The 57,671-nt window shown below is 52.4% G+C and carries 44 protein-coding genes and 1 tRNA gene (2 of these 45 cut by a window edge); 25 read left to right on the top strand and 20 right to left on the bottom strand.

Going from position 1 to position 57,671, the window contains the following annotated elements:
• The 3 genes from HU175_RS07770 to HU175_RS07760 all read right to left on the bottom strand — a co-directional run.
• Positions 1-384, bottom strand: partial view of a cellulose binding domain-containing protein gene (locus tag HU175_RS07770; RefSeq protein ID WP_176566049.1) — the 5' end (the start) only. The gene continues 2,505 nt to the left of window position 1, outside the view; the window shows 384 of its 2,889 coding nt (coding positions 1-384); its start codon is at positions 382-384; its stop codon lies beyond the left edge, outside the window.
• Positions 327-6,200, bottom strand: a complete 5,874-nt coding sequence (locus tag HU175_RS07765) for a beta strand repeat-containing protein (protein WP_176566048.1) — start codon at positions 6,198-6,200, stop codon at positions 327-329. Before HU175_RS07765 ends, HU175_RS07770 begins: the two co-directional genes overlap by 58 nt.
• A gap of 527 nt (positions 6,201-6,727) precedes the next feature.
• Positions 6,728-7,288, bottom strand: coding sequence for an RNA polymerase sigma factor (locus HU175_RS07760; RefSeq protein WP_176566047.1), 561 nt, complete (start codon positions 7,286-7,288; stop codon positions 6,728-6,730).
• 434 nt (positions 7,289-7,722) lie between these two features.
• Here HU175_RS07760 and HU175_RS07755 point away from each other — a divergent pair, with 434 nt between their 5' ends.
• A complete protein-coding gene (locus HU175_RS07755) occupies positions 7,723-11,790 on the top strand; it encodes a two-component regulator propeller domain-containing protein (protein ID WP_228724359.1) in 4,068 nt (1,355 codons plus the stop codon).
• A 112-nt stretch (positions 11,791-11,902) separates the two neighbouring features.
• Here the strand turns inward: HU175_RS07755 and HU175_RS07750 are convergent, their stop codons facing one another.
• Entirely contained in the window at positions 11,903-12,052 is a 150-nt protein-coding gene (locus tag HU175_RS07750; protein ID WP_176566045.1) for a hypothetical protein, read from the bottom strand.
• 91 nt (positions 12,053-12,143) lie between these two features.
• On the bottom strand, positions 12,144-15,284 hold the full coding sequence (locus tag HU175_RS07745; RefSeq protein ID WP_176566044.1) for a cellulose binding domain-containing protein: 3,141 nt from the start codon (positions 15,282-15,284) through the stop codon (positions 12,144-12,146).
• Between the two features lie 986 nt (positions 15,285-16,270).
• Here HU175_RS07745 and HU175_RS07740 point away from each other — a divergent pair.
• The 4 genes from HU175_RS07740 to HU175_RS07725 all read left to right on the top strand — a co-directional run bounded on the left by HU175_RS07740 (position 16,271) and on the right by HU175_RS07725 (position 19,711).
• On the top strand, positions 16,271-17,476 hold the full coding sequence (locus HU175_RS07740; RefSeq protein ID WP_218037017.1) for a LysM peptidoglycan-binding domain-containing protein: 1,206 nt from the start codon (positions 16,271-16,273) through the stop codon (positions 17,474-17,476).
• Positions 17,477-17,505: 29 nt separating this feature from the next.
• A complete protein-coding gene (locus tag HU175_RS07735) occupies positions 17,506-17,718 on the top strand; it encodes a hypothetical protein (protein WP_176566043.1) in 213 nt (70 codons plus the stop codon).
• A 65-nt stretch (positions 17,719-17,783) separates the two neighbouring features.
• A complete protein-coding gene (locus HU175_RS07730) occupies positions 17,784-18,560 on the top strand; it encodes a TIGR02757 family protein (protein WP_176566042.1) in 777 nt (258 codons plus the stop codon).
• 116 nt (positions 18,561-18,676) lie between these two features.
• Positions 18,677-19,711: an aldose 1-epimerase gene (locus tag HU175_RS07725; RefSeq protein ID WP_176566041.1), complete on the top strand. Its 1,035-nt coding sequence runs from the start codon at positions 18,677-18,679 to the stop codon at positions 19,709-19,711.
• A gap of 67 nt (positions 19,712-19,778) precedes the next feature.
• On the opposite strand, the gene HU175_RS07720 is transcribed toward HU175_RS07725, so the two are convergent.
• Entirely contained in the window at positions 19,779-21,314 is a 1,536-nt protein-coding gene (locus HU175_RS07720; protein WP_176566040.1) for an aldehyde dehydrogenase family protein, read from the bottom strand.
• A gap of 147 nt (positions 21,315-21,461) precedes the next feature.
• On the opposite strand from HU175_RS07720, the gene HU175_RS07715 reads away from it, so the two are divergent.
• From HU175_RS07715 to HU175_RS07695, 5 genes are all read left to right on the top strand, one after another.
• Positions 21,462-21,878 carry a hypothetical protein gene (locus tag HU175_RS07715; protein WP_176566039.1) on the top strand — a complete coding sequence of 139 codons (417 nt, stop codon included), beginning with the start codon at positions 21,462-21,464 and terminating at the stop codon, positions 21,876-21,878.
• A gap of 258 nt (positions 21,879-22,136) precedes the next feature.
• Positions 22,137-22,691 carry an RNA polymerase sigma factor gene (locus tag HU175_RS07710; RefSeq protein ID WP_176566038.1) on the top strand — a complete coding sequence of 185 codons (555 nt, stop codon included), beginning with the start codon at positions 22,137-22,139 and terminating at the stop codon, positions 22,689-22,691.
• Positions 22,688-23,503, top strand: coding sequence for an anti-sigma factor domain-containing protein (locus tag HU175_RS07705; RefSeq protein ID WP_176566037.1), 816 nt, complete (start codon positions 22,688-22,690; stop codon positions 23,501-23,503). The genes HU175_RS07710 and HU175_RS07705 overlap by 4 nt, the downstream gene beginning before the upstream one ends.
• Before the next feature lie 91 nt (positions 23,504-23,594).
• Entirely contained in the window at positions 23,595-24,122 is a 528-nt protein-coding gene (msrB, locus tag HU175_RS07700; protein ID WP_176566036.1) for a peptide-methionine (R)-S-oxide reductase MsrB, read from the top strand.
• Between the two features lie 279 nt (positions 24,123-24,401).
• Positions 24,402-26,975 (top strand): penicillin-binding protein 1A, encoded by a 2,574-nt coding sequence (locus HU175_RS07695; RefSeq protein WP_176566035.1) that lies wholly within the window; start codon positions 24,402-24,404, stop codon positions 26,973-26,975.
• 104 nt (positions 26,976-27,079) lie between these two features.
• Here the strand turns inward: HU175_RS07695 and HU175_RS07690 are convergent, their stop codons facing one another.
• From HU175_RS07690 to HU175_RS07680, 3 genes are all read right to left on the bottom strand, one after another.
• Positions 27,080-28,267 (bottom strand): aldose epimerase family protein, encoded by a 1,188-nt coding sequence (locus tag HU175_RS07690; RefSeq protein WP_176566034.1) that lies wholly within the window; start codon positions 28,265-28,267, stop codon positions 27,080-27,082.
• 64 nt (positions 28,268-28,331) lie between these two features.
• On the bottom strand, positions 28,332-29,336 hold the full coding sequence (locus HU175_RS07685; protein ID WP_410528591.1) for a family 43 glycosylhydrolase: 1,005 nt from the start codon (positions 29,334-29,336) through the stop codon (positions 28,332-28,334).
• Between the two features lie 101 nt (positions 29,337-29,437).
• Positions 29,438-34,120, bottom strand: coding sequence for a translocation/assembly module TamB domain-containing protein (locus HU175_RS07680; protein WP_176566032.1), 4,683 nt, complete (start codon positions 34,118-34,120; stop codon positions 29,438-29,440).
• A gap of 132 nt (positions 34,121-34,252) precedes the next feature.
• On the opposite strand from HU175_RS07680, the gene tsaD reads away from it, so the two are divergent.
• The 4 genes from tsaD to HU175_RS07660 all read left to right on the top strand — a co-directional run bounded on the left by tsaD (position 34,253) and on the right by HU175_RS07660 (position 37,595).
• Entirely contained in the window at positions 34,253-35,266 is a 1,014-nt protein-coding gene (gene tsaD, locus HU175_RS07675; RefSeq protein WP_176566031.1) for a tRNA (adenosine(37)-N6)-threonylcarbamoyltransferase complex transferase subunit TsaD, read from the top strand.
• Between the two features lie 17 nt (positions 35,267-35,283).
• A complete protein-coding gene (locus HU175_RS07670) occupies positions 35,284-36,165 on the top strand; it encodes an MOSC domain-containing protein (protein WP_176566030.1) in 882 nt (293 codons plus the stop codon).
• A 29-nt stretch (positions 36,166-36,194) separates the two neighbouring features.
• A complete protein-coding gene (locus HU175_RS07665; protein WP_176566029.1) occupies positions 36,195-37,118 on the top strand; it encodes a hypothetical protein in 924 nt (307 codons plus the stop codon).
• Between the two features lie 84 nt (positions 37,119-37,202).
• Positions 37,203-37,595 (top strand): VOC family protein, encoded by a 393-nt coding sequence (locus tag HU175_RS07660; RefSeq protein ID WP_176566028.1) that lies wholly within the window; start codon positions 37,203-37,205, stop codon positions 37,593-37,595.
• A gap of 78 nt (positions 37,596-37,673) precedes the next feature.
• Here the strand turns inward: HU175_RS07660 and HU175_RS07655 are convergent, their stop codons facing one another.
• Positions 37,674-38,609, bottom strand: a complete 936-nt coding sequence (locus tag HU175_RS07655; protein WP_176566027.1) for an alpha/beta fold hydrolase — start codon at positions 38,607-38,609, stop codon at positions 37,674-37,676.
• 111 nt (positions 38,610-38,720) lie between these two features.
• On the opposite strand from HU175_RS07655, the gene HU175_RS07650 reads away from it, so the two are divergent.
• The 4 genes from HU175_RS07650 (at position 38,721) to HU175_RS07635 (ending at position 41,977) form a co-directional block, all read left to right on the top strand.
• Positions 38,721-38,912, top strand: a complete 192-nt coding sequence (locus tag HU175_RS07650; RefSeq protein WP_176566026.1) for a hypothetical protein — start codon at positions 38,721-38,723, stop codon at positions 38,910-38,912.
• 284 nt (positions 38,913-39,196) lie between these two features.
• Positions 39,197-39,273 (top strand) — tRNA-Asp (locus HU175_RS07645).
• A 114-nt stretch (positions 39,274-39,387) separates the two neighbouring features.
• Positions 39,388-40,542: a tyrosine-type recombinase/integrase gene (locus HU175_RS07640; protein ID WP_176566025.1), complete on the top strand. Its 1,155-nt coding sequence runs from the start codon at positions 39,388-39,390 to the stop codon at positions 40,540-40,542.
• Positions 40,543-40,802: 260 nt separating this feature from the next.
• Positions 40,803-41,977, top strand: a protein-coding gene (locus HU175_RS07635) for an IS3 family transposase (RefSeq protein WP_410528578.1) whose coding sequence is annotated in 2 segments (ribosomal slippage) — positions 40,803-41,097 and positions 41,097-41,977 — 1,176 coding nt in all. Because the reading frame shifts where the segments join, the coding sequence is not laid out codon by codon here.
• A 120-nt stretch (positions 41,978-42,097) separates the two neighbouring features.
• Here HU175_RS07635 and HU175_RS07630 read toward each other — a convergent pair.
• The 4 genes from HU175_RS07630 to HU175_RS07610 form a co-directional block, all read right to left on the bottom strand.
• A protein-coding gene (locus HU175_RS07630) for an IS3 family transposase (RefSeq protein WP_410528567.1) occupies positions 42,098-43,230 on the bottom strand; the annotation gives its coding sequence in 2 pieces (ribosomal slippage) (positions 42,098-42,975 and positions 42,975-43,230; 1,134 coding nt in all).
• Positions 43,231-43,660: 430 nt separating this feature from the next.
• Complete coding sequence (locus HU175_RS07620; protein ID WP_176566024.1) at positions 43,661-44,329, bottom strand: hypothetical protein; 669 nt, start codon at positions 44,327-44,329, stop codon at positions 43,661-43,663.
• A gap of 20 nt (positions 44,330-44,349) precedes the next feature.
• Positions 44,350-44,937: a recombinase family protein gene (locus tag HU175_RS07615; RefSeq protein WP_176566023.1), complete on the bottom strand. Its 588-nt coding sequence runs from the start codon at positions 44,935-44,937 to the stop codon at positions 44,350-44,352.
• Between the two features lie 13 nt (positions 44,938-44,950).
• Positions 44,951-45,727: a hypothetical protein gene (locus tag HU175_RS07610; protein WP_176566022.1), complete on the bottom strand. Its 777-nt coding sequence runs from the start codon at positions 45,725-45,727 to the stop codon at positions 44,951-44,953.
• 387 nt (positions 45,728-46,114) lie between these two features.
• Between HU175_RS07610 and HU175_RS07605 the strand changes: the two genes are divergently transcribed.
• The gene (locus HU175_RS07605; RefSeq protein WP_228724358.1) at positions 46,115-46,864 is read left to right on the top strand and encodes an IS5 family transposase; all 750 of its coding nucleotides are present in this window, start codon (positions 46,115-46,117) and stop codon (positions 46,862-46,864) included.
• Positions 46,865-47,130: 266 nt separating this feature from the next.
• On the opposite strand, the gene HU175_RS07600 is transcribed toward HU175_RS07605, so the two are convergent.
• Complete coding sequence (locus HU175_RS07600; protein ID WP_176566021.1) at positions 47,131-47,568, bottom strand: hypothetical protein; 438 nt, start codon at positions 47,566-47,568, stop codon at positions 47,131-47,133.
• A gap of 400 nt (positions 47,569-47,968) precedes the next feature.
• Between HU175_RS07600 and HU175_RS07595 the strand changes: the two genes are divergently transcribed.
• The 5 genes from HU175_RS07595 (at position 47,969) to HU175_RS07575 (ending at position 53,077) form a co-directional block, all read left to right on the top strand.
• The gene (locus tag HU175_RS07595; protein ID WP_176566020.1) at positions 47,969-49,069 is read left to right on the top strand and encodes a Nif3-like dinuclear metal center hexameric protein; all 1,101 of its coding nucleotides are present in this window, start codon (positions 47,969-47,971) and stop codon (positions 49,067-49,069) included.
• A gap of 16 nt (positions 49,070-49,085) precedes the next feature.
• Complete coding sequence (locus tag HU175_RS07590; protein ID WP_176566019.1) at positions 49,086-49,838, top strand: zinc ribbon domain-containing protein; 753 nt, start codon at positions 49,086-49,088, stop codon at positions 49,836-49,838.
• Between the two features lie 92 nt (positions 49,839-49,930).
• Complete coding sequence (locus tag HU175_RS07585; RefSeq protein WP_176566018.1) at positions 49,931-51,400, top strand: tetratricopeptide repeat protein; 1,470 nt, start codon at positions 49,931-49,933, stop codon at positions 51,398-51,400.
• A gap of 243 nt (positions 51,401-51,643) precedes the next feature.
• Positions 51,644-52,174 (top strand): YbhB/YbcL family Raf kinase inhibitor-like protein, encoded by a 531-nt coding sequence (locus HU175_RS07580; protein WP_228724357.1) that lies wholly within the window; start codon positions 51,644-51,646, stop codon positions 52,172-52,174.
• 72 nt (positions 52,175-52,246) lie between these two features.
• A complete protein-coding gene (locus tag HU175_RS07575) occupies positions 52,247-53,077 on the top strand; it encodes a helix-turn-helix domain-containing protein (protein WP_176566016.1) in 831 nt (276 codons plus the stop codon).
• Between the two features lie 99 nt (positions 53,078-53,176).
• On the opposite strand, the gene HU175_RS07570 is transcribed toward HU175_RS07575, so the two are convergent.
• The 5 genes from HU175_RS07570 to HU175_RS07550 form a co-directional block, all read right to left on the bottom strand.
• On the bottom strand, positions 53,177-54,367 hold the full coding sequence (locus HU175_RS07570) for a phosphoglycerate kinase (protein WP_176566015.1): 1,191 nt from the start codon (positions 54,365-54,367) through the stop codon (positions 53,177-53,179).
• A gap of 73 nt (positions 54,368-54,440) precedes the next feature.
• Complete coding sequence (locus tag HU175_RS07565) at positions 54,441-54,851, bottom strand: PIN domain nuclease (RefSeq protein WP_176566014.1); 411 nt, start codon at positions 54,849-54,851, stop codon at positions 54,441-54,443.
• Positions 54,852-55,049, bottom strand: a complete 198-nt coding sequence (locus HU175_RS07560; RefSeq protein WP_176566013.1) for a type II toxin-antitoxin system VapB family antitoxin — start codon at positions 55,047-55,049, stop codon at positions 54,852-54,854. It lies immediately after the preceding gene.
• 44 nt (positions 55,050-55,093) lie between these two features.
• Entirely contained in the window at positions 55,094-56,269 is a 1,176-nt protein-coding gene (locus tag HU175_RS07555; protein WP_176566012.1) for a hypothetical protein, read from the bottom strand.
• Positions 56,256-57,254 carry a DUF2157 domain-containing protein gene (locus tag HU175_RS07550; protein ID WP_176566011.1) on the bottom strand — a complete coding sequence of 333 codons (999 nt, stop codon included), beginning with the start codon at positions 57,252-57,254 and terminating at the stop codon, positions 56,256-56,258. The genes HU175_RS07555 and HU175_RS07550 overlap by 14 nt, the downstream gene beginning before the upstream one ends.
• A 50-nt stretch (positions 57,255-57,304) precedes the next feature.
• Here HU175_RS07550 and HU175_RS07545 point away from each other — a divergent pair, with 50 nt between their 5' ends.
• Positions 57,305-57,671 carry the 5' portion of a VRR-NUC domain-containing protein gene (locus tag HU175_RS07545; protein ID WP_176566010.1) on the top strand. 1,322 nt of this gene lie beyond the right edge of the window, so the window shows 367 of its 1,689 coding nt (coding positions 1-367); the start codon lies at positions 57,305-57,307; its stop codon lies beyond the right edge, outside the window.

Genomic DNA, 57,671 nt, shown 5'->3' with positions numbered 1-57,671 from the left:
GAAACTACCCGACCGAACGCTGATCAGGTACGGGGCGGGGGCAGTAATCAGGAGCTGATTCCCCGTTAGGTTGCTGGCCGACACCGTGTAGACCTGTGGGTTACTGCCCGGCAGCTGGGTCGAGTTGACGAAGCTCAGCGAGGTGGGCGTTACCGCAATCAGGGGGGTTGGGGATACAGTAATCGTCAGCGAGGCCGGGGCTGACTCGCAGTCGACAGTCGGGAGATCACTCACCTTTCGAACGGCGACCACATAGCGGCCCGGCGCAGCCAGAGTGGTAGCTGGCACGGTATAGGCAAACGTGGTAACGGGGAGCGATGCGCCGTTCAAACTCCAGGCGTAAGTCCCCGTCGTATTGCCCTCCACCAGGGCCGACAGGGACACCGGGCTACCGGTGGCAATCGAAACGGTATACCCCCCGGCAGGCTGGTCAGGGCCGGGCTACCCAGTAAGACGGGGGCCGTTGGCGTGGTGACCACGTTTACCGTTTTAGCCGCCGTCGCCGTACAGCCGTTGGCATCGGTTACGACGACATTGTAGCGGGTGGTCGTACTAAAGTTGACGTTGGGGGTAGCGCAGTTGCCGGGATAGCTGGGGGAGTCGGCGCAGAAGAACGAATCACCGCTGCCGTTGGTGCTGGTCCAGGTATAGGAGAAGGGTGCGGTCCCCATTAGGGCGACCCCCAGTTCCAGGACTTTGCCGGAGCAGAACGAATCAGGAGCGATCAGGCGGGCGGTAAGCCCGCTCGCATCACCTACTACTGTCGTGCTGGCGACGCTGGTGCAGCCGTTGGTGCCCACTACCGTCACACTGTACACACCGGCCGTGGTGACACTGGCCGTAGGTCCACCGGCGATGGGCGTCGCGCCCGGGCTGAACTGATACGTCTCCCCGCCCGAAGCTGTCAGCAGCACGCTAGTTTTGGCGCAGGAGAGCGGGCCGTCGTTGGTCAAACCCGCCACTGGTACGCTCGCATCACCCACCACCGTGGTGCTGGCGACACTGGTGCAGCCGTTGCTGTTGGTTACTGTTACTGAATATATCCCCGCCGTGGTCACACTGGCGGTTGGACCACCATTGACGGACGTCGCGCCCGCACTGAACTGGTACGTCCCCGCACCCGTGGCTGTCAGGGTGACGCTGGTCTTGGTGCAGGACAGAGGTCCGTCGTTAGTCAGCCCCGCCACCGGTAATGAGTTCACGGTTAGCGCGGTGGCGCTGGAAGCGGATTGACCATTGGCACTTATGGTAAGGGTAAAGGTTTGTGACCCCGTGCCCGCAGCCGTAACCGATTGGCTGAAGGTGCTGGAAGTGGACGTGCCGGTTAGCCGATTACTCCCGTTGGTCAGCGTGTAGCTGTAACTACCACTGAGGTTGCCTACCGTGGCGGTGAAAGTTGCCACAGTACCTACGCAAACCGCTGCTGGACTAGCGTTCAGGCCGCTCAGCGTCGGGCTGGTGCTGGCCGCATCCGTTACGGTCAGTACATAGGGCGCACTTACCCCCGAACAGCCCGTGGCATCCCGACCCAGCACCGTGATTGTAAAACTACCGCTTTGGGTAGGCGTGCCGCTCAGCGTACCTGTGCTAACCAGATTCAGCCCCGTTGGCAGACTCCCGCTGGCTACACTGTAGCTGTAGGGGCCACTGCCGCCCGATGCGGTGAAGGTCTGGCTGAAGGCCACGCCCACCGTCGCCGTGCTCACGCCGGGGGCGGTGGTGGTGATAGAAGTGGGAGCCGCCTGGTACTCGTAGGCACCCATGTCGATACGACTGTTCTGATAGATGCGCGGGTTGCCAGCCAGATCGATGGATGTGGTATTAGCCGAGTTCAAACCCGAGTTGATGGCCGGGCTACAGCCATTGAGACTAGCATCGGTGGCGCTTACAAACGGCGAAACGGTGGTAATCAGGTTGGTGGGACTGCTGGTGTAGCCCGTCACCGCAGGCTCCAACAGACTATAGGTAACGCTAAATCCCGTTCTACTAGAGAACGTCTTGGCTCCGCCGTTGCCAAACAGCACACAGTTGGTCAGCGTCGGGTTACTATCCTGATTATATATCCCACCACCACTATTGACTGACGAATTACTCAGAAAGCTACAGTTGATCAGCACGGGGTTGCTATTGCCATTGAACATCCCCCCGCCTGTATCAGAGGCCGTATTGCTCACAAAGCTACAGTTGGTCAGCGTGGGACTGCTGCTGTAATCGTTGCCCATCCCCCCGCCAAACCGAGCCCTGTTTCCCACAAAGCTACAGTTAGTCAGCATTGGATTGCTAGTCCCGTTATTTTCCATCCCCCCACCGGTATTGATGGCCGTATTACTCCGGAAACTACAGTTAGTCAGCCCTGGATTGCTGGTCCCGTTATTGTACATCCCGCCCCCTAAAAAAGATGTATTGTCCAGAAAGCTACAGTTGGCTATGGTCGGACTGCTATTGTCATTATACATCCCCCCGCCATAGAATCCGGATGGAGTCTGGTCATTATCGTAGCCATCGCGGATGACAAATCCATCCAGCACCGCTGTGCTGTTTAGAGCGACCTCCCTGGGGTGGCTGAACACATGATACGTGTTATCGGTGCTGCTGCCCGCATTGCCGATGTTGCCACTCAGGGTTGTACTGGATGGATTGCCACCAACGGGGTTGATCGCGGGGCGCTGACTCAGGCTGGTTTCCGTACCTGCGAAGCCGCCGTAGACAGCCACCCCGTTCTTCATCGAGAAGCTGATGGTTCGGTCGGTACCGGTGGTGGGTTTGTACGTTCCGGCAGCCACCCAGACCTGCTGGGCACCGGCGAAGTTGATTTGACTTTGTAGGTTACCACTGGCATCGGCCCAGCTGTTGCCTGACCCCGAGGCCCCCGCCCGAACGTAGCGGATCGGCGAACCGGGGTCCACCGTCAGCACGTAGGGCGCACTCACCCCCGAACAGCCCGTGGCATCGGTCGCCTTGACGGTAATCGTGAAGCTGCCCACTTGAGTAGGCGTACCCGAGACGACACCCGTGCTGGCCAGACTCAGACCTGTGGGCAGACTCCCGCTGGCCAGACTGTAGCTGTAGGGGCTGGTACCCCCCGTAACAGTAAAGGGTTGACTAAAGGCCAGGCTCAATATCGCTTTGTTCACGCCGGGGACGGACACGGAAAGCCCCGCGGTCGTCTGGAGCTCGTAGGCGCCCATATCGATACGGCCCCCGTTGGGGAAAACACGGGCGTTGCCGGCCAGATCGGTAGCGGGTCCATTGGCCGCAGAGTAGGCTGCGTTATCCCCGCTGTTGAGGGCTGGGGTACAGCCATTAAGCCGCGTATCGGTAGCGCTCAGGAAGGGCGAGACGGTGGTGGTCAGATTGCCCGTACCGGGGTTGTAGCCCGTCACCGACGTCTCGAACAAGCTGTAGCTGGTGGTGATGAATGCGCCCGGCCCGTTGGTGAACGTACTGGCCCCGCCATTACCCCACACCACACAGTTGGTCAGCACCGGACCGCTGGTTCCCTGATAGCCCACGCTGCTCATCGCCCCGCCGGAGGAAGCCGAGTTGGCCTGAAACGAACAGTTGGTCAGCCGGGTATTGCTGGTGCCCCCCACGCTGCCATCGTTGTAGATGGCCCCACCCTGATTGGTGGCATTATTATTCTGGAAGGCGCAGTTGATCAGGCTGGGGCTGCTGGTGCCGCTGGTGTACCCGGCGTTGTGGAGGGCCCCGCCCTGATTAGCAGCATTATTGTTTTGAAACAAACAGTTACGAATCAGGGGGCTGCAGGTGTTGCCCGCCCCATTGCCGTTGTTGAGCATGCCCCCGCCCCCGTCGTTGGGGGCGCTGCTGCCGTTAGCGTTGCCACTAGTAATGACAAAACCATCCAGCACCGCCGAGTTGGTCAGGCCGGGGGGATTGCTGACGACGTGGTAACTGTTGTCAGCGGAGTTGCCGGGGGTGCCAATGTCGCCACTGAGGATTGTGGCCAGGGGGTTAGTCAGCACCCGTTGGCTCAGGGCGGTTTCGTTGCCCGCAAAGCCCCCGTAGATGGGCACCCCGTTTTTCATCGAGAAGCTGATGCTACGGTCGGTGCTGCCCGCCGAGCCTGGTTTATACGTACCATTGGCCACCCAGACCTGCTCCGCACCGGTGAAATTAATCTGACGTTGCAGATCGCCACTGGCATCGGCCCAGCTGTTGCCTGACCCCGAGGCCCCCGCCCGAACGTAGCGGATGGGCGTAGCGGACACTACACGCAGGACGTAGGGCACACTCACCCCTGAACAACCAGCGACATTAGTAGCCTTGACGGTAATCGAAAAACTGCCCAGCTGAGTTGGCGTTCCACTCAGCGTTCCGTCAGCGGCCAGACCTAGTCCCGTGGGTAAGCTGCCGCTGGCCAGACTGTAGCTGTAGGGACTACTACCGCCCGAAGCCACAAACGACTGACTAAAGGCTACACCTAGCGTCGCCGTGCTCACGCTGGGGGCGGTGATGGTGAGTCCCCCAGCGGACTGATACTCATAAGCACCCATATCAACCAGGTCCCCGAAGATGCGGGGATTACCCGCCAAATCAGTCGTAACACCCACTAAACCAGTAGCTGAGTTTAACCCCGCGTTGACGGCCGGGCTACAGGCGAAGAGAGCCGGATCGCTGGCGCTGGCGAAGGGCGAGACGGTTGCGGTACGATTACCCATACTACCCGAATAGCCAGTCACGGAGGCATCAAACAAATTATACGTGGCTGAGATCGTCGTAAACTCATTGTAAAACGTACGGTTCCCTCCATTGCCAACCAGTATACAGTTGGTCAGGGTGGATGTAGATACAGCACCATTGCCATACCCATAGCCATATAGCACTCCCCCAGCGTTAGTTGCTGTATTAGCTCGAAAGGTACAGTTGGTCAGCACCAGGTTGATTTCACCCTCGTATCTGGTAAAGTTGTAGATAGCCCCGCCGGAGGAAGCGGTATTGGATTGAAACAAACAGTTCGTCAGCTTAGGATTACTCAGATTATCCCCGCGAACACGACCCGTTAGGTTGAAAATGGCCCCACCACCGCTAACCGCCGAATTAGACTGAAACGAACAGTTACGAATGAGTGGGCTGCTGTTACCATCAAAATCCCCATCGTTGACAATGGCTCCTCCGCTATTGTTAGCATCAAAATACCCATCGTTGTCAATGGCTCCTCTGCTATCTGCACGATTGGATTTAAACGAACAGTTGGTCAGCGTCGGGCTGCTGTTCCCCCCATCGCTTTTCCCATCGTTATAGATTGCCCCGCCGGCGGCAGCACGGTTGTCCTGAAACGAGCAGTTCGTCAATTCGGGGTTACTTGTACGTCCAAAAAAGCCATAGTTGTAGATAGCCCCGCCGGAGGTGGTAGCTGAATTGGCCTGAAAAAGACAGGCCGTTAGTTTGGGCTGGATGGCGGAACCAGACCCGCCAACGTTATAGATTGCCCCACCGTTGGAAGCGGTATTCGCCTGAAAGACACAGTTGGTTAGTGCGGGGCTGCTGACGCCCGAGCTACCCGCACCGTTATAGATTGCCCCACCAGAAGCAGCCGAATTAGCCGTAAACAAACAGTTGCTGATTTGTGGGCTGCTAGGCGGGCCAGAACTTGGGTTCGCGAACGATGACTGACCAACATTACACATCCCCCCACCAATATTCCGTGGCTCCTGGGGTGGTCCTGGTTCGTTGGCATTACCACCCGTAACGACGAAGCCATCCAGGACCGTGATGTTGGTTACCCCAAGACGATTCAAAATGACGTGAAAGCTATTGTCATCCGGATAGCCTACTTCGCCAATATCACCGGAAAGAATGGTGGTCGAGGGGGTAGTGGGGTTAATGGCTGGACGGGCACTCAGCGCCGTTTCATTACCGACAAAGCCCCCATACATGCTCACCCCGTTCTTCATGGCAAAGCTGATGGTCCGGTCGGCGTTGTCGTTACCACCGGGTTTATACGTACCGGCCGCTACCCAGACCTGCTGACCACTGCTGCTGGCGTTGATCATGGCCTGCAAGTTGCCGCTGGCGTTGATCCAGCTGTTGCCACTACCGGTACCGGTAGCCGTTGGCTTAACGTAACGAATGGTTTGGGCCTGGGCTTGAGTTAAGAGACTAGCGCCTGACAGTAGCACCAGTAGCCAGAAGACGCGCACCAGAGAGCGGGTAAAATAGGGTAAAGAAAGCGTCATAGATATGATTTGTTGTACGATGTTTGATTAGACAGAAACCCGGTACGTAGCCCGGGCAAGCGGAGCGAATAACCACTGATTTGGGGACTGCCTTGTTCCTGTAGTTGCCATCCAGCCGCAACGTTCAGGCTGAATTTTTTTACGGCTAGAGAACAAGAAAAGGAACGTGTTCATAACGGATTAGAAGCCCACAAAACCGGATAATTGGCAGGCCGTAAACACCGGGTTTCGGCTACTCATCGGCGCATACAGAATGAGCGTTTTCGGCTGCAAATACGTAGGGCAAGATTAGCCCAAAGCCGTCAGACCGATGTGCACTTTTCACCCAAATAGGTGCACATTTCACTCACCAGTGGCCAAAAAGCAGACAAAACGCTCAAGAATGGGTTGTTCCCGGGCTTTGGGCGGATCGCAGACAATTTGCTGGGGCTTTAACGGTCCGGTTCGCACCCGATGCGATAGCAAACACAGGGCTTGGTTACACAGGAATAATTCTGTGTGAACTGGAATAGGGGTAGCCGACTCGGCTACTCATCCCCCGCCCTTATACAAAGGTCCCGCAACCGATCCCGGGACCTCTTTAAGCGCATCTTGACGGCGCTTTCCGAGAGCTGATAGCGCTGGCTAAGGTCGGCAATCGATACCCCCTGCTCGTACTTGAGTCGCAACAAGTCTCTATCCATTGGGGACAGTTGGGCCAGTTGTAGTTCCAGCAGCCGGAGCCGATCCTCATCCGCATCCTCCATGAAAGAATAATTGCCGACGATCGTCTGAACGTGGGCTGGCGCTAAGGGTTCGGTGGGTAACCGGCTATGGCGCCGATGCTGTCCCAGGCAGTGGTTGTGGGCAATAGCGTAGAGCCACGTTGAAAAACTGGATTGGTGTTCGAAGGTGTCCAGCTTGCGGAACACTTTCAGAAAAATATCCTGGGCGTAATCCTGGGCGGTCTGGGTATCGTTGGTAAAGGACAGACAGGTTCGGTACACCTTTTCAAGATAGCGCCGGTAAAGCGTATCAAAGCTTTGCGGTGAGGGGGTAGTCAGGAAAGCATGGACGAGTTGCTCGTCGGCAGGGCTGTGTTTTTTCATTATTGTCGACGCTAATCGGCCTATCAGCAGGAACTGCCTCCTGCACCCCAGCCGTAGCGAGGCCTGATTGTCTGATTAGGGCTATTCTTTGCTAGAGAATCGAAGAGTGGTTTCTTCACTTTCCAATACTTGAGCAAGTCTAGCGGAAGGTCGTCAGATGGATGTGCACATTTCGCCCAAATAGGTGCACATTTTGCTCATCAGGCCCGGATAGGAAAGAAATAATCAGTTTGGTTTAGTTTTTGACGAACAATTAAGGTGAGCCACCGGTAGAATTACTCAGCGTGGTTACTTGAGCAACCACGCTGAGTGCGTCGTAAGAGCTCTTAGTTAATGTCTGACGACCCTGCGTATCCGATGAATATATCTACTTACATTTGTCACCCCATACCTGGAATCAGGTAGTAAAATAACATAATTTGAAAGCGGTCAGCTTGACTCTAGCCTTCCTGCTTGGTTTCTGCTCGTTGGCCGCAGCCCAGCACTTTGCGGCCAACGTCCGGCGGTATGGTCCCGAAGATGGCCTGGCGCACCGCGAAGTGAACGCTATTTTTCAGGACCGCCGGGACTTCATGTGGTTCGGCACCAAGTTTGGTCTCAACCGCTTCGACGGAGGAACGTTCACAACTTACACCCGGGAAAAAAACGGGCTCGACTTTGACGACATTCGTTCCATTGCTCAGGATGCCGACGGGTTGCTGTGGCTCATGGGTCCCGATGGGAAAGCTGCCATCACCCTCTTCGATCCGGTAACGGGCGTGTCTACTTCTTTTGAGAAGCGCTTCAAACAGTCCCGCCCCAACAGCCCCGCGGCACTTCCGCAGCAGACGCTGCTGAATAATCAGGATGGAACAGTCGCCTTCGTCGATTATCAGCCAGCCCGACTAAACACCTACCATCCCCGATCGGGCCTGAAGACAGTACCGCTACCCCAGTATACGACACTAGTACTAGTGGCCTTCACCCCCCGCAATACCGTTTGGGTTATTGCGAACGGAAAGCAACTGGTGGAACTCACCCTGGATGGTCGAGTGCTACGTACCTGCGATCACACAGGCAATATCTATATCTGTCCGGGTCAACGCCATGCTGATACGGAATTCGTTTACACGACGTCAACAGACCCGAAGCGCCCTTATTCGGGCCACCTGTTTAAAATTGACCAGTCAGGTCGGCGGCAGGAACAACCCATTGAGCTGATCAGTTCGGCGAAACTGCAAAAGCGAATCGTCTATGCCTTTGACCGGAGCGGACAAATCTGGAACGGCTACCAGTTGCGTGATGCAGCCAATCAACCGGCTGTCGACATCAGCGATCAACTGACCAATAGCTCAGTCGACAACCGGAGCTTTTTTCGCGACAAAACTGGAAGTTTCTGGCTGGGTACCAGCTTTGGCCTCTACCAGACCCGAATTAGTCAGAACTATTTTCAGCGTTTGTTCTACCTGGCCGGCGTCGGGAAACAACCCGCCGTTCGGGGCATTACCGCCGTAGGCGATACACTCTATACCAATCTGGAGAATGATATGGGTCTGTTCGCCAGCAATCTCTCGGGGGCATCAGCCCGCCAGGTGCTTGCAAATCAGCGCTCATTCAAAAGTCTGAGTGGTAAGGTGGGGAGTAAATTGTATCTGTGCGAAGAATATACACTGGTAACCTACGATTATAAAACCAACAGAACCAGGGTTACACCCATACCCGGCCCGGGAACCATCTGGAACATTCATCCTTTTTCGACCAATTCACGCCGGCTGCTGGCCGGTGGCGATCCCGGTTTGTGGCTGGTTGACCCGGTCACCAGCCAGATTACTAACTTCCGGGGCTATAACCAGTTTCCCGAGTTAGCCCAGGCCCACGTCCTGCACATTGGCACCGATCGGCAAGGTACGATCTGGCTCTGCACCACAACGGGGCTGTACACCGTCGACCCCAAAAAGGGCGTTACGGCCCGCTACTGGCGGGGTGGCCGGGGTGGCTTCAGGCTACCCGCCGACAGCTATCAGCATTTTTACCAGGATCCGCATGGGCTATTCTGGCTGGCGACGGCCAATGCCGGGCTGATTCGCTGGGACCGCGCCCAGGGCCGCTATCGGCAGTTCAGACGGGCCGACGGGCTGAACAACGATAACATTTACGCAGTGTATGCCGACCACCGGGGCCACCTCTGGCTCAGCAGCGACAATGGTATCATGCAGTTTGATCCGGCCCGGCTCACTACCCGGACTTATACGGAACAGGATGGTATCACTGACAACGAGTTTAACCGCATCGCCCACTATCAGGACGCGCAGGGACGGCTTTATTTCGGCGGTCTGAACGGGATAACCGCCTTCAACCCGCGTGATTTCGACGCCGAGCCTCCGCTGCCCGCCCTACCCCTGCGCGTGGTTTCCTTTCGTCAGTTCGATGCCAGTCGCAACACACCGGTCGACAAGACCGCGGAACTGCTTAACACGAATCAGATTACGCTGCAGCCCAACGACCGAAGCAGTATTCTTTACTTCGCGCTGCTTAACTACGCTGATGCCCGAAAAAATACGTACGCCTACCAGTTCATGGGCATAGATGATGGCTGGCACTACCAGACCGAATCGTACCTGCGGCTGGGCAACCTGCCCTATGGTGATTATCAGTTGCGGATTAAAGGACAGGCCGCTGACGGCCGGATGTCGGCGGCTCCGCTGTCGATTGAGGTACACGTACTCCGGCCGTTTTACCTGCGCAGCTGGTTTCTCCTGTTGCTGATCGTTCTGCTGCTGGGTGGTGCGTGGCTATGGGGGCGGTGGCGGGACCGGCAATACCAGCGGGCACAAATCCGGCTGCAAACCCAGATCGACCAGGCCACCCGGACTATTGCCCAACAGGCGCAGGATCTGAAACAGCTCGATGAAGCCAAATCCCACTTCTTCGCTAACATCTCCCACGAGTTCCGCACCCCCCTGACGATCATTCTGGGTATGGCCGACCGGCTTCAGCAGCAGGCCGATCCTCAGTTGCAGCAGTCGGCTGGTCTGATTGAGCGTAGTGGACGGAATCTGCTGCGGCTTGTCAATCAGATTCTGGACCTGACCAAGCTGGAAGCCGGAGCCATGTCGCTGCAACCCGTTCGGGCCGATCTGGTCGGTTTTATCCGGTACGTTGCCGAGTCGTTCCAGACCATGGCCGCGGACAAAGGCATTCAGTTGCAATTTCAGACCGACCAGCCCGTCATTGATACCGATTTTGATAAGGATAAGCTGGGCGATATTCTGTCCAACCTGCTAACCAACGCCCTCAAATTTACCCCCGCCGGTGGGTACATATCCTGCCAGCTGATAACCCACCCGATCTACCCACCCCTGCCAGTCGGTTACTACGAAGCCGTCGTACCAGCGCAGTCCGATGACGGTTCCTGGATTTCGGTGCATGTCCGCAATACCGGCCCCGGCATCAGTGCGCGCGATCTCCCGCGTATTTTCGATCGGTTCTACCAGCAGTCTACATCAGTGAACGCGACGCTGCCGGTTTCCGGAACGGGCGGAACAGGGATCGGGCTTTCGCTGGTACGAGAATTACTGCAGCTCATGAAGGGCGGCCTGGCCGGGCGAAGTCAGCCGGGCGAGGAAACGGAATTTGTTGTCCGGTTGCGCCAGACCCGGCAAAGCGCGATTGCGCTGACACCTGATGCAGAGCCGGTCGATCCCTATCCGCTCACACTAGACAAAATCGAGATTACAGCGGCAGCCGGTGCAAATAAGCCGGTGCTGCTGCTGGTGGAAGACAATGACGACGTGGCCCGGTACGTCGTTTCCTGCATTCAGGCTGATTACAACGTCCTCTGGGCACCCAATGGGCAGGCCGGTATTGAACTGGCGCTGGAGAAAATACCCGACCTGATCATCAGCGATGTGATGATGCCGCTCAAAAACGGCTTCGAACTCTGCGCCACCCTGAAGAGCGACGAACGTACCAGCCACATTCCTATCGTGCTCCTCACGGCCAGGGCCGCTGTCGACGACCGGCTTACGGGCTTACGGCGGGGGGGCAACGCGTACCTGGTCAAGCCGTTCCAGCGGGAAGAGTTACTCCTCGTGTTGAGTAATCTGCTACAGACCCAACGACGACTACAGCGCTACTACAGTCAGCGAGCGCTGGGTACTATACAACCGGGGCCAGCCCAGCCTGCGGAAGCCGATGCGCTTGAAGATCAGTTTATCAGCAAACTACGCAGTACCCTTGAACTTCATCTGGACAATGTTGACCTGGATACCGAACAGATCTGTCAGTTGATGGGTATGAGCCGCAACTCGTTGTACCGCAAGACAATGGCCCTGACGGGGATGTCGATCATCCCGTACCTGCGCGTGCTTCGCCTGCAAAAAGCCGAAGCACTGCTGAAAAACTCATCAATGAGCATAGCCGAAGTTGCCTATGCGGTTGGCTTCGAGACGCCCCGGTATTTTAGCCGGGTCTTTTCGGAAGAAAAAGGAATCTCTCCCAGCAGCTTCCGGGAACTGGCGTAGCGAATTCGTTTCCAGCCCCGTTACAGTCAATGTTGCTTAGTACCGGGGCTGCGTTCAGATTTTATCGGGCGCATTGGTTGGTACGTTTTCAGCATCCTTCGCTACCCATTCCTTATGTAGCAGGCTCCCATTCTTTTCTCACAAAAGTAGTTGGCGAGAAAAACCGGCTGGTTGCCCGGAAGTAGCTGAGCTGTAGCAGAAAACCAGCCTGATTGGCCAGCGTATCTAGGTCGGTCAGTAGTGACTTGATCGTATCGGACAACGCGCGTACGCGAAAGGAAACACAGCAAAACGCCCCGCCGGAGTACACCAGACGGGGCGTTGCAACGGGTATCGGTTGGGGGAAGATCGACTTAGTAGGCTTTGAGCACCTTCACCGTTTGGCTTTGGTTGGGCGTGCTCACCTGCAACAGAAACAAGCCCCCCGCCTGACCCGCCACCGACAACTCATGCCGCTGTGTAGCCTCCGCGCTCGGTACCAGCTGCTGGCTCACCACCCGCCCCTGGGGCGTCAAAAGTTGCAGTTGTAGGGGTTGGCCTTCTGCTCCTGATACCTCAAAACCTACCTGATCGTTCTGGATGGGATTACCCAGTACCTTCACCGATAGCCCACTGCCAGCTTCCCCAAACGCTAGCCGAGCCGGTGCCCCCGCTGGCGGGGTGCCCCATACGACTTGACTGCCCGCCAGCACCACCACCCGGCTGTTCTGGCTGCGCTCCTGGGGCTGCTCCTGGTAGGAGTAGTCGTTGGCCTGGTTGAAACGCCCCCCGTCGGGCTTGCTGATCCGGTAACGAACGACACCCGTTGAGGCCCCCGGTGCCAGCTGACCGCCCTGATTGTAGCGGATCTCCAGATAATAATCAGCCCCACTAACGGGCGCAGGCAGTCTCACCAGCCGCGCGCTCACGTTGCCTTCGTCAACCTCCACCTGCAGCCGCTCGCTGCCGTCCGAGGTGAAGTAATAACGCGCTTTCAGCTCGCTGTAGTTGAGGGCCACCGTACCCTCGTTGCGCACCTCCAGCACCGTGTTGATCTGGGTGGCGTCCGCTCCGTTGCGGCTCTCGGTCAGCGCCCGCACCGATCGCACCTGAGCCCCTGAACCCGGCTCGATGCCCGCGATGAGCACCCCGTCATAGTAGGCCGTGATGCGCTGGGTCGCCGTTAGCTGGTCCCGCACCGGGTTGTAGGAGTAGTCATCGGGCTCAAACAGGGCACCATAGTCACTCTTGGCGAAGTAGGCCTGGATCGGCCCCGTGTTGGCCCCGGCCGCCAGATTGCCCGCCCCGGCCGTGAAGCTCACCTCCACGTAGCCGCTGGCCCCCGGCTGGACCGGGCTCAGCGGCACGTAGCGCAGCCGCACGTTCTGGCCCCCCACCTGGGCGTAGTTGACGTTGAGGTTACCCAGCGTGCCGCCGTTTTCGACCGTCAGATAGTAACGCAGGGTGAGCCGGGCGAGGGGCAGGGCGCTGCTGCCCTGGTTCTGCAGCACCAGCAGGGGCTGGATGGCGTTGTTGTCGGCGTAGTTGTCCACGTCGCGGTGCAGCACCGTCAGCCGGCCCTGTACGGTGACGGTGGCCGAGGTGGCCGGACTGGTGCAGCCCTGGGCACTGGTGCAGGTAGCGGAGTAGACAAACTGCCCTACCCGCTCGGTCGAGACCACGATGGGGCTGCTGGTGCCCGAGGTATTATTGGGGCCCGTCCAGTTGATAGTACCGGAGCAGCCACTCACCACCAGGTTGACGTTGCCCGAATTGACGTCAACGGTGACGCTGGACTGACCGCCGGGGTAGCTCTGGCCGGTTTGGGTGAGCAGCGTTGGCGTAGCGGGCGGAGTATTGACCGTCAGGCTAAAAGCGGTGCTGGTCAGGCTCCTACACCCATCGGTAACGACGGCCAAATACGAACCGCTCTGGGTGGGCTGCACGTTGGCCAGCGTGAGGGTGGCCGAAGCCTGGCCACTGAGCAGTGCCCCATCGTTGTACCATTGGTAGGTGCTCACCGTGCCGGTGGTGCTTACCGAAGTAGTGACGGTGGCCCCGGCGCAGACGGCCGAGCCGCTGGGGGGCTGCTGGATGATACTAATGGGATCTCCCTGATACTCATAGGCGCCCATATCGATTTGGCTTTGGTTGTAGCGACGCGGGTTACCGGCCAGGTCGGTGGTGGTGGTGTTGGCTGCGTTATTGCCCGCGTTGATGGCGGGTGCGCAGGCATTGAGCCGGGCATCAGTGGTACTGACAAAGGGTGAAGTGCCGGTGGTCCGGTTGTTGCCTCCATCGGCGTAGCCCGTTACGCCCGTCTCGAACAAGGAGTACGTCGCTGACACGCTGGCCCCATCGATATTATAAATTGAATTTCCATTCCCGTTGCCGAAGAATACACAGTTGGTCAGTACCGGATTACTAGTGCCACCATTACCCCCACTGTTGATCATGGCCCCGCCGGAGCCAGCCGAGTTATTCTGAAACGAGCAGTTGGTCAGCACCGGCTTACTAGTGCCACCATTACCTCCATCGTTGATCATGGCCCCGCCAAATTGAGCCGAATTGCTCTGAAACGAGCAGTTGGTCAGCACCGAATTACTAGTGCCATTAACTTGCCCATTGTTGTAGATGGCCCCGCCGGATGTTGCAGCCCGGTTATTCTGAAACGAGCAGTTGGTCAGCACCGGATTACTGGTGCTACGAAACCCACTATTGTTGATGGCCCCGCCGTAGTTCGCCGAATTGCTCCGAAAGGAGCAGTTGGTCAGCACCGGATTACTAGTGCCATTACCTTCCCCAAGGTTGTAGATAGCCCCGCCGGAGCCGCCAGCCGAGTTATTCTGAAACGAGCAGTTGGTCAGTACCGGACTACACACCTTGTTGCAGATGGCCCCGCCGGAGCCAGCCGAGTTATTCTGAAACGAGCAGTTCTGCACCGTGGGGCTGCACACATATTCAACTCCACCATCATTGTACATGCCCCCGCCCTTTTCTTCATTATTGCTACCGTTAGCGTTACCGCTGGTGACGAGAAAGCCGTCCAGCACCGCGCTAGTAGTCAGGCCCTGCGGGTTGAAGATGACATGGTAACTGTTGTCGTTCCTGTTCCCTGCGATGCCGATGTCGCCACTCAGGGTAGTACTGGATGGATTGCCGCTGACCGGGTTAATGGTAGGGCGCTGGCTCAGGTCAGCTTCACTACCCGCGAAGCCGCCGTAGATGGCCACCCCATCCTTCATAGCGAAGCTTACCTTACGGTCGGTGTTGCCCGCCGGGCCGGGCTTGTAAATGCCCTGAGCTACCCAGACCTGCTGACCGCTGCTACTGGCATTAATCATCGCCTGCAGGTCCCCACTGGCGTTGGCCCAGCTACTGCCATTACCCGTGCCCGCGGGTTTAACATAGCGAATGCTCTGGGCCTGAGCTAGCAGCCCAGTGCTCAACAGCAGCAGGAGCAGACTGAACGCCTGCCGGCCGAACCAGGAAAAAGAAGGTAAAGAATGGGTCATAATGAAATTAGTTAATTGGTTACAAACGGAAATCAGTAACGGGTGACGTTGTCGGGGATAAGGCATGGTCCTACCCTACAACTGCCCCACAGCGGGCGGAGACAGACCGGTTGACGCAAACAGGAAAACAGTTATGAATGGGTTGGGTAGAACAGAAAGCGAAAAAAACCGCAGACATTGACCAACGAATCGTCAGTCGGAAGTAAGTATTTTTCCGGTGGACAATGTCTGTGCAAGTCTATAGTATAGCTACCAGAGCGATGTGCATATTTCGCCCAAATAGGTGCACATTTTGCTCACCACGACCCAAACCAGCGAAAAATGGCCAAAAATGACAGGTTTTCGGGCTTCGGACGACTCGCAGATGATTTGCCACGGTTTTTCTGCAGCAGCCATATTCTCACCCCGCACGGCAATAAACAGGGGGTTTGGTTATGAAGATTTTATAAATTTTGACGGCGGAAAGGGCGACTCTTCTGTAGGAAAGAGTAAGGAGAATCTGTTTTCTAAAGGTGCTACACCTCTGACAAAACAGGGATAAGCAGCCGAAACAGGATAATCAGTTCTGACTAGAGTTTAAGCTGCCTGACGGTATTAAGTAGGCTTCCCCGGTTCGATCTAATGCAGTACTACTGGTCTGCTGGCGCACCAATCTTGCAACGCATGACCACTACATTCAGGCCGCGGTGGCAGACCACCCGTTATCACTAAGCAATCGGCCGGGCAGGATCAGCAACACGTTCGTCTGGTCAGAGGGGCGGCCAGTTTTATAACGGTCCGCCAACTGGCGTCGCAGCGGTTTGGTCAGGTTGAGGACAAAGAGAGGCTCAACGAGACGGGTGGGATAACACCTTCCTGTGCTGACATCTTGCCCTTTTTAAGTGCCTTTAATCTGAAAAACTAGCCACATTTTCATTAATTTTACCAGTGGCATCCTCAAACACTGCCAGCCGGAAACATTTTCCGCCGTTTACAGCGGCTAACCCATGAAAAAGATCGTTATGCTTGCCGCTTCCCTCCTGTTAAGCGGCACCCTTTTCACGACTGCCTTGCAAGCCCATCCGGGTTTACCTAGTTATAAGGTCGCCGTTGATTCAATCGGCATCGAGAAAAAAGATGGGAAACTTTTTATCCTACACAAAGTCACGGAAGGCCAGACCATGTATGCCGTAGCCCGCCGGTACGGCAGGGCGGTTGCCGAGATTAAAGCAGCCAACCCCGGCGTTCCGGACGCTCTTCGCTACAATCAGGTGATCCGGGTGCCCGTTCCGGAAGGGTCGATCAGTCGGAAGCAGGAAAAGGCGCTGACGAAGGCGATCCGGGAAGAGGAAAAGATGAAGAAGCGCGAGTCCAAGGCAAAAGAAACGGCTAAAGCGGAGCCAGCCGCTAAAGTTGAGACGCCGGAAGCCAAAGCGAATAAAGAAATTAAGAAATCGACGGACCCAACCCAATCGGACATCCACGTGGTTGAAGCGGGCCAGACCCTCTACAGCCTCGCTCAGCGGTATAACGTGTCGCAGAGTGATCTGCGTAAGTGGAACAACCTGACCTCCAACAACGTCCTGATTGGTCAGGCGCTGATTACGTCGGAGAAGGCGTACCAGGCCCGTACGCCGTCGACTCCGTATAAAGCAGCCGCAAAAACAGCGGATTCGTCAACCCGAAGCACGAGAACCACTCCTGAACGGACGCCTAAAGCTAGCCGCCCGGAGCCGAAAACCGAGCCAAAACCAGAAGCCAAGCCGGAGCCGAAAACTGAAACCAAAACTGAGTCAAAGCCGGAGCCCAAGACCGACCGGCCAGCTCCTGAAGCAGCCCGGCCGGAAGCGCCAACCCCCGCCGTTACCCCAAAGCCCAGTGACGACGTTGTGGTCGAAACCCCACGGGCGGGTAATGACGCCCCGATGCCTACGCGCGGTCGGCGGATTTCCAGCAGCGGTATTGCCGAAGAAATTGAAGGGAGCGACAATTCCGGCAAATACCTGGCGCTGCACCGCTCGGCCCCTATCGGATCGCTGGTGCAGGTACGTAACGCGTTCAACAACCAAAGCGTCTGGGTTAAAGTGGTAGGCCGGCTGCCGGATACAGGCGTGAACGACAAGATTCTAATTAAGTTGTCAAGTCAGGCGTTTACGAAACTTTCGCCTAACGACCAGCGTTTTCGGGCTGACGTAAGTTACATTGTCCGCTAAGGATTAAGCCAGCCAATCAATCTCAAGTTATGGAAAACAAGGAAGAACGTATTGCCCGCCGACATCAGGAACGTGATGCGCAGATGAAAGCCACTCCCGGCTACGTAACGTTCAACATCATGTTCATTCTGGCGTATCCGTTCATCGCCGTTTTCACGTTTGTCATGTCCAGCCTGCTGGCGGTTTTCTCCGGCGTTTCGCGGGCAGCTGCCTGGGTTGTGAGCGGGGGCCGTTCCCGTTAGTTTCGTATACCCGCCGAATCACACTGCTCAGCGGGTTTCCCTGCTCAGTTGCCAGGGCATTTCCTATGGATTTTTCTTCCCTCGCCGACTTACTGAACGCTAAAGCGGATCAGTACAATCGCCCGTCGTTTATTGAACGCGACCCCATCAGTATTCCGCACCGGTTCAGCCGGAAACAGGATATCGAAATCATGGGCTTCTGGTCGGCAATGCTGGCCTGGGGACAGCGGCCCGTAATTCTCAAGAAATCGGCGGAGCTGGTTACGCTGATGGATGGTGCTCCATACGACTTCATCCGGAACCACGAAGAAACCGACCTCAAACGGTTTCTGTCCTTCAAACACCGTACGTTCAACGCTACCGACGCGTTGTATTTCCTGCATTTCTTTCACCAATATTACCAGCAGCACGACTCGCTGGAGGAAGCTTTCCTGAGCAATCCAGCGTCGGCGTCCGCCGAAACGGTTGAGTCAGCTCTGATCGGCTTTCATGATCGGTTCTGCTGCGATCCGTTTTTCCCTGACCGTACGCGCAAGCATATTGCTACGCCCGCCCGCAATTCATCCTGCAAACGGCTGCTGATGTTTCTGCGCTGGATGGTTCGACGGGACGGGCAGGGGGTCGATTTCGGGGTATGGACGCGATTACGTCCCGAACAGCTGGTCATGCCGATCGATGTGCACGTCAACCGCGTAGCCCGGAAACTGGGCCTGCTCACCCGCCCCCAAACCGACTGGAAAGCGGCTATCGAACTAACGCAGACGTTACGCCAGTTTGATGCCAATGACCCGGTGCGGTACGATTTTGCGTTGTTCGGGCTTGGCGTTGAGGGCGAGATGTAATCGTCGGTTTCTGGTTAGCCGTTTGTTTCCGCTGCAGTTTGCTAGTTTTGGCCAATGCCGGGCAAACAATATCCGCGTTGAATGGCTTATTAGGCTATCGACTTCTCTAACTAATTATGCCTTTCCAGATTACCACTCAGCCTTTTGGCCCATTACCGTCGGCAACAGAGCCAATCACCGAATACATCCTCGAACATACAGAGTCAGGCGAATTCATTACGGTATTGCCCGGCTTTGGCGCTACGCTTCGACGGTTGGTGCTTCGGAAGGGCGACAAGCTTTTTGCCCTTCTTAAAACACCGGAATCACCCCAGGCCCTGGTTGCCGATGAAACCCACGCCAGTGCGCTGCTCTATCCGTTTGTTAGTCGCATCCGGCATGGGATCTACATGTTTGAAGACGAATCCTACACGCTGAAATTAAACGAAGCCAGTCGCGACAACGCCATTCACGGCTTCGTTTATGACAAAGAATTCACGGTAGTCGAGCAGGAAGCGACCGATACGTCGGCCCGGCTTACCATGCAGTACGATTACAAGGGTGAGTTTAGCGGTTACCCTTTTCCATTCCTGTTAACTATTACGTATGAGCTGGTTCAGGCGGATCTGCTGAAGCTCGGAAGCGCTCACGAAGAGGATAAGATGTCGGCGTTACGTATCAGCTACTCCGTTCGGAACACCGGTCCAACCCGCTGCCCGGCGGCCTTTGGCTGGCACCCGTATTTCATGTTCTCCGAAGAACCCATTGATAACCATCTGCTGGAACTACCCGGCCGGACCGAGATTTCGCTGGACGCCAAGACCATGCTGCCAACCGGGCATTACGATCGGGTAGCCGCCGAACGCCTGGATTTATACGACAACGTGCTGGATACACCGTTTATGATTGAACCCACGGGGCAGCATCCCGATAGCAGTACTTTCGCCGAAACGTCGCTCATCTCCGCTAAGCATAACATACGGCTGGTTATGGGTCAGGAAACCGGAGAAGGCAAATTGAACTACATGGTCTGTTTTACGCCCCCCAAGCGCGATAGTATCGCTATCGAACCACTGACATCAAACGTCAATGCCTTTAATAATGGCGAAGGGCTTACCGTCCTTCATCCCGGCGGAGACCTCTCCGGCAACATCTGGGTGCGTCTGGACTAAGCTGTTTTCGGACAGGATTACAGGCTTCGCGAGTCAATCCTGTAATCCTGCCCGAAAATAATCTCGTCTATAACGCAAATGAGATTCCCTGCGCCAGCGGCATCGTCGTACCGTAGTTGATCGTGTTGGTTTGTCGGCGCATGTACGCTTTCCAGGCATCCGAACCCGATTCCCGGCCTCCGCCGGTTTCTTTCTCCCCGCCAAAGGCCCCCCCAATCTCGGCGCCCGACGTGCCGATGTTCACGTTGGCGATACCACAGTCGGACCCGGCAGCCGCCAGAAACTGTTCAGCCTCGCGCATGTTCAGGGTGAAAATGGCCGATGATAATCCCTGCGGCACCCCATTCTGCTGGGCAATGGCGTCTTCGAGCGAGTGCGCCCGCAACAGATACAGAATAGGCACGAAGGTCTCGCGCTGGACCACCGGCCATTCGTTCTGGGCTTCGGCAATGCAGGGTTTTACGTAACATCCCGATTCGAAGCCAGGGCCGTTCAGCACACCAGGTTCAACGACAAAGCGTCCACCGGCCTGCCGAATTTCGTCAACCGTTGCCTGGTACTGACGAACCGCCTGCTGGTCGATTACCGGACCAACATGAAAGGATTCATCCAGTGGGTTACCGATGCGGATTTGTGCGTACGCTTTTTGCAGCCGTTGTTTAACGTCGTCGTAAATGCTGTCGGCGATAATGAGTCGTCGCGTTGTTGTGCACCGTTGCCCCGCCGTACCTACCGCGCCAAAAACAATGGCCGGAATGGCCAGCTCCAGATCGGCATGTTCGGTAAGGATAATGGCATTGTTGCCGCCTAGTTCCAGCAGGCTGCGTCCCAGACGGCCAGCAACAGCCTGCGCCACGGCTTTTCCCATACGGGTGCTGCCTGTTGCCGAAACCAGTGCCACGCGAGGATCGTTAGCCAGCCACTCGCCCACTTTATAATCACCTGTTACCAGACAGGATACCCCTTCGGGAACATCGTTCGCCCGGAGTACGTCGCCAATAATCTGCTGGCAGGCCAACGCCGTCAGGGGCGTTTTTTCGGACGGTTTCCAGATGCAGACATCACCACAGACCCAGGCCAGCATGGCATTCCATGACCAGACCGCTACCGGAAAATTGAAGGCGGAGATAATGCCTACGACGCCCAGCGGATGCCATTGCTCCATCATTCGGTGCGAAGGACGTTCCGACGACATGGTTAGCCCGTAAAGCTGTCGTGACAAGCCAACCGCGAAGTCGCAGATATCAATGATTTCCTGCACCTCACCCAGCCCTTCCTGCAGCGATTTACCCATCTCGTAGCTCACCAGCGTGCCTAATTCACGTTTGTATTGCCGGAACTGCTCGCCCATTTGCCGCACAATGTCACCCCGGCGGGGAGCCGGAACCTGCCGCCAGTTTAGAAAGGCCGCCTGAGCGGTGGTAACAACCTGGTCATAATCGCTACGGCCGGACGTGTAGACGCGAGCAATTAATTTGCCATCAACCGGCGACTGCGAATCAATAGTTTTTCCACCGCTGGCGGTATCGGCTGGCCAGAATTGCTGCCCGGTACTGGTGCCCGGCTTGATGGGCTGGGTTGGTGAGGGGAGAATCGTCTGCATATCTACAGGAATTTAAGCAAGATAAAACTGCTGGTCATCAGCAGGAAACCTAAAAACGGGAATAAACTTTTCGTTGAAAACGTGGTTCTAAAAGGATAGTTTCTTTATAAAAAACGAATTAACGTACATTGATTACGTACCAACGTCATGAAAATCGCACACACACTCAGCCTAGCCATAACTGGTCTTATTCTAACGGGCACCGTTAGTCTGGCGCAAACCCCTACCCCAACCCCTGTAGCGCCCGTCGGCACACAGTCCTCATCAACTATTCCACAAGGCACGGTTAAAGACGATGCGATGTACACACAGTACGTGGAAAAAGACCAGGACGGCAAAAAGAAAAAGAAAGCCAAAAATCAGACCGGCAGCAAGATGACCAACGGTCAGGCTAGTAAAGAGAAACAGCTTTATCGGGAAAGCTCAACTAGTGACGGGACAGCTATCAACAACAGCAATACCACAAACTACAACAGCAATAACGTAACAACGGCTCCTACGGGCGCAGGAAGCGTGCCCGTTCCGGCTACAACCCGCCCTAACAGCACCACTCAGCCGAATTAATAGATTCAGTCGCACATTTAATTATGCGTGAACTGTTTCCTTTTAATTTTTTAATAGTAGTTTTCGCAAGCATGTCTGACATTGCAGAAAAAAGTAACGGGTAGATAACCGGTCATACTGATCCATCCACCCGTTACTTTCAATGCGTTAATCTGTCTGTAACGCACCGAACCTATTGGTCAAGCATGTTATTTGCAGAATAGAAAAGCCAGTTATATTCGGGCGAACACCTGTACTTCTTTTACCTAATATCCCTGCGTGAAACGTCAGTCTTCTTTAATCTCGGAAAGTGTCCTGATCGAGAGGCTTAACCAGCACGATCAACAGGCCTTTCAGTGGCTCTATGATCAGTACTCGCCGGCCTTGTACGGGGTGGTACTTCGCATTGTACGCGATGAAGACCAGGCCCAGGATCTTTTACAGGACATCTTTGTCAAAATCTGGAAAAATCTGGAGTCATATGACGCCACCAAAGGACGTTTGTTTACCTGGATGCTGAACGTTTCGCGCAATACGGCCATTGATGCGCTGCGTTCGCGCAAAACACAGCCATCCAACGAAATCCGAACCGACGAGGATAGCGTACATATAGTTGATCGTCAACATAACACTGAACAGCCGAATCCAGACCACATCGGCCTTCAGGATGTTGTGAAGCAATTGCGCCCGGATCGGAAAGAACTTATCGATCTCGTTTACTTTGGGGGATACACGCATGAAGAAGCGGCCGAGGAGCTGAATCTTCCGCTGGGAACCGTCAAAACCCGTATCCGGGCTGCGTTGCATGAATTGAAGCAACTATTTAAGTCATGAACGTAGCGGAATACATAACATCAGGTATTCTTGAATCGTACGCACTTGGCACAGTGAGTGACCAGGAACGGCGCGAGGTCGAGTGCCTTTCGTCTATTTATCCCGACATACGTAGGGAAATAGACGAATTAACGGAAGCTCTTGAAAAGTATGCCCTGGCGCAGAGTGTCGAACCACCGGCGTCGGTCAAAGAAAAACTCCTTCAACAGCTGGAATTTCCGGCATCTGAGCCGAGCATTGTACGCCCGATGTACCCCAGTGAGCCCTTATCCGGACCTACTTTCAGGACGACCTGGCTGGTAGCGGCCTCGGTAGGTCTGCTTTTGCTGGTATTTTCGTTTTATTTATTTTCTCAGCTACGGAGTAATCAGGAGGCATTGGCCAGCCTGCGTACAGCCAACGAAACGCTGAAGGCCGAAAGCCACCAGTTAAGCGACTGGCAGAAACAGCAGGATCAGATGATGGCTCTGCTTCGTCAGCCGGGAACCCGTACGCTTGTCTTACAGGGTAACGACAAGGCCCCCAAAGGCGAAGTACTCGTCTTCTGGAATGCAAACTCCCGCCAGGTAGTTGTCAACGCGTCCGCACTCCCCCAGCTCGGGCCCGATCAGCAGTACCAGCTTTGGTCGCTGGTTGACGGTAAACCCATCGACGCCGGGGTATTCGACGTAGCACAGTCCGGTCGGGTTGTTCAGCAACTGAACCGGCCTATTGCCCGGTCCGATGCTTTCGCTATTACGGTTGAAAAACGGGGTGGCAATCCAACGCCAACCATGGCTACACTGCTGGCTATGCAGCCCGTAAATTCCTGAACGATTGGTCCATTGTCGCTGTTTTATCTGTGAACGGATACGTGCCTTATAGCCTCGTTCACAGATAAAACAGATGTTTAAACAACAACCTATGAACTCTACCCTGTTAACCTGGCTTTCGGCTTGGCTGTTAGTCGGTTTTACCCTTTTTACTATTTGTTCTCCCACCATTTCCGGTGCATCTGCCGAGCCATCTGTCACGTCACCTAACCAAACGCAGCCCGGTGGTCGCAAGGTCGTTAAGACGGACGCTGAATGGAAGAAAATACTAACGGCTGATCAGTACGCAGTGCTTCGTAAAGAAGGCACCGAACGCGCCTTTACCAGTCCGCTCAATGACATCCATCAGGAAGGTACGTTCTATTGTGCAGCCTGCCATAACCCCCTGTTCTCATCGAGTACCAAGTTCGATTCTGGTACGGGTTGGCCCAGCTTCTACAAACCCATTTCCAAAAACGCGGTCGATGAGAAAACTGACAAGGCCTTTGGTATGGTTCGGACCGAAGTTATCTGCAACGTATGCGGAGGACACCTCGGTCACGTTTTCGACGATGGCCCCAAACCAACCGGCCTACGGTATTGCATGAATGGCATAGCTATGACGTTTGAGAAAAAATAAAGACCAAACTACGGTATTTGCTACGTTAGAGTTAACGATAAGCCGTTAACTAAGTCATTAATTCTGAGCCGGGCTGTGTGAACAGCCCGGTTTTCATGTATTAGATCGCCCGAAAATACGTTATATTTGACGCCCGACCTGTTCAATCAACCGACCTGCCGCCTTTCGGTGAATAGAACGCTTTCGGACAAAAATCGGCTGGATTAATCGCGGCAGCAGTAGGCGCTACAGTAAAAAATCTGCTGACCAGCCAACTTAGAACATATCGACCAAGAATGTATGAGTGAATACAGGAAGCGACTCCAATCGGTGAGACACGCCTTTGGATCATTCCGGCAACGCCAGCAACAGTTAGGCAGAGGCATTGGCCGCCAGATTAATCGTCAGACCCGTCGTATTGCTGGCGAAGAGCGGGTAAATTCCTGGACGGCGGCTTACAACGAGTATTATGGTAGTTTTCGCTCGTTTGTCCATCGGTATATTAATCCAGACAGCTGGTATTACCCGTATTTGAAAAAGGGCACCAAAATCGTGCTTGGTCTTTTCCTATTTCTGGGTCTGTACGTCTTCACACTGAATTACAACTTTCTCTGGCTGACGGGTGCCATGCCCAGCGTAGAAGAGCTGAAGAACCCAAAACTCAACCAGTCGTCGGAGATCTACTCGCAGGATGGGGTTATGATTGGCAAATTCTACGCCGAGAACCGGACGCCTATCAAATACGAGAACATTCCGCAGCACCTGATCAACGCGCTGGTTGCCACCGAAGACGTCCGGTTTTACAAACACGGCGGGGTTGACGGCCGGTCGGTGGGGCGCGCCGTTGTGGGCGTACTGACGGGACGAAGCAGCTCGGGTGGTGGCAGCACGATCACGCAGCAGCTCGCCAAAAACCTGTTTAAAACCCGTCGCAAGACATCAACGGGCCTGCTTACCCGAATCCCGCTCATTCGTACGATCATTTACAAGTCGAAAGAATGGCTGATGGCTCTCAAGCTGGAACGGAACTTCACGAAGGAGGAGATTCTGACGTACTACTTCAACACGGTAGACTTTGGCAGCAATTCGTTCGGGCTTAAAACGGCGGCCCGTACCTTTTTTAACAAAGCGCCCGACAGCCTGAACGTACAGGAAGGCGCGGTACTCGTTGGGCTGCAAAAGGCAACAACAGCCTACAATCCACTTAAAAATCCGAAACGCTCCAAAGAACGCCGGGACGTTGTTATCGGCCAGATGGCGAAGTACAACTATCTGACAACTACCCAGGCTGATTCCATCAGCGAACTACCACTGGTCACGGATTTCACGCCAGAGAACCCCTATTCTGGCCCCGCCAGTTACCTGAAAAATGCCGTTCAGGACCAGGTAAAAAAATGGGGGGAAGAAAACGGCTACGACCTATACACCGACGGGCTTCGTATCATTACGACCATCGACTCCCGGATGCAGACCTACGCCGAACAGGCTACCGATGAGCGCATGAAACAGTTGCAGCGCACGTTCGATAACCACTGGCGCGGCCGGAACCCCTGGACGGATGAAGATGGTAACGAGATTCCGGGCTTTATCGACTCTGTCGCCCGGCGGACCGAACGGTACAAGAGCCTGGCCCGACGGTTTCCGAATGATCCGGATTCGATCAACTACTACATGAAAGTCCGCAAGTACAAAATGCGGGTATTCAGCTGGAACAGCAAGAAAGGGTACGATTCAACGAACATGACGCCGTATGACTCCATTGCCTACTACAAGCACTTCCTGCAATCAGGAATGGTGGCAATGGACCCGCATACGGGCTACGTCCGGGCCTGGGTTGGTGGTATCGACTACGATTACTTCAAATATGACCACGTTAAGCAGGGCAAACGGCAACCCGGCTCTACGTTCAAGCCGTTTGTGTACACCAGCGTTATCGACGATACGTTGCTTAACCTCAGCCCCTGCGACCGGATTCAGGACAAACCCTTCCGGAAAGAGTACCGCGAAAATGGCGAAGATAAGGTATGGGAGCCCCGTAATTCAACAGGCTACTATTCCTATTCAAACCTCACGTTACGCCGGGCAATGGCGCGCTCGGTCAACTCCATAACGGCCCATCTTACTGACGAAGTAGGTCCGGAGCGGGTAGCTCAATACGCTCATCGCATGGGTATCAAGAGTTCGCTTCAGGCCGTACCCTCTATCGGCCTCGGGTCGTCGGACGTATCGCTGTACGAACTGGTAGGGGCCTACTGCACGTTTGTCAACGACGGCGAAGCTATCGATCCCATCATCGTTCAACGGATTGAAGACCGAGAAGGAAAGGAAATTGAAAGCTTTACGCCCACCCGTCAGCGCGCGATCAGCGAAGAAACGGCTTTCCTGATGCGCTACATGCTGCAGGGTGGTCTGCAGGAATCGGGTGGCACGTCGCAGGCCTTGTGGTCGTTCGACCTGTTCAAGAACAAAAACGAGATGGGCGGCAAAACGGGAACTACGTCCAACAACTCGGACGGCTGGTTCGTGGGCGTATCCGAAAATCTGGTTGTTGGCGCCTGGGTAGGTGGTGATGATCGAAGTATCCACTTCCGCTCGACCGATATGGGCGAAGGAGCCAAGACAGCGCTGCCGCTGGTGGGTACCTTTCTCGAAAAGGTGTACAAAGACCCTAAATTCAAAGCATTGCAGGGGCCTTTTCATAAGCCAACCATTCCAATCACGAAAAATTACCTGGACTGCGGCTACTCAGACGATGAGGTTGAGAGTGAGTCAGATTCCACGAATGTGGACGCTGTTGGCGATTCAACGCTGGCCCCCGTCATTCCAGGGCTGGACCCCACCGCCCCACCAGATACGACAAACCGACCACAGTAGGGGTTGACACAGACAAAAAGCGGGGCCGCTCCCAAGAGCGGCCCCGCTTTTTGTCTGTGCTTTTTTGCCATCCCGACCAAAGGGCCGGTCCGATAGAAAAACGATCACTTCACTGTTGAAAACCGATACTCAGTCGTTTGTTTGTACGTCTGTCCTGGTTTTAGAATAGTAGTTGGATACGACGGGTGGTTTGGCGAATCCGGGTAGTGCTGCGTTTCCAGTGCGAAGGCTTCCCGGAAGTTGACAGGCTTACCGTATTTTCCAGTATCGGCCCCCTTGAAGAAGTTACCACCGTAGAACTGAACGGCAAGTTCGGTTGTCAGCACTTCCATCCGGATACCTGATTTGTCGCCGATAATTTCAGCCGCTGTCGCGAACTCGCCTTCTTTTTTGTTCAGTACCCAGTTGTGGTCGTAGCCCCCGCCGAACGTCAGCTGCTCGTTTTTCTCCTCAACCCGGGATCCGATTTTTGTCAGTTTTCTAAAGTCAAACGGCGTACCGGCGACAGCGACAGGATCGCCCTGCGGAATCAGGCCCTTATCAACCATCGAGAACTTATCAGCTACCAGCATCAATTCGTGGTCGTTGATGGTACCACTGGCTTCACCGTTCAGGTTAAAGAAGCCGTGGCTGGTTGGATTGTACGGAGTGTCTTTATCAGTCGTGGCCGAATAATCAATCTTCAGGCCGTTATCGTCCGTCAGCGAATAGGTTACTTTTGTTGTTACGGTGCCGGGGAAGCCGCCTTCGCCGTCTTTCGATACGTAGGTTAGCTCCAGCGTTTTGTCATTTGGCTGTTTAGCCTGCCAGACGTGGTTATGAAAACCAGTCGGACCACTGTGCAGTGTGTTGCCGTTGTTGTTCAGCTCGGTCGAATACGTTTTGCCATCGAGGGTAAATTTCCCTTTAGCAATACGGTTACCGAACCGACCCACGATTGGTCCATAAAATGGTTCACCTGTTTTTTTGTATCCTTCTAGACTCCCAAAACCAACAGCTACGTCGGTTGGCATTCCGGCTTTATCGGGAACGATAAGCCCAACAATACGCGCCCCGTAGTCCGTAATGGCAACCTGAATGTCTTTGTTGCGGAGGACGTAAAGGCTGGCTTTTTCGCCATTTATGTCTCCGCCAAAGGTGGCAGGATCGGGTAATTTAGCACGTAGCATGGCGGTGGTATCACCAGTCGCTACCGCGATAGAGTCAATTTTACGTTGTTCAGAGGTATTGGTTTTACAACTTTGCAGATAAAGCGCAGCGGCAATCAGAGCCGTCAAAGTAAGTCGTTGCATAACTAATGGGCAAACGGTTTGTATGGCATGTTTACTACGTAACCAAAGCCGGGCAGACCTGGTTTTACTGACCTGGCGCGGGCTGAGGAGTTTTGGCGACGGGGCTCCCAAAGTTAGGCGATCCGTCTGCATTCCAAGTAAACGGTTGAATATGGGGGGCACGTTTGTTGCCACAGCCATCCGTTGCCGACGGATTGGCGTGGTAAATCATCCAGTCCTGCTTCCCGTCGGGTGAGCGGAAAAAGCCGCCGTGCCCCGGTGCCCATACGCCTTTGTCGGGTGCTTGCACGAAGACAGGCTGCGGACTCTTGACCCAGTTAGCCGCATCGGTCAGCTCTCCTTTGCCGGTATAGGTCAGCAGACCCAGGCAATAGTCCAGCCAGCAGGCGTTAGCCGAGTACACAATAAATAGTTTGCCGTCGTGCTGGAGGAATTCAGGGCCTTCGTTCACGTAGATTTTGGGCACCTCGCCGTTTTTCTGCCACTCCTGCGGTACGTCGCCGTGCTGTTCCCATGGAAGCTCGGGTCGGGAAATCAGTACCCGATCCGTAGCCAGCGTCCAGGGATTTTCCAGGCGAGCCAGGTAAATGTTCTGTTGTCCATTCGTAGCGCCCTCCCAGCCTGACCAGACGGCATAGCGCTGGCCATTAAACTCCGTCACCGACATGTCGATAGCCCAATGGTCGTCTTTATCCCCTATTTTCCCTTTCATCACCCATTCACCGGTCATGGGATCAGGCGAAGTGTTTTCCAGCACCCACATCCGGTGGGTGAGGTTATTCTTTTCATCAGCAGCTACGTAGATGTACCATTTGCCGTCGAAGGAATGAATTTCGGGTGCCCAGAGATCACGGGAGTAGGGCTGATCGGCCGGTGGTGTATAGATGATCTTACGTTCGGCCATGGCCAGATCAGCCATGTTTCTGGTACGCCAGAGCGTCAGGTTCCGCCCCGTTGTGTTCATGTAGTAGTACCAGCCGTCTTTCTGCAGGACCCAGGGGTCTGGACCGGACTCTTTTATTGGATTAGTAAACGTCTGTTGAGCAAACCCCAGAGGCCCTGTCAGCACAAAACCAAGCGAAAGAAGCCCAACTATCCGACGAACGGAGGAAAGTGCGAAAGAAAAACTTAACATGGTGCTAGAAGCCAACACCGAACGACATCTACCCGTTAGCGGCCGTCACGACCGGGCGCAGAGAAGATGGTGACGGGTGTTGGTACCGGCGCTGGCGCCGTGTCCGTGTCGGTCTCCGCGGCAGGTTGCACAGGTGTCAAACCGGGTGTTATCCGTTTCGCACCAAAGATTCGGTTAAACGAACGTGTGTATAGAAAGCTCAAACCACCCCCTGGCGTAATGGTCGTATTGAGGCTGTACTGGCCGAAAACACTCTGCTGATTCCGGTTGTACATTTTAGCCCGGAAACGGCCATCGGGCGTAATGAAATACTCCAGCGTCCACTCGCCCAGCAAACTGGCTGCGTTGGTCTGGCTCTGTCCGTACGTAAACCCACCGTCGCGGCTGATCCGTAGCCGATCGTTCAGGAAGCGGTAGGAAAATCGGAGCTGAAGGTTATTCAGCAGATTTTCGTTCTGGGTTCCCCCCGTCTGAAAGCCGCCAAATGACACACCCACGTCCAGATTCTCGTCCAGATTTGATGCCAGGCGGCTAATTTGGTTCGATAGCAACTCGCCTACGCTGTTAGCAACACCAGCGTTAACCTGGTTCTGGTCGAACAGGCCAATGCCTTCGGGCAAGAGCTGGTTGAACAGTAGGACGCTGCTTACCTGCCGGGTCAATTCTTGCTCGTTGCTTTGCAGCCGCGACTCGAAGGCGATTACTGCCTGCCGAAAATCGGACGAAGCCGGATATTCTTTAACGTCCAGATCGTAGCTGATGGCCGGAGAAGCCAGGTCGCCAGTCAGTTTGATGAGCAGATCAACGGGGTATCGGCGCGACTGATCCGTCCGGTTAGCGGTTCCCGTCGACGTATTGTTGTAAGCCGCCATCAGGGGCGACAGCGAGGTATACTGCGTGTAAGCCGCTGTTACGTCCAGCAGCGCCCCGTAAGGATCACCGGTCCAGGTAATGCGGCTGTTAGGCCGAATCTGAAAGCGTTTGTTGATGACATTCTGAAAAGTAAAGGTGTACTCGCCCTGTTGAATTTCGTAATTCCCCGTCATCGTGAAGTCGCCCTTGGTATCGACCTTCATGGCCAGGCGCCCTTGTCCATAGGCGCCCATCAGGTCACCCGTTTGCCGGTTGAGCTGGATTTCGCAGTAGGCATCAGGCGTTACGTCGAAATTAAAGTCCATCTGAATCCGTGACAGGTCGATGATGGATGAGCTGCTGGCCAGACTCGTCGAATCACTGTTGGCACCATCTTTTTTGCCAGTAGTAAAGTTCACGAATCGAATCTGCTCATCGGTCGCGACTTCTGTAGCAGCATCCAGCGGAATGTAGATGCGGGTGCCTTTGTTACTGGCCACGTTGGCCCGTATCATCAGGTCGTTGAGAGGACCGTACAACTCTGCTTTGCCCGTTACCACGGCCTGACCGTAGAAAAGATCGTTGTCCTTGGCGGCTGTATTCAGGATCTGAAAGTTCTTGAAATCAGCGTCAAAACCCAGCGTAAAATACCGGAAATTGTCGTGGTACACCCCGCCCCGGATGAGCGCCGTATTGCCGCGGGCATCACGCAGTGTCAGCTTCCGGGTGATAATCTCGTTATCGCCAAAATAGACATTATCGTCGAACAGAAAATCGGCTTTCAGATAATCAAACCGCCCGCGTCCGCCTTTAATGGCCAGCTGCCCGTTCAGCCGTGGTGCCAATGGCGTTCCGGCAACGGCTACCTGTCCACTCACCAGCCCCCCCAGGTTCGAAAACAGTCCCGTAGTGAATGCTTCCAGAATATGCAGGTCGCCGTCGTTGACGCTGGCCGTGAGGGCCAGCGGATCTTTTTTCAGTTTGGGCGTGTAGGTTCCCAGCAACGTCATGGCGTCGGTACCATTCCGATTTACGCGCACGTCCACGTTCAGGCGCTGGGCCTGCTGCTCCCATTCGCCCCGGCCGCGCACATCGCCCACCAGCGTCTGGTCGTAGGTAAGTTTATTCAGGGTTAGTTCACTTTCCACGATGGGCATCTCATACACGTTACGTACTGACACGTTACCGTTCAGTGTGCCCCCTAAACTTGTTTTGAGCAACGGGTTGAGCGATTCGAGCTGGAAATTCCGGGCTTCCAGTTTCAGGCGCTGTACCGAATCGGCCGACAGTTTACCAGAAGCCTGAATGATCTGATTCTGGTTCAGCATCGACAGATTCCGGATAGTGTACTCATCCCCTACTTTGCGGATCAGGCTCTGCGGATTCAGAATCCAGTCGGCATCCAGCAGCCGAACATCCGACTGCCGAAACGTCAGATCAATAGCATCGCCTTTGAACCGCAGCTCACCTTTCAGATCGGCCCGGTTGCTGCTACCCGTCTGTTCCAGGCTGCTCGTAAAGTCGATATGATCGCCCGCCCACGACGCTTCGGCCTGCAGGTTGCTGGTGGGTACCAGCCGAATCATTTTCTGCTGCTGCGACGCGATGACCACCGATGCCAGGATGTCTTTACTGTACGTAAATTTAGACGACGTGAGATCCAGTTCACTACGCCCAAATTCCAGTGTGTTCAGCCGCAACGAATCGACCCAGGCGGTAGCCGTCAGGAAGGATGTATTGCCCATCGTGAACCGACCTTCCAGACGGGAATTTGGCGCTACGTAAACCGACGGACTCAGGAAAGCCAGCAGCGGAGTGGTAGCTTTAGTAATAAGCTGGTAATCAATGCTGTATTTTGACGGGGTAGTCGGATTTTTCTGGGCTTTCTGCAGTTTACCCGCATAGTATGCCTGCATCCCCGCGTCGTCGCCCGCAAATCGTAGCTGGTACTCTTTCGCCAGTTGAGTTAGATCCGAAAAGGTGCGCTGGGGCTGAAAATTTCCCTGCAGACGCATGGTCAGAAACTCCGAGTCCAGATAAAAATAGCGCTGTGTACCCAGGCTGTCCGGCCGTTCGAGCGACGAGATAACCGACAGCGTATCGATAGCCAGTTCCCGTTTGTTCATCGTTAGCAGCGACTTACTGAACGAAGCACTACCGACGATATCATCCAGCTTATTGCCTTCCAGCTGCACATTGAGCCGGGTCTTTATGTTTAGCGAATCAGTCAGATAACCCAGTGCCCGCAGGTCAGCGTTCTGAACGATCCCGTGCAGGTCATAGCGATCGCGAGGCCCTGTCAGGTCAAACTCCCCGTTCAGGTTGAAGGACAGGTTCGGATCACGGAGATTCAACTGCCCCTGAAAAAATGCTTTCTGCAGGTTTCCCTGTACCGTTACGTTCTGATAGGGATATTTCTGCCAGGTAAACCGGCTCAGTTGCCCATCGACGTCCAGGCTGGCCCGTTCCAGGCTGGTTCCCCGCCCCGTAAGCCGCGCAACGCCATCCAGTTTACCGAACTCGTCCGGCTGATCGATAAACTGGCCCAGGTCCAGGTTTCCCGCTTTCAGGTTAGCCGTGTACGTTGTCTGATCGCCGTTATCGGCCAGCCTCAGGGCCAGGTCTCCCGTTACGGTACCAATGGCCGTCTGGAAGTTCCCTTTCGTGCGGAAGTCATCAAAAGCCCCCGCAAACGTAGCGTCGAAGGCTACTGTGCCCAGCTTCTGAATGGTATGGTTAAACGACGTATCAGGATAATACTGCCGGATATCGGCCATATTGACGACCGAAGGCGTAAAGGCGAAATCGACAGTCGTTTTGTCTATGTCCGGCAGTCCTTTCCAGGCGATATCCCCCGCCAGCCGACTACGGCCATTAGGACCAAAACGCAGATCGGTATGCCGCAGCCGGAAATCTTCGACGGTTCCGCTAAAATTCGTGGTCAAGTACCAGGTCTCGTCCAGTTCGCGCAGGTAATCAGAGAAGAAGCCCAGGTCTTTCGACTGAACCCGGCTATTCCGGAAATTGGCCTGCATCAGTACCTGACTATTGAAATGACTAAAGGCCGATGGTTTCTCGTACAGAAACGTAATGTTGTCCCGAATGACAGAGTTACCGATGTGAGCATACAGCCTGCCCAGCTCCATTTTCGTATTGCAATAAAGAAACTTGGTATCCAGCTGCCGTATCCGCAACCGGGAGTCGCGGTCAATCCCCGTCAGTCCTTTGGCATCGAACGCAATCGTGTCGCCCAGTACCAGAAAGTTGCTCACCTCGGCGGTCAGGTTCTGGAGCGTGAAGTGATCGTAATCGAAGCGATTTTTATTCTTGAGAAGCGGTTCGCGCGGGTCAAACAAGGTGTATTTCCCGTCGACCAGATGGATATGCGCTATCGTAAACGGTACGTTCTGATTCGGAATGCTGGGTTTTGTCGGGTCTGACGTTAGCTCTTCAATACGAGCAATAAAGTCATCCAGGTTCGTATCGCCGTTCTTCGGATTTTTAATCATTCGCACATCCGGCCGGTACAGGACAACTTCGTCCAGGTGCAGGTTATGCGCCGAGGAATCGATCAGATTACGAAGGTTGTAATTTGCATCGAGTCGGCCAACCCGAATCATAGGGCGCCCCTGCCGGTCCTGAATCAGTACCTCCTCCAGCGTCAGCGAATCAAACCACTTGATCGATGCGTATTTGATCGAGACAGGAAATTCCAGCTTGTCCGACACCCGCCGGGCCAGTTCCTGCGCCAGTTTGGTTTGCACCAGCGGAATCTGGAGGCCCAGTAAAATGCCAAACGTAAGCCCTACCACCGTCAGAAACAGGTAGAGCAGCGTTTTCAGAAATATGGCAAAAAACTGACGCATCCAGAATGGAAATGCCTAATATACAACTATTAACAAAAAATCAGCACCCTATAGATTAACAACAGAGGGAACGGTTTAGCGGCTTCATTCATTATACACCTTACAGAAATCAATATGTATTAGTTTTGTACGGTGAATATTTTAGCCATTGAGTCTTCCTGCGACGAAACATCGGCGGCCGTTTTAGCTAACGGGCAACTGTTGTCCAATGTTATCGCAACGCAGTTGATTCACGAACAATACGGGGGGGTTGTTCCAGAATTGGCCTCCCGCGCACACCAGCAGCACATTTTACCGGTCGTAGAACGGGCGCTGGCGGATGCAAATATACCCAAATCCGACTTGTCGGCGATTGCGTTTACCCGCGGACCGGGCCTTTTAGGTTCATTACTGGTCGGTACGTCGTTTGCCAAAGCCATGGCGCTGGGTCTGCAGATTCCGTTGATTGAGGTTAACCATATGCAGGCACACGTACTGGCCCATTTTATTGATGAGCCCGGTACGTCCCGCACTAAGCCTACCTTCCCGTTCCTGTGCCTGACCGTGAGCGGAGGACACACGCAAATCGTACGGATCGACAGTCCACTGGAAATGACCGTCATTGGACAGACCCAGGACGACGCCGTCGGTGAAGCGTTTGATAAGTCAGCCAAACTGCTGGGATTGCCTTATCCCGGTGGTCCGTTGATCGACAAGTATGCGAAAGAAGGAAACCCGCTGGCGTACCGTTTCCCCATGAGCGAGATGCCGGAACTGAATTTTTCGTTTAGCGGCATCAAAACGGCGATTCTGTATTTCCTGCGGGATCATACGAAAACCAATCCCAATTTCATTGCCCAGAATCTTTCTGACATCTGCGCTAGTATTCAGCACACGCTGATTCAGATGCTGCTGAAAAAAGTGAAACGGGCTGCGCAGGAAACCGGTATTCGGCAGATTACCGTTGCGGGGGGCGTGTCGGCCAACAGTAGTCTTCGTGCGTCACTCACCAAGCTGGGCGATGAGCTGGGCTGGCAGGTGTATATTCCCCGGTTTGAATACTGTACTGACAATGCCGCAATGATTGCTATGGCCGCCAAGTTCAAATATGACCAGGGCGATTTTACGGCACAGGACGTTAGTCCGCTGCCCCGTATGAGTTTTTAACTTCCATTCCCGGCGACATGACTGTTTCAGAACTTTACATCTATCCCATCAAATCAATCGGTGGCATTTCGATTGCCGAAGCCACTGTCGAAGGCAAAGGCTTTCGGTATGATCGCCGGTTCATGCTTGTCGAACCAACCGGCGACGACAAGCCCTGGCCGTTTATTACCCAACGTACTCACCCGCAGATGGCCCTGATCGACGTAGCAATTGACAACGCCAGCTCAGACGACGCCCAGTTACGTGTCTGGCATCGACAGCGGCCGGACGACGTACTGACGCTACCGCTGGTTCCGGCTTCGGAAACGGTTACCGAGTCCGTCCGGGTTTCGATCTGGGATAGCCTCGATGTTGCGGCCGTTACCGTCAGTGATGCCGCCGATCGTTGGTTTTCGGCAGCGCTGGGCTTTACCTGTCGGCTCGTTTACATGCCCGCAACCACCAATCGGCAGGTCGACCAGCAATACGCAAAACCGGGTGATGCGGTCAGTTTTGCCGATGGTTACCCATATCTGCTCATCAGCCAGTCGTCGCTTGATGAACTGAATCGCCGGTTGTCCGAACCGGTTGAGATGCGACGCTTCCGCCCGAACATTATCGTCAGCGGTGCGCAACCAAACGAGGAAGACGCCTGGCAGCAGTTTCAGATTGGCGAACTGGACTTTTACGGAGTTAAGCCATGCGCTCGCTGCGTACTCACGACCATCGATCCGGAAACTGCTCAGAAAGGAAAAGAGCCGCTGGCGACGCTGGCGACTTACCGGCGCTGGAATAAAAAGATTCTGCTTGGTCAAAACGTCCTGACGAGCCCAACGGCAACGGGCGTAGTGCGCGTTGGCCAGCCCGTTACTATTGTCAACCGACAGGAGCCCTGGCTGGCCCCGCCGGTTTCTCTATAGCCATCCTATGCATCACTAATCGTTTTATTTTGCTGACACCGCTACGTAACGCTTATTACCTGAGTTTTCCCGTCGTGCTGGGAGCGGTGCTGTCGAATCGGATGGCGACCCAGCTTTCTATATCCCAGCTTAACGCAGCCCGGCTTAACGTAGCCCGGCTTGACGTAGCCCGGCTTGGGCTCGATGAAGCTCCGAATAGTAAAGCCCTTCTCACCGACGTTACGCCCGTTCACTGGGCTACACCGATTGTGCTGGCGCTCGTTGTGTTCATGATTTACACCGTCGACCGGTTACTGGATGGTCAGAAAATAGGCGAACCGCTTACGGCCCGGCATCATTTTCACCGGCGTTACGCCCCCCTGCTCTGGCGCGTCATTATCGGGGCCGCGGCCCTGGCCTTTTTCCTGGTCTGGTTTCTGCCGTCAAGTGTCGTCAAATTCGGCATCGTACTCGGCGGAGTCTGCGCGGCTTATCTTATTGCGGTCTTTCGGCTTCCGGCGCGGCATTCGGCGTTGCTGCTTAAAGAACCACTGGTAGCATTATTATACTCAGCTGGTGTCTGGGGAAGCGTGTGGGTCCAGCGTCCAACGACCAGTGGCATTGAAATCACAGAGTTTATTATGTTTACCGGCATCGCGTTTCAGAACCTGCTTCTGTTTGCGGTCATGGAGATGCGGGAGCTGACCAGTCAGGATGTGTTCTCGCTGGCCAGCGCCTGGGGAACGGAGCGCTGCGATACAATACTGCGGTGGCTTACCTTCCTAATCGTAGGTACGGGCATTACGCTCTGCTTTCTGACCGGCGACCGGTTTGCCCAGCGCTCATCGCTGATGCTGGCGATTATGAGCCTGATGCTTTACATCATCCAGCGCTATCCAGCCTATTTTCTCAGGAACGAGCGCTATCGCTGGCTGGGGGATGGGGTATTCTGGCTGCCAGCACTGGTGCTGTAGGGGACAATCAGTGCGGTAATGAAGCACCAGTTCCAATCAATGCAGGTGTTGCAATGCGGTCCATTTAGTGCCGAATTTTGCGCCATGCATATCGAACACATGGCCATCTGGGTACTTGATCTGGAACGGATGCGTACGTTCTACGAAACGTACTTTAACTGCGTAGCCAACGACAAATACGTTAATACCACCAAGAATTTCTCGTCTTATTTCCTGTCTTTCCCATCAGGTGGGGCTCGTCTGGAGTTAATGCAGATGCCCGGTATCCCAGCCTCCGATAATGATGCCCTGACTCAGTTCACGGGGCTTATTCATTTTGCCATTTCGCTCGACAGCGAATCAGCCGTTGACGATCTTACCAATCGCCTTCGACAGGATGGCTACACCATAGTTGGCGAACCCCGCCGAACAGGTGACGGCTATTACGAAAGCATCATTTTCGATCCTGAGCAGAACCGCCTTGAACTGATGGCCTGATCAAGTAGAGTTGACCCAACGCTGGTAATTCTATAACCAGACAGATTGTCGTCAAAGCTTTGCCAGCATTTTTTGTGCTTATTTCGCAGCAACCACCTGCTCGCTAACCGTTTCTTTCACGTCGCTTCGGGTGAGAATATCGAGTAATATCTCAGAGATATACTCGCGCTTGTTTATAACAATATCGTGCCGATTTTCGGGCAGCAGAAATTGGCGCATCTGTGCATTCACCAGATGATGCTGGGCGAACGTAACGTTGGATGGGTATACCAATTCATCCCGCTTGCCATGCAGCATCGTAATGCCAGCTTTGATCTTAGGCCAGTCGGGAAGAATGGCTTCCAGTGCCTGCCGATGAGACAGTTTTTCGTCGTTAGCCAGACGTAACAAGGGTGGAATTCCCCAGTGGAGCAAAGGGCTGTCAACCAGGTAACTGATCCCGTACGTTCGCTCCAGCCCCGGCCCGAGCGCCGACGACACGAAGACCACATGATCTACCGCATTAGGGTTGTTCATGGCTAATCGCGCCGTTACCGAACCACCGTACGAAGACCCAACGATCATCAGGTAAGGCGCTTTTTTGTAACGCTCGATGAGTGGCTGCAGAAATTTTGCCTGTTTTACAATAGACGTTTCGACCCAGCCAAAATCCGAATAGCCATAGCCCGGCCGATCAACCGATACCAGTTGCGCCCGATTCAGCAGGGCCGTATCCTTGAAAAAAGCGTTGAAAAACGAGAGCGAACTGGGAGCACCGTGCACGAATAAAACGACCGGCAGCGCCGAATCGCCCGCCAGTGCGGGTGTTTCCATAAACCGGATGGTCCGCTGACGATCCCCATCTCTGATTTGATAACGGTGTACGGTAGGTTGGATGCGCTGACCACTGAACTCATCAGCCAGGTCCTGATCCGTTTGGCGGAAATCGATGAACCAGGCCACCACAACCGCACCAACCGCCAGTACCAACAGGATAAGCAACGCCCAGCGCAACGCGCGTAAGAATTGTTTCATAAAGACGTAGTGTACTAAATACAATGCAATTCAGAAGCCAAAGGTTTGGGGAAAGGCAATAAACCTTTTGACCGACGGACTGTTCTGCAGTAAGAACAAACCCCAAACGTTATGAAAGAACGAGCGGATGCCCCAACCGAAGTCAGCCAGGTTGACCTGGATCGCCCGAACCCCGATGTTCCCGGCGATACTGATATTGACTCTTACGCCACCCGGCAGGAAACACTGGACGCTCTCCAGGCAAACGACGCCGAAAAAATGACGCCTGACGAAGCTAATGAACTGAGCGAGGAAGAAGAATAGAACGAACCATACGTCTGCCCGATAGCGGCTGTTCCCAGGAGGGAACAGCCGCTATTTTTATACTAGCTCGGAGCCCTCCTGTTCAATTGCCGGAACATGCATCAATTCGCGCTGTAAACACCGATTGCCAATTTTTACAACTCAAAACAAGCTGATTAACAGCCAGTATAGCCTATTCCGAATAAAAAACACGATTTTTTTTCAGTTATCTGCTTGCGTTGAATCCCTAAACACTCTACTTTTGTGCCACGATAAAGGTCAGCAACAGCAGCCAATATCAAAATGGTTCGGTAGTTCAGTTGGTTAGAATACCTGCCTGTCACGCAGGGGGTCGCGGGTTCGAGCCCCGTCCGGACCGCCAAACTGAGAAAAAACCGCTTTAGCAGCACGCTGAAGCGGTTTTTTCGTTTCAACACACCTTCAACAAGCCCCAAAAGACACCTTTTGGGGCTTGTTGTTTCAACATCCTGCCAACATGAGATTCAGTTATAAGCTGCGCATTAATAAGCAGCGAGTTCGGCCCGATGGTACGGCCGCCCTATTCTACCAAGTGATCATCGAGACGAAAAAGACCACGGTACCACTCAACCTGTACTGGCCTGCCGAAAAGTTCGACGATGACAAGTCAGCAATTATGCCCCGCCAGCGGAACGACTCGCTGCACAACGACTACACGCTGGAGATTGACAGAAAGGGTAGCCAGATCAATGAAGTGTTTATATGGGCACGTCTCGCCCAGGTGCCACTCACCACGGAGATGTTCCAGCGCGAGCTGGCCAACCAGCAGTCACGCCATGACTTTCTGGCTTACTGGGAGCGTAAGATCGAGGAACGCTATTCAAAGGGTCTGATCAAAAAAGCCAGCCGGATCTCCCAGAAAGCATCGCTGGGTACTCTGAAGGAATACACTCAAGATCTTTCCTTCAATCAACTTACCCCCCAGTTCCTGGATGAGTATAAAGCCTGGCTGTTTCGCCACGTCGGATCGGGAAACACGGTCTGGAAAAAGCTGAAGGATATGCGTACGTATGTGAATACAGCCGTAAAGGATAAGTACGTATTCACGTATCCATTTAAGGGGTTTAAGATGCCAGCCACGTCCGGCCGGATTGATTACCTAAACGAAAAGGAGTTCTTAGCGCAGAAGGCTCACTTCTATTCCGACGAACTAGATCCAAAGCACGAGACCACCTTACGGGCGTTCCTGTTTGCCTGCTATACAGGTCTCCGGATCAGCGACCTCACGACAGTGACCTGGAAAGAAGTACGTCGGGAAACGCTGGTATTTAAACCCTTCAAGCGGACCAGAGATATTATGGAAGAGATTAAACTACCACTTCACGAGCAGGCCCTGAAGCTGATTCCAACAAAGAAGGGTGTTTTGATTCCCAGCGTAGTTGAGCAGAGTATGAATCGGACTATCAAAGTTATTGCCGGTCGACTAGGCATCGACAATAACCTGTCCTTCCACTGGGCGCGTCATACGTTCGCTACTCGGTTCCTTCGTCACGGCGGGCGTATTGAAGTATTGCAGCAACTGCTTGGCCATAAGAAGATCGATACAACAATGATATATGTCCACGTCGACGATGAGCGGAAGCGGAAAGAGATCGACCTTATGCCTGAATAATTTTATCCAAAACCGACTAATCTTCTTTAGTTAAAATTTTTAGACATCATTATTTTCCCAATAACCACTACCACTCTTTCTTACTTTGTTTATTTCGTTTAGTATACGCTTGTACTTTATAGAATTTACAGTTAGTACATAGGAAGCAGATATTAATATAAGAGACAATAATATGCCACCATCAACTGTAGTGCTCCCCTAAACTTGGACAGTAGTGATAAGTGTAAAACCAATAACTTAGACCTACAAAATGTCCAACCATGGCCAAAACAACTCGGCGTGTTCACGACGCCCAATTCAAGACCAAAGTGGTCTTGGAAACATTAAAGGGGCACAGAACACTGGCTCAACTCAGCAGCGAATTTGGCATTCATCCCACCCAAATTACCCAGTGGAAACAACAAGCCTTAGAGGGATTACCCACTCTGTTCAATGGGCCGGCAAATCCGTCAATTCCCGACCACGAACGGGAGCAGATCGAAGCCCCTTTGTTTCAACAAATCGGGCAACTCAAAGTCGAGAACGATTACCTCAAAAAAAAATTACGAACCAGTTAGTCGGTGATCGAAGACAATTGATCGATCCTACTCATGATCGGTTAAGTATTAGCCAACAGTGTGATTTACTGGACATCGCTCGCGCCAGCTACTACTATCAGCCCTTGGGTGAGTCAATAGCGAACCTGGCGTTAATGGCACGGATCGACAAACTCTTCACTGACCGGCCAGAGCTGGGCGTTCGCCGAATGCAGCAAGAACTAACCACAGCAGAATTTCCCGTAAACCTAAAACGTGTACGGCGGTTGATGCGGCTTATGAGCCTGGAAGCGATCTATCCTAAACCAAATTTATCAAAGCCTGCTGAAGGGCATCAAATTTACCCTTATCTATTAAAGGATGTGGCTATTGAAGGGGCTAACCATGTTTGGTCAACGGATATAACATACATTCCCATGGCCAACGGCTTCTTGTATTTATGTGCAGTCATCGACTGGTATACCCGATTTGTGCTGAGTTGGCGTTTATCGAATACTTTATTAGTTGATTTTTGCCTTGATGCTTTACAGGACGCGCTGAAGCAATGGGGTAAGCCTCAGATTTTTAATACTGATCAAGGTAGCCAATTTACCAGTCCACGTTTTTTAGCCCCCTTGCAAGCGGCTGGAATACAAATCAGTATGGATGGCAAAGGACGAGCTATCGACAATATTTTTATCGAGCGACTGTGGCGAACAGTCAAATACGAACATATCTATTTACATGCTTACCCGGACGGTTTAGCTTTGGAACGCGGTTTAGCGAAGTACTTCCATTTTTACAATTATGGTCGTAAACACCAGTCTCTGGATTACCAAACCCCAGCCCAATGGTATATTGAGGGTGGAAAGGGGAAGAAAAATACAATTTCTCAGACGGCTGGTATCATCTTAAATTGACCCGCTAACTGTCCAACAGTTGGGGAGCACCATCAACAGTATTAATAGGGTCCCTCTACACTGCGCCCTTAGAACTGGACCACTTTACTGAATAACGAAATTGTTAGTTGATCTGATTTCCTACTTGGTTTGACTGCTTTTTATTCCCTTTAATACCTCTTCAGGCGTTCGATAATTCAGCGACTGGTGAAAGCGCCGACAGTTATAAAACTCGAAATAAGCTTGTAAGCCTGCCTCTAACTGCCAGCCATCCTGGTAGGCTTTCAGATAAATATCCTCATATTTTACGCTTCGCCAAAGCCGCTCTACGAATATGTTGTCCAATGCCCGCCCTTTGCCGTCCATTGAGATGCGAATGTTCTGATCGAGCAGGACACTTGTAAAATCATCCGAGGTAAATTGACTGCCTTGATCGGTGTTAAAAATCTCGGGTTGAGGATAGCTCCCTAAGGCCTTTCGTAACACGCCACAACACCAATCAGCCTCCATGGTGTTGGAAACGGACCAACTTAATACGTATCGACTATACAGATCGATGATGGCCATCAGGTACATATATCCGGTCGCCATGGGTACATAGGTAATGTCAGTAGCCCAAACTTGGTGGACCCGCACAATGACCAACCCCCGCAGCAAATAGGGATAAATTCGGTGGCCTATGGCCGGTTTCGAGGTGTTTATTTTAGGATAAATGGCTTCTATGCCAAGTATTTGCATGAGACGCCGAACGCGTTTGTGATTGACACAATAGCCTGCCTTTGCCAGGGCTACCTGCATCTTGCGGTACCCGTACTGCGGAGTTAGCAGGTACTGCTCATCCAGCAAACGCATCAGTAGTAAATCGTCTGATGTGGCTACTACCGGTTGGTAGTAATAGGTTGAGCGGGGCAATCCTACCCACTGGCATTGTTGGCGAATGCTAGTTGATAAAGCTGCATCAAGCAGTGATCGTCGCTGCGAAAGACTCATGGCGTCAACTTTTTTTTGAAAAAAGTCAGTTCCATTTGTAATCGTCCAATCTGCTCATAGAGCAAGGCGGTTTCGGGTTCTGCGTTGGTCGATGTGGGTTTGCAACCTGCCTCGAAAACGGAAGCGGCCCCCTGTAGGAATTGCCGCTTCCAGTCACTGATCTGATTCGGATGAAGCTCGTGGCGTTTGCTGATGACAGCCAATGTATCCTTTTCTTTAAGGACTTCAAGTACTACCTTGAGTTTGAATTCAGAGGTAAATTTACGTTTGCTCTTGCCTTTCATACGGGACTAAATTTAGCCCGTTATCCAATTTAATTAGTGGTCTTAAAAACGGGGCGCACTATACTCCTTATAATACTATAAGAAGCAAAAAATTCTTTGTTCATCCTTATAGGGGGAGTACTCTCATTAAAAGCAAAATCTAAATATGTATAATTTTTTTGCAGGTTTTTGAATGAAGAATCAACCTTAAAATAACTATACTCATTAATATATATACTCTCAAGCCTCATATCATTCCTCTTGATTTCCAGATCACTCAAAATATTATCTTCCCTAGTAATTTTTCTGTTGAGTGCCCTTAAATCTACAGACCTATCAAATATACTAGTACTCATAAATTTTTTATGAAGACCATCTCTTACTTTTTTTTGCTCTTCAATTCTTTTATCAATTTCATTGATTTGTAATTCTTTATACTTCTTTACACTATCTATCCTAAAAATTTTCCATTCAAATAATAATCCTTTTTAAAGTTATAATCTTCGTTATTACCTATATCTTTTACTGGAATAAAAACAAAAACAACCAATATGATTGTAACTATCCACGCAATAATAGCTGCATATGGTGGCACTATGTCTTCTTTAGATTTTATTACATTAACCTTTCCTATATTAGCTATTCTATGATTAATTGTAAAAATCTTGCTGATACTCAATTGATTTTCGTCAATATCACACAAAGATTGAAAGCAAAAGAAATCTTCATTCTTAAATAAATCAGTATTAAATATTATCTTCTTTTCGCTCAAATCTACATTCACATCTAGATCTGTTGTCTTCCTTATTATCTTACAGTCTTTCCATTTTGCGTTATTATCTAATTCTATATACAAACTTTTGGTAATATCATTCTTCGTTATATCCTTGTCGCCAAAACAAAACACGTAAGCCTTAATAAGAAACAGATTACCTCTCACGTTTTCTCCCTTGTAAGAAATATCTATTCCACTTATGTTTCTTGTTATATCTGCATATAAATTTATCACCTCTTCAATTACGAATATCAAACGAGTCGGCGGAGTTTTTATTGATTGTACAAAGGATAAAACACCAAAAAAAATAGTCAATATTGTTCCAATTATAAATTCTATATTCATTTTGTTCGCAGTGATTTTTATTAAATCGAGTTTTTGTTAGCGATAGAAACACCTCTATATTCTAGATATTTATATACTGTCTGCCGTGAGATACTCAACTCCTCTGCAATTAACTTTATCGCATAGCCTTCTTTATATAACGATTCAGCCACTCGAGCAGTCCGCTGAGCCTCTTCTGTCAATCCCTTCGGTTTGCCACCAGTACACCCCTTTAGTTTGGCTGCTGCTAACCCGGCCATTGTTCGCTCTCGAATCTGAGCACGTTCAAACTCAGCCAGACTGCAAAAGATATGAAAGATTAATTTGCCGGCGGGTGTGCTGGTGTCGATCTTATCATTAATACTTGTGAAGGATATGTGCTTATCGGAAAATAGGTTGACCAGTTCAACCAAGTGAGCTAGATCCCGGCCAAGTCGGTCAAGTTTCCATACAACTACCTCGTCTCCAGGTCGAAGAATTTCCAATATCCGTTGGAGTTCTGGTCGATCTTTTATACCACTACTAACTTTCTCTTGGAATACTTGGACACAACCTTCATGTTGTAGAGCCTGTAATTGCAAGTCTAAGTTCTGATCAATGGTTGATACCCTTGCATAGCCAACTTTCATATACTTTTTTTATTTACGATTCCAAAATGCCTTTGATATACTCTTCAAAACTAGTAGATGGGTCCAAGGCAATTCTGGTGAAGAACTTAATAGCTTCTTTAAAAGCTTCTTTTCTTACTTCAGTGTAAACGTCAAGACCAGCTCTACGGGCTTTTGCCCACAAGTCAGCTAACTTCCTATTTACTTGTGCTTGTGTTTTTTTGGTCTGAGAAGCCTTTAGTTTTCTAGCCTCGCCAATGACTTCTTGGATTTCCTCCTTTTTAGATTCATCCGAATCATTCGATTCTTGAGCTATCTCTAATCTTTTAATAACATCATCGAGATAAGCATCTAAGAATAGTTGAAAGGGTAGCGGATAGCTATGCTTATCTTCTAAATTCAAATCTTCATTGAGCATCTCGAAGTAGGCATACTCATCCTTCTCATACTCTTCTAGTATGACATCTTCTCTTGGAGCCAATTCACCCACATAAAATGAAATCTCTTCTACCAATTTATGCCAGCTAATTAGTGAAAGATAAAAATTATCTTCAACAAACTTAGTTTTGGCTACTCCAAGATCTGTAGAACTTGCCGGCCGGTATTCGATATGATATACAGTATGATCATTCTGCAGTGTAACGTTAGTGAGAGCAAAATAGAAAAGAGCATCTGGGTATTCATATTCTATATAGCGCAAGTACTCCGGATTCTCGACTTCGTTATATCCACTTAAATCCAAATTTTTCGCTTTATGTATAGCTCGAAGAAATTCCAAAGTTTGGGTTCTATCAAATCTAAACTTACTCATATGTGTCTGGCGTGTGTAAACAATATCGTGTCTTTTCAAATATAACCTTACACGCAATTCTTTACAAGTAAATTTTACGAGTTCCCTGATTGACACAGGCAGAGTACTTTATTTTGCGATTGTAAAAAGAAACGACCTTTTTGGCTGACACAAAGCAGTCTAACCAGTTGGCCGGGCTACTTCGTTTTATGAGTTCGTTGTTTGATCAATGTATTCCGTCCGGACCGCCACTGAAAAGTAAAGGGTTACATCAGCAATGATTGTAACCCTTTTTTATTGGTGTTCATTTAGGTATACCAAAGAGATCCGCATTACTCTAAGAACGTGTTGGGGAATTGAAGAAGGTTGAGAGTCGTGTCAACTTTGTATCGACCAAAATGCAAAGTAATGACCAAACAGTGGGAGCCACTGACCGACCCTCAATGGGCGGCAATATCGCCTTTTTTTAATCTCACACGCAAACGAAAAGTTGACCTCCGAGAGGTTGTCGATGCCATCTTATGGCTGCTGCGTACGGGTACACAGTGGCGTAACCTGCCCACTAAGTGGCCGCACTGGCAGGCCGTCTATTATTACTTTGACGAGTGGAAAAGCGCCGGAACCTTTGAGCGAATGAACCTTGCCTTGAATCGGCTTGATCGGCAACGAGAGGGCCGGAAGGCCAATCCATCTGTTTTATGCATTGACTCCCAGAGCGTTAAATTGGCTCCTTTCATTTGTGAATATCGGGGCTTGGATGCAAATAAACGGGTTAATGGCCGCAAACGGCAGTTGGTTGTTGACACCCAAGGGCGGTTGTGGGCCGCTGATGTTCATGCGGCTAATGAAGGCGACGGGCCGGGGGCCATCCCAGTGATTAGGGACATTTTGTGGGGAGCCAGCGAGCGACTGGAGAAAGTGTATGGCGATCAAGCCTACAACGGCGTTTTCAAAAAAGCACTTGGGGCATGGAGCATTGATTTTGAAAAAGCTTCGCGGGCCGAGTCAGCGAAAGGGTTTGTTCCAGTAGCAAAACGGTGGGTGGTGGAGCGCAGTATTGCTTGGACGAATCGCTCGGGCGACCCCGTTCTTTCGTCGGTTAGTAAAAGACTACGAATACACGCTGAGTTCATCGATAAACTGGCTTTATTTGGCTAATATTCAGCTTATGCTACAGCGAATGTCCTCAAAATCAGTCGCCTAATTCCCCAACAGGCTCTAAGGTAACCTTCTCTAGCACACCTAAAGCGTTCACGCGCAATCTGCCTCAACTAAGATTGGTTGATTATACGCAAGTTCTGTATTACAGGTCTTCCTGGGAAACGATGACAGAGTTATTCAGGCTGCTTACTTGAACCCTGGCATCGTTTCCCAAGAGATTTTTGTATTTGTTAAGGAGTTTGAGCCTGAAACCGCCCTAGTATTTACGCCAGTTTTAAAGCAGGCACGATTAATTCCCATTTGCGCTTATCCCAAAAGCGATGCCACACTCCCACTTCATCGAATTTATAGAAGCCAGACTTTCTTTCATGCTTCCCCGGTATTATAAGTGTCCAGCAGTCTGTTCCCAAGAGCGCGGTTAGTTTGTGAATAGTACTCGCCTTTACGTCGTGAGTGGTACCCGGCAACCGCTTCATGGTCGTCAGGGTCAGTCTTCCATCTTCTTGAGGTTCAGCGATACTCTCGACATAGCCACCGGCTAAAATGCTTGTACGGAATGGCCAGGGATGGTCGTGGTAGTGTACATCGTTAGCAGCGGTGAAGTGGTGCAGTACCCGGCCATCGCCTAAATGGTATTTGGTGAAGGTCTTGTTCATACGTTCAATACGAACGATCCCTTCGGGAGTAGGAAATGATTGCATGCGTTTGTTTTCTCGAAGTTCCTGCTGGCTCAGACCAACCGGACGTGTAGTGTGTGCGACTCATGCGCACCTGCCTGCAAATATCGCGTCTTTAGCCTCTTTCCCGTCATAATATAGTATGGAGTAACTATCATTTTGATAAGAGGATGATCGTTGTACAGATCGCCCATAACGGATTTTGGCTTGTCTGGCTCAACAGGCTTTTTTCTCAACGCTGAAATCTTGCGCACTCAGATAGTCCGAGTTGAACCGGGCACGTTTAATGTCTATTCGATGAACTGGCTAATGCCATCAACGACCAGAAAATAACGCTCCCATCAGTCAATAATTGGTAAACGGGGTAATGAACCCCAACGCAAAAAAAAAGCTTGTATACCCATAGTCATTAACCTGTTTTTTTATGCCTCAGATCCGTCAGTTAACCGCCTATCTGGAAACGCTGGCCCCCCTCGCCTACCAGGAATCGTACGACAACGCTGGCCTGATTGTGGGCGACCCTACTGCAGACATCACGGGCGTACTGGTATCGCTCGACGCAACGGAGGCCATTATCGACGAAGCCATCGCCAAAGGCTGCAACGTTGTTGTGGCGCATCACCCCATTGTATTTAAGGGTCTGAAAAAGTTGAATGGTAAGAATTACGTCGAACGAACAGTGATTAAAGCCATCAAAAACGACGTAGCCATTTATGCAACACATACCAACCTGGACAGTGTACAGGGTGGCGTTAATTACAAGATTGCCGATAAACTAAGCCTGCAGAACGTGCAGATTCTATCGCCTAAAACCCAGGTGCTGAGCAAACTGGTAACGTTCACGCCCACGGCCGATACGCAGCGGGTGCTCGATGCGCTGCACGAAGCAGGCGCCGGTAACGTAGGCAACTACAAAAATTGCAGTTTCCGAACGGCTGGTACGGGAGCATTTAAGGCCAACGAGCAGGCGAATCCGGTTATTGGTAAGATTGGCGAGGACCATCTGGAACCGGAAGACCGGATCGAGGTGATTTTTCCGACCCACCAGCAGGCAAACATTCTGGCGGCTTTACGAAAAGCGCATCCGTACGAAGAAGTTGCCTATGATGTGTACGGCCTCGATAACCAGAATCAGGAGGTTGGCTCGGGGGCCGTAGGCGATCTGCCGGAGTCACTGGATGGCCAGGCTTGGCTGGCCTATCTGAAAGAAAAAATGGCCCTCTCCCTGATCCGGCATACGGCCCTGCTGGATAAACCCATTCAGCGAATTGCCGTTTGTGGGGGGGCAGGCAGTTTTTTATTAAATGATGCCCTACGTGCCGGAGCCGATGTTTTTGTGACGGCAGACTATAAATACCACGAATTTTTCGACGCCGATGGGCGGATTACGATCTGCGATATTGGTCATTATGAAAGCGAAGTCTTTACAAAAGAGTTAATTAGCCAGCATTTAGCTAAAAAATTCACTACTTTTGCGGTAATTTTATCGGAGACTGGCACAAACCCAGTCCGATACTTCGTATAGAACTAAATACATCCGAATGGAACTTACGATTGCGCAGAAATTAGATGCTCTTCTTAAACTGCAATCTCTTGATTCTCAACTAGACGAACTCATCAAAATCCGCGGGAGCTTACCGGAAGAGGTACGCGATCTTGAAGATGATATCGCCGGCTTCGAAACCCGTATTGGTAAGTTCCAGTCCGAAATCAAGACGCTGGAAGAAGAAGTCGAGCGCAACCGCGTTGCTAAAAAAGACGCTGAGAAGCTGATCACCAAGTACAAGGAGCAGCAGATGAACGTCCGCAACAACCGTGAGTTCGACGCGATCTCGAAGGAGATTGAGCTTCAGTCCCTGGAGATTGAACTGGCCGAAAAACGGACCAACGAATCGCAGTTCCGCGTTCGCGGTAAAGAAGAGGAAATCAAAACGACTCAGGGAGCCCTCAATGAGCGTAAAGAAGACCTGAAAGCGAAAAAGCAGGAACTGGATCAGATCACGTCGGAGAGCCAGGAAGAAGAGAAAGAAATCATTAAACAACGTGACGATCAGGCAACGACCATTGAATCGCGTTTGTTGAATTCGTACAACAAGATTCGCGGTAACGCGCTGAACGGTCTGGCGGTTGTGATGGTAAAACGGGGTGCCTGCGGTGGCTGCTTCAACGTAGTACCGCCCCAGCGGCAAGCCGACATCAAAGACAAAAAGAAAATCATCGTCTGCGAACATTGCGGCCGGATTTTCGCCGATGTTGAAGGCGTTCCCGAACCAGCTACCACGGGTCGTCGCTAAGCAGAAAGCTTGTCCGGTACGTACTGACAGTACAGAAAAGGTCGTCGTTCAGGCGACCTTTTCTGGTTTATTGATCACCTCTTCTTTTACCCATGCGCTACCTGCTTCTCGGTTTGCTGTGCATTCAGATGGCCTACAGCCAGAACGTTTCCTGGACTCCGGGACTGCGTCAGGCGTATGTGGACTTACAGGAACTGAAGGTGCAGCCCCCCCGGCAACGTATCGATCCCGAAAGCGCCGGCAATGGTGTCCGAATTTTTCTTGATGATTATGCCGATATGCTGACGCTCGTTACGTCGGACGACGACCGGCTCTTTGCCCAATACAGCGACCGGGAGGATGAACGACTCGATGCGCTGAATGACCTGGACAAAAACTCACCCTGGCAGCGATTTTTTCAGGCGGAAATTCGACTACACTGGGCCTTTGCCAAACTCAAATTCGGGAAAGAACTCAGCGCCAGCTGGGATGTTATCCGGGCGTATAAACTCCTGGCCGAAAATCAGAAGCGCTTCCCGACCTTTCTGCCGACGTATAAATCGCTGGGTACGTTGCACATCATGATCGGCTCCGTTCCGGAAAATTACGTCTGGGTGGCCAATCTGCTCGGTCTCCGGGGCAATAGTCAGCAGGGGCAGCAGGAACTTCAGCGGGCGCAGCAGGACCCAACGTTTGGTCTGGAAGCCCGCCTGATTGATCTGATGGTTCGGGCGTACGTACTGACGTTTACGGAGGCCGACGAACAAACGCTACGTCAACTCGTCAGCGCCCATCCCGACAACCTGCTTCTGCACTTTTTCGGGGCAACGATCGAGCAGAAAGCAGGTCACGGCGAAAAGGCCCTACGGTACCTGGCCAGTCGTCCAACGGGGGCGGCCTACCAGCCGCTGCCCATCATCGAAAATATTCTGGGAGACTTGTTTAGTCAAAAAGGGCAATACGTAACGGCCCGCTCGCATTACGATCAGTTCCTCCGCACGTACCGGGGCCGCAATTTTCTGAAGGATTCGTATTACAAACTGTTCCTCTGCCATTGGCTGGCCAACGAGCCCGACGAGAAAACACGTCCGCTGCTGCAAAAAGTAATCACGGTTGGCCGCACCACGGTTGAGTCGGATAAGGTCGCGCAGAAGTTTGCCGAAGCCTATCTGAAACGGGGCGGTTCGGCTGGTCAGAAAGTCCTGATGCGCGCTCGATTGTCGTCCGATGGCGGCTTCACCGACAGCGCCCTGACGTATCTGCGTCCCTACACCGAAGCCAGCTTTTCGACAACGGCTGAGAAAGCCGAATACAACTACCGCCTGGGCCGCATCTACCAACGTCGGGACGAACCCGACAAAGCCATTCCGGCTCTGCTACGCTCTCTGGCCATCTGCGAAACCGCACGAGATGAGCAATTGTCCTTCGGTGCTACGTCGGCCCTGCAGTTGGGCTATATCTACCAGCAAAAAAACGACCGCCCTCGCGCACGATCGTTCTTCCAGAAGGCGCTCAGCTTCAAGCACCACGAGTATAAAAACAGCATTGACAACAAAGCGAAGGCGGGGTTGAATGGGTTGTAGTGGTTTATAGAATTCTAACACCCTGGCGCCTACTTATCAGACTGGTACCGAGCTTTACCTACTGTCCAGACGTGTCCTGTTTGTAGTCAGGGCCTGATTTAATACGGTAACAAGTCAACCGGGAGACATATACGAGTCAAAAACTTGAACGTTTAGCAACACTTTCTGAACGATTGCCTATCGTTTTCTGCCCGTCATCGCACCGACCTTTGTGCAGTAATTCAACATTAAATCAGTATGACGATGGCAACAGAAACCGCAGCCAATCTATCAGATAGCAACCCATTGGCGCAAACATTTACGTTGAAGAGTAAGGAACTTGGTGGTCAACTGGCCAATAAGCACTACGCGAACGGCATGGGCTATACGGGTGAGAACCAATCTCCGCAATTGTATTGGGAAAACACCCCCGAGGGAACACAAAGTCTGGCGGTAACGATGTATGATCTGGATGCACTAACCGGCAGCGGCTTATGGCACTGGGTCGTGTTCAATATTCCGGCTGACGTACACGAGCTCAAAGCGGGCGCTGGGGACCTGTCAAAAACTCTTCTACCTGACGGAGCTGTACAAAGCAACACCGATATGGGAGCACCTGATTACATTGGCGCTGCCCCTAACGAAGGTCCGTCCCATCGGTACCTGATTACAGTCTATGCGCTCAGTCAAAAACTGGATCTGGATAAAAACGCTACGCCCGCTTTAGTAGGATTCAATATGCATTTTGCCACGTTGGCTAAAGCATCTCTGCTGGTGTACGGCCAGAAGCGATGACCAGCTGATGGAAACCTGCCCGGTATTTGCATAATTACCGGGCAGGTCCTTTTTTGTAAATTAGCGAAGTATATGAACGCTCAGAACGACCCAGAATCCATTTCAATCATTCGCTATGATTCTCAGGTTGCCAGCGTCAAGAATCGGATCAGCCTGCAGCAGAATCTGTTCAGTTTTCTTTTGGAAGGCGAAAAGACCGTTCAGTACGCCGGTACGACCGTACGGATCAGGCCCGACCAGTTTCTCCTGCTCTCGGCTGGCAATTGCCTGATGAGCGAAAAAATAGCAGCGCAGTCCGGTAATTACCGGAGCATTCTGCTCTTCTTCGACCCAAACGTACTAACCGATTTTTTCACCAGACATTCAGGAACGCTAGAACGTAAAGCCGACGGATTTCGTAAGGAACCGTTTCTGCTCTTTGACAAAGACTCCTTCCTGAATCATTTCATCGAATCGCTCAGCTACATGCTGGCCGGTGGTCAGCCAGTATCAGCCAATATGCGACTGGTTAAACTCGACGAGCTGTTGCTGTACCTGGGCGAACACTATCCCGGACAGTTACAAAAGCTTCGGTATATGAGTCAGGAAGCCGATGACGACAGGCTGATCCGGCAGGCGGTAACGGCCAACATTGGCAAGTCGGTTACGGTGGAGGAACTGGCTTTTTTGTGTCACACCAGCCTGTCTACCTTTAAGCGTCGGTTTGCCCGGGTCTATGGTACCTCGCCCAACAAATGGTTGCTGGAAAAAAGAATGCAGAAAGCAGCTCAGTTGCTGAAACAAGGCGACCATAAAGCCAGTGACATTTATTACGAGATTGGTTACGAAAACCTATCCAGTTTTATTCAATCATTCAAGCAGGTATACGGCGTTACACCCAAACAGTATCAGTTATCGAACTGAGTACGTAGCCGTCCTGCAGACAGTGTATGTCCATTAACAAACGAACAACCGCACTCGCGCACGGTTGTTCGTTCAGAAAGCATTACGTCAGTAGAAGCACTACGCTTCCAGCGCGGCAACACCCGGCAGGGTTTTGCCTTCCATATATTCCAGCAGGGCACCACCACCGGTCGATACGTAGCTCACGCGGTCGCCGTAGCCAGCCTGGTTCACCGCCGAAGCTGAGTCGCCACCGCCGATGAGCGAGAACGCACCGTTTTCTTCGGTTGCTTTCACCACCGCTTCCGCAATAGCGTTTGTCCCCGTCGCGAAATTCTCGAACTCGAACACACCCATCGGACCGTTCCAGAGGATCGTTTTTGAGTTTAGTACGACGTCCGTGAACAGCTTGATCGTTTCGGGGCCAATGTCCAGTCCTTCCCAGCCATCCGGAATTTCACCCGTTTTCACGGTCTGGCGGTTGGCGTCGTTCGAGAAATCGTCGGCGCAGACATTGTCAACCGGCATGTAGATTTTTACGCCTTTCTCTTCGGCTTTTTTCAGCAGTTCCAGCGCTAGATCCTGCTTATCGGCTTCGAGCAGCGATTTACCGATTTTACCACCCTGCGCCTTCGTGAAGGTATAGGTCATACCACCACCGATGATGAGGTTGTCGACCTTGTCCAGCAGTTTCTCGATGATCAGGATTTTATCGGAGATTTTCGCGCCACCCATAATAGCCGTGAATGGGCGTTCTGCTTCGTCCAGAATCTTTTTGGCGTTGTCCAGCTCGGCCTGCATCACGTAACCAGCTACGCGGTCGGTAAAGAACTGACCCATAACGGCCGTACTGGCATGAGCGCGGTGCGCCGTTCCGAACGCGTCATTTACCCAAACATCACCCAGAGCCGCCAGTTTCTTGGCGAACTCTTCATCGCCCTTCTCTTCTTCTTTGTAGAAACGCAGGTTTTCGAGCAGGAGAATTTCACCCGGCTGCAACGCTGCAGCCAGATCAGTAGCTGACTGACCGATGCAATCGTCAGCGAATTTCACCTCGCGACCAAAGGCTTCGTTCAGCGCGGGCAGAATATGTTTCAGCGAATATTTTTCTTCGGGACCGCCTTTTGGCCGCCCCAGGTGCGACATCAGAATGGCTGAGCCACCATCGTTCACAATTTTCATGACGGTCGGGATGGTCGCCTTGATGCGGGTATCGTCCGTGATGTTGAATTGTTTGTCGAGGGGAACGTTGAAATCCACCCGAACGAGGGCTTTTTTGCCAGCGAAATTGTAGGAATCTACGGTTTTCATGCGACTGCGTATGTCGTTAGGTTTACGGGGCCAAACTTAGCGGTTTTTCGGCATACGCAGGCAGGAAGTTTACTTACAAGTCCACAACCCGCAGGGTAGTATAGCGCGCAATCTGATCAAAATCAACGTCATTGTGCAGCACCGGCAGGCCGTGCATCAGGGCATAATAGGCAATCAGACAGTCGTTCGGCTTGCGAATCGTTACGCCTTTTTTGCGTAGTGAGCGATAAAGGTCAGCCGCCCCGATAGCCGCTTCGACGGGATCGAGGGTTAGCATGATCATGTCGGATAGAACATGCTTTACGTCTTCATACAATGTATCCTCCCAAATTCCCTGTAGTACCTCCTGAAGCACTATAGCAGTGATGAAAACCGGTTTTTGACGCAGAAAATACCTATCCAGCAATGCTGTCTGCCACGTATCGACACGTTTCTTGTTTAACCAGTCAATCCAGACTGACGTGTCAACCAACAATGAATCCATCTAACGCTGAGTTGTTTGCGACTCCTCATCATCCCAGAACTCAACTTTACCCCGTAAGTCCAATAGTCGTTGATAATTGAGGCCAGATGATACGTAGCTTTTCAAAGCCAGTTCAATGACCTGCTTTTTATCCGTCAACTGGCTTATGTCCATGGCCTTCTGGAGCAGGTCATCGTTTATGTCGATCGTTGTCTGCATTGTTTCTTATCGTTATACACAAATCTAATCAATTCCGTTGACCATCAGTAGTTTCCCGAACCGCCACCACCGCCGAAATTTCCACCGCCAAACTTGATATCGTCATTATGGTTATGGGGTACGCCAGTCACCGTCTGGGCGGCTGCCAGCGCTTCCGGACTCAGGAAGAACTCGTCGGGCGAATCGTCGTCCGCTACGTCGGTAAAGCCGTTTCGTGGCTGGCGCAAGTATTGAATCATCGCAATCGACAGGCCAATCAGCAGCAGCCCACCAAAGATGAGCGCTACATTGAGCGACACCCATTGCAGATAGTGATGCAGGGTCATGACGGCCCCCACCAACCCCAATCCACCCAAAATAATCAACATCCGATTCTTTCGAGCCAGACCGATCTGCAGGTATGCACCAGGAATACAGAACGTAAAGATCCAGAACAGAAACGCCAGTGATAGTTCTGGTGCGTCGGTCGGAATGGGTTTGAGCAGGAGTCGGTTTATCTCGCGGGCGACGAAATAATTACTGCTGGCAGCCAGGCCAATCAAGGCGCACCATTGGGTCAGGCTGATGCAGTCGGCGTAGTACGGTGTTTGGCCTGACAGTCGGTTTGCCTGGCGGGCCAGTACGTAAAGCGCGGCCGAAAGCCCCATCGTAACGAACGGTAAGGCGGCACGCCCTCCGTCGATATCAAGCAGCCAGTCGAACACCATTACGTAAGTCGTAGCTACAGTAAAAAACGTAATCAACGTATCACCGTAATACCACAGTACCAGCAGCAGCAACGGCAGCGAAATCAGACAGTGCGTCGCTACGGAGAGGCCGGGGGGAAACAACTGATTGATACCAAATACCAGAAAACCGGTTTGCATAACGACAAAGGCATTGTCGATTCCGTTGTGATACAGTTGCCGCTGCTGAATCAGTATCCAGCCCAGCCCGGCTACCAACGCCCCAAAAATCAGATTGAACACGCTGGACGATGCCTGCGTATTAACCAGCGAAGGAAAAAACGTGCTCACCAGCAGATAGGTCCCCAGGAGGGTTACCGTTGTAAATAGGAACAAACCAATTTCGATATAGCCATTCGTTTGCTGAAACCCGATAGGATAGGTTCGTCGAATGGCCTCCATCTGTTCGTTCGTCAGCAGATTCCGGCGGCACCAGCTATCAGCCTGGCGGACAATCTCGCGGTTATAAATCCACGTTTCGTTATACGCTTTCATGGGTTGGCTTAGCTTTGGGGAACTGGCTCATCAGGTAAGCAATGAGCGCAATTCCGGTCAGGATAAAATACCAGTAATATAGGCCGTCTCCCCACTTGACGGGATGCAGATAGTGGAAGAATAAATACGTCAGACCGATGTAGCCGTACACAGCACTCATCAGCAGAAACAGAAACGAACCCCCGTGGTCTTTACTGCGTCGCCGACCGTAGCGGTCCAGCAGGAAACAGGCCGCAAACAATCCCAGTACAAACACCAGCCGTAGCTTTTCAAAGTTAAACAGCCCGCCCAGCAGCGCCACCATAAGCAGATTCCCGGCAATAGTCAGATATGTATAGGTGAAATGGGCCTTGATCCGGCGCTGTTCGAGGGTCAGGGCAATGCCGATTAACAGCAAGGCCAGCAGAATGGCGGAGAAAACGGTTCGCTGGTCGAAGAAGTTGGTTTTGATGTACAGCTCCAACGGCCGAACCGTTACGCCGACCCAGGCAATCAGGGACGTCAGCGCCATACCCAGTACGCCCCGGTGATCGAAGCGGTAGGCCAGCGGCAGAAACAGCACGGCAGGTAATAACGTAACGAGCCCATAGCGGGTGCCAAACAGCGTGTAGGCGTACTGCGCGTAGCCTTCCAGCGTCAAAAACAGCAGGCAGGCCAGCAGCAGGGCATAATCGCCGAAGGACGAACGACTTTTAGCATGTTCCAGCGTCCAGTCCGGCCGGAAGCGCCAGGCAAAGGCAAAGCTCGCCAGGCACCCCGCTCCCATGGCTGCCAGCAGTGCCCCTCGACCCAGCTGGTCGATGTTATCATAAATCAGGAAACCAAGCCCGGCACTCAGTAACAGAATACCAACGTACAGCAATGCGCGCAGTTCCCAGTGCAACGAGAATGGTTTTTTCTGTTCATAGTCAGTCAGTTGGTCTGCTTGCAGGTCGGTCAAAATACCTTTCTTTCTTAATGCTTCCAGCGCATCCGTTGGGGACATAAACCGTGTTTTTTTTGTTATCTGACTACCCCATCCATGGGTTGCCATCTATGATTGGACAACAAAAAGTCATCCTGACACCCCGGTATTACCTCGACAATTTTCAGTACGTACTTGCCTTCGTCAGACGGTTGTACGGCAACTTACTGAATGAGGCCGAGTGGGATTTTATTAACCGATTCGAGCAGCTCAGCCCGGACGCCCAGTGCCTGTACGTACGCTTCAGCAACCGCACCGGACTCTTTTTTCGGGTTGGTAAGCTACAGTATAACGAGATAACAAGCCTACCGGCCGCGGTGGATGAGCTGATTACGGCCGGTTTTATCGAGTTACTGGCCCGAAATCATGAGCATTTCGGTGAATTGGCCCTTGGCGTTTTCACTAAAGCGGAGCTCCTCGAATTGTTACCACTAGCGC

This window comes from Spirosoma sp. KUDC1026 (assembly GCF_013375035.1).
Lineage (GTDB): Bacteria > Bacteroidota > Bacteroidia > Cytophagales > Spirosomataceae > Spirosoma.
The sequence above is the reverse complement of the archived record's forward strand: the minus strand, read 5'-3'. Positions and strand labels throughout refer to the sequence as shown.

Excerpts from the sequence above, each read along its gene's own strand:
- HU175_RS07765 (WP_176566048.1), bottom strand. The coding sequence starts at position 6,200 with ATGACGCTTTCTTTACCCTATTTTACCCGCTCTCTGGTGCGCGTCTTC.
- HU175_RS07760 (WP_176566047.1), bottom strand. The coding sequence starts at position 7,288 with ATGAAAAAACACAGCCCTGCCGACGAGCAACTCGTCCATGCTTTCCTG.
- HU175_RS07745 (WP_176566044.1), bottom strand. The coding sequence starts at position 15,284 with ATGACCCATTCTTTACCTTCTTTTTCCTGGTTCGGCCGGCAGGCGTTC.
- HU175_RS07740 (WP_218037017.1), top strand. The coding sequence starts at position 16,271 with ATGAAAAAGATCGTTATGCTTGCCGCTTCCCTCCTGTTAAGCGGCACC.
- HU175_RS07735 (WP_176566043.1), top strand. The coding sequence starts at position 17,506 with ATGGAAAACAAGGAAGAACGTATTGCCCGCCGACATCAGGAACGTGAT.
- HU175_RS07730 (WP_176566042.1), top strand. The coding sequence starts at position 17,784 with ATGGATTTTTCTTCCCTCGCCGACTTACTGAACGCTAAAGCGGATCAG.
- HU175_RS07725 (WP_176566041.1), top strand. The coding sequence starts at position 18,677 with ATGCCTTTCCAGATTACCACTCAGCCTTTTGGCCCATTACCGTCGGCA.
- HU175_RS07720 (WP_176566040.1), bottom strand. The coding sequence starts at position 21,314 with ATGCAGACGATTCTCCCCTCACCAACCCAGCCCATCAAGCCGGGCACC.
- HU175_RS07715 (WP_176566039.1), top strand. The coding sequence starts at position 21,462 with ATGAAAATCGCACACACACTCAGCCTAGCCATAACTGGTCTTATTCTA.
- HU175_RS07705 (WP_176566037.1), top strand. The coding sequence starts at position 22,688 with ATGAACGTAGCGGAATACATAACATCAGGTATTCTTGAATCGTACGCA.
- msrB (WP_176566036.1), top strand. The coding sequence starts at position 23,595 with ATGAACTCTACCCTGTTAACCTGGCTTTCGGCTTGGCTGTTAGTCGGT.
- HU175_RS07695 (WP_176566035.1), top strand. The coding sequence starts at position 24,402 with ATGAGTGAATACAGGAAGCGACTCCAATCGGTGAGACACGCCTTTGGA.
- HU175_RS07690 (WP_176566034.1), bottom strand. The coding sequence starts at position 28,267 with ATGCAACGACTTACTTTGACGGCTCTGATTGCCGCTGCGCTTTATCTG.
- HU175_RS07680 (WP_176566032.1), bottom strand. The coding sequence starts at position 34,120 with ATGCGTCAGTTTTTTGCCATATTTCTGAAAACGCTGCTCTACCTGTTT.
- HU175_RS07670 (WP_176566030.1), top strand. The coding sequence starts at position 35,284 with ATGACTGTTTCAGAACTTTACATCTATCCCATCAAATCAATCGGTGGC.
- HU175_RS07660 (WP_176566028.1), top strand. The coding sequence starts at position 37,203 with ATGCATATCGAACACATGGCCATCTGGGTACTTGATCTGGAACGGATG.
- HU175_RS07655 (WP_176566027.1), bottom strand. The coding sequence starts at position 38,609 with ATGAAACAATTCTTACGCGCGTTGCGCTGGGCGTTGCTTATCCTGTTG.
- HU175_RS07650 (WP_176566026.1), top strand. The coding sequence starts at position 38,721 with ATGAAAGAACGAGCGGATGCCCCAACCGAAGTCAGCCAGGTTGACCTG.
- HU175_RS07640 (WP_176566025.1), top strand. The coding sequence starts at position 39,388 with ATGAGATTCAGTTATAAGCTGCGCATTAATAAGCAGCGAGTTCGGCCC.
- HU175_RS07620 (WP_176566024.1), bottom strand. The coding sequence starts at position 44,329 with ATGAATATAGAATTTATAATTGGAACAATATTGACTATTTTTTTTGGT.
- HU175_RS07615 (WP_176566023.1), bottom strand. The coding sequence starts at position 44,937 with ATGAAAGTTGGCTATGCAAGGGTATCAACCATTGATCAGAACTTAGAC.
- HU175_RS07610 (WP_176566022.1), bottom strand. The coding sequence starts at position 45,727 with ATGAGTAAGTTTAGATTTGATAGAACCCAAACTTTGGAATTTCTTCGA.
- HU175_RS07605 (WP_228724358.1), top strand. The coding sequence starts at position 46,115 with ATGACCAAACAGTGGGAGCCACTGACCGACCCTCAATGGGCGGCAATA.
- HU175_RS07600 (WP_176566021.1), bottom strand. The coding sequence starts at position 47,568 with ATGCAATCATTTCCTACTCCCGAAGGGATCGTTCGTATTGAACGTATG.
- HU175_RS07595 (WP_176566020.1), top strand. The coding sequence starts at position 47,969 with ATGCCTCAGATCCGTCAGTTAACCGCCTATCTGGAAACGCTGGCCCCC.
- HU175_RS07590 (WP_176566019.1), top strand. The coding sequence starts at position 49,086 with ATGGAACTTACGATTGCGCAGAAATTAGATGCTCTTCTTAAACTGCAA.
- HU175_RS07585 (WP_176566018.1), top strand. The coding sequence starts at position 49,931 with ATGCGCTACCTGCTTCTCGGTTTGCTGTGCATTCAGATGGCCTACAGC.
- HU175_RS07580 (WP_228724357.1), top strand. The coding sequence starts at position 51,644 with ATGGCAACAGAAACCGCAGCCAATCTATCAGATAGCAACCCATTGGCG.
- HU175_RS07575 (WP_176566016.1), top strand. The coding sequence starts at position 52,247 with ATGAACGCTCAGAACGACCCAGAATCCATTTCAATCATTCGCTATGAT.
- HU175_RS07570 (WP_176566015.1), bottom strand. The coding sequence starts at position 54,367 with ATGAAAACCGTAGATTCCTACAATTTCGCTGGCAAAAAAGCCCTCGTT.
- HU175_RS07565 (WP_176566014.1), bottom strand. The coding sequence starts at position 54,851 with ATGGATTCATTGTTGGTTGACACGTCAGTCTGGATTGACTGGTTAAAC.
- HU175_RS07560 (WP_176566013.1), bottom strand. The coding sequence starts at position 55,049 with ATGCAGACAACGATCGACATAAACGATGACCTGCTCCAGAAGGCCATG.
- HU175_RS07555 (WP_176566012.1), bottom strand. The coding sequence starts at position 56,269 with ATGAAAGCGTATAACGAAACGTGGATTTATAACCGCGAGATTGTCCGC.
- HU175_RS07550 (WP_176566011.1), bottom strand. The coding sequence starts at position 57,254 with ATGTCCCCAACGGATGCGCTGGAAGCATTAAGAAAGAAAGGTATTTTG.